At 36.1% G+C, this 56883-nt stretch carries 65 protein-coding genes (1 of these 65 cut by a window edge); 17 read left to right on the forward strand and 48 right to left on the reverse strand.

Annotated elements, in window-relative coordinates; translation table 11 throughout:
- The 3 genes in view from ACFQ13_RS06575 to ACFQ13_RS06585 are tightly spaced (each overlapping or abutting the next) and all read left to right on the forward strand, a layout consistent with a single transcriptional unit that may run on beyond the window.
- Positions 1–341: the 3' portion of a phosphatidate cytidylyltransferase gene (locus tag ACFQ13_RS06575; RefSeq protein ID WP_386115446.1), read on the forward strand. It extends 493 nt beyond the left edge of the window; the window shows 341 of its 834 coding nt (coding positions 494–834); its start codon lies beyond the left edge, outside the window; it ends in the stop codon at positions 339–341.
- The gene (locus ACFQ13_RS06580; protein ID WP_386115449.1) at positions 331–984 is read left to right on the forward strand and encodes a phosphatidylserine decarboxylase family protein; all 654 of its coding nucleotides are present in this window, start codon (positions 331–333) and stop codon (positions 982–984) included. The genes ACFQ13_RS06575 and ACFQ13_RS06580 overlap by 11 nt, the downstream gene beginning before the upstream one ends.
- The gene (locus tag ACFQ13_RS06585; RefSeq protein WP_386115452.1) at positions 984–1253 is read left to right on the forward strand and encodes an acyl-CoA-binding protein; all 270 of its coding nucleotides are present in this window, start codon (positions 984–986) and stop codon (positions 1251–1253) included. The genes ACFQ13_RS06580 and ACFQ13_RS06585 overlap by 1 nt, the downstream gene beginning before the upstream one ends.
- A gap of 132 nt (positions 1254–1385) precedes the next feature.
- Here ACFQ13_RS06585 and ACFQ13_RS06590 read toward each other — a convergent pair whose 3' ends face one another.
- The 36 genes from ACFQ13_RS06590 to rpsL form a co-directional block, all read right to left on the reverse strand.
- Positions 1386–2297: a dimethylarginine dimethylaminohydrolase family protein gene (locus ACFQ13_RS06590; RefSeq protein ID WP_386115455.1), complete on the reverse strand. Its 912-nt coding sequence runs from the start codon at positions 2295–2297 to the stop codon at positions 1386–1388.
- Between the two features lie 218 nt (positions 2298–2515).
- Positions 2516–3802, reverse strand: coding sequence for a citrate synthase (locus tag ACFQ13_RS06595; RefSeq protein WP_386115458.1), 1287 nt, complete (start codon positions 3800–3802; stop codon positions 2516–2518).
- A gap of 297 nt (positions 3803–4099) precedes the next feature.
- Positions 4100–5395, reverse strand: coding sequence for a phosphopyruvate hydratase (gene eno / locus ACFQ13_RS06600; protein WP_114310897.1), 1296 nt, complete (start codon positions 5393–5395; stop codon positions 4100–4102).
- 228 nt (positions 5396–5623) lie between these two features.
- Positions 5624–6724 (reverse strand): glutamine-hydrolyzing carbamoyl-phosphate synthase small subunit, encoded by a 1101-nt coding sequence (gene carA / locus ACFQ13_RS06605; protein ID WP_386115462.1) that lies wholly within the window; start codon positions 6722–6724, stop codon positions 5624–5626.
- Between the two features lie 295 nt (positions 6725–7019).
- Positions 7020–7493: a 50S ribosomal protein L17 gene (rplQ, locus tag ACFQ13_RS06610; RefSeq protein WP_114310895.1), complete on the reverse strand. Its 474-nt coding sequence runs from the start codon at positions 7491–7493 to the stop codon at positions 7020–7022.
- Between the two features lie 61 nt (positions 7494–7554).
- Positions 7555–8547: a DNA-directed RNA polymerase subunit alpha gene (locus ACFQ13_RS06615; protein ID WP_386115465.1), complete on the reverse strand. Its 993-nt coding sequence runs from the start codon at positions 8545–8547 to the stop codon at positions 7555–7557.
- A 94-nt stretch (positions 8548–8641) separates the two neighbouring features.
- A complete protein-coding gene (gene rpsD / locus ACFQ13_RS06620; RefSeq protein ID WP_114310893.1) occupies positions 8642–9247 on the reverse strand; it encodes a 30S ribosomal protein S4 in 606 nt (201 codons plus the stop codon).
- A gap of 214 nt (positions 9248–9461) precedes the next feature.
- Entirely contained in the window at positions 9462–9845 is a 384-nt protein-coding gene (rpsK, locus tag ACFQ13_RS06625) for a 30S ribosomal protein S11 (RefSeq protein ID WP_114310892.1), read from the reverse strand.
- A 100-nt stretch (positions 9846–9945) separates the two neighbouring features.
- Positions 9946–10320, reverse strand: a complete 375-nt coding sequence (gene rpsM, locus ACFQ13_RS06630) for a 30S ribosomal protein S13 (RefSeq protein ID WP_114310891.1) — start codon at positions 10318–10320, stop codon at positions 9946–9948.
- Positions 10321–10322: 2 nt separating this feature from the next.
- Complete coding sequence (gene ykgO, locus ACFQ13_RS06635) at positions 10323–10439, reverse strand: type B 50S ribosomal protein L36 (RefSeq protein ID WP_008269159.1); 117 nt, start codon at positions 10437–10439, stop codon at positions 10323–10325.
- Positions 10440–10443: 4 nt separating this feature from the next.
- Positions 10444–10659, reverse strand: coding sequence for a translation initiation factor IF-1 (gene infA / locus ACFQ13_RS06640; protein WP_007094967.1), 216 nt, complete (start codon positions 10657–10659; stop codon positions 10444–10446).
- Positions 10660–10668: 9 nt separating this feature from the next.
- A complete protein-coding gene (gene secY, locus ACFQ13_RS06645; protein ID WP_114310890.1) occupies positions 10669–12030 on the reverse strand; it encodes a preprotein translocase subunit SecY in 1362 nt (453 codons plus the stop codon).
- 10 nt (positions 12031–12040) lie between these two features.
- Positions 12041–12493, reverse strand: a complete 453-nt coding sequence (gene rplO, locus ACFQ13_RS06650; protein WP_114310889.1) for a 50S ribosomal protein L15 — start codon at positions 12491–12493, stop codon at positions 12041–12043.
- Positions 12494–12508: 15 nt separating this feature from the next.
- On the reverse strand, positions 12509–12688 hold the full coding sequence (gene rpmD / locus ACFQ13_RS06655) for a 50S ribosomal protein L30 (protein ID WP_045468968.1): 180 nt from the start codon (positions 12686–12688) through the stop codon (positions 12509–12511).
- A gap of 13 nt (positions 12689–12701) precedes the next feature.
- Positions 12702–13226 carry a 30S ribosomal protein S5 gene (gene rpsE, locus ACFQ13_RS06660; RefSeq protein WP_114310888.1) on the reverse strand — a complete coding sequence of 175 codons (525 nt, stop codon included), beginning with the start codon at positions 13224–13226 and terminating at the stop codon, positions 12702–12704.
- A gap of 6 nt (positions 13227–13232) precedes the next feature.
- Positions 13233–13589: a 50S ribosomal protein L18 gene (gene rplR, locus ACFQ13_RS06665; protein ID WP_114310887.1), complete on the reverse strand. Its 357-nt coding sequence runs from the start codon at positions 13587–13589 to the stop codon at positions 13233–13235.
- A gap of 10 nt (positions 13590–13599) precedes the next feature.
- Complete coding sequence (rplF, locus tag ACFQ13_RS06670) at positions 13600–14142, reverse strand: 50S ribosomal protein L6 (protein ID WP_114310886.1); 543 nt, start codon at positions 14140–14142, stop codon at positions 13600–13602.
- Positions 14143–14154: 12 nt separating this feature from the next.
- The gene (gene rpsH, locus ACFQ13_RS06675; RefSeq protein WP_092446811.1) at positions 14155–14553 is read right to left on the reverse strand and encodes a 30S ribosomal protein S8; all 399 of its coding nucleotides are present in this window, start codon (positions 14551–14553) and stop codon (positions 14155–14157) included.
- Between the two features lie 62 nt (positions 14554–14615).
- Positions 14616–14885, reverse strand: coding sequence for a 30S ribosomal protein S14 (gene rpsN, locus ACFQ13_RS06680; protein ID WP_020897643.1), 270 nt, complete (start codon positions 14883–14885; stop codon positions 14616–14618).
- A gap of 2 nt (positions 14886–14887) precedes the next feature.
- Entirely contained in the window at positions 14888–15439 is a 552-nt protein-coding gene (gene rplE, locus ACFQ13_RS06685) for a 50S ribosomal protein L5 (RefSeq protein WP_114310884.1), read from the reverse strand.
- A gap of 2 nt (positions 15440–15441) precedes the next feature.
- A complete protein-coding gene (rplX, locus tag ACFQ13_RS06690; RefSeq protein ID WP_114310883.1) occupies positions 15442–15753 on the reverse strand; it encodes a 50S ribosomal protein L24 in 312 nt (103 codons plus the stop codon).
- Between the two features lie 12 nt (positions 15754–15765).
- The gene (gene rplN / locus ACFQ13_RS06695; RefSeq protein ID WP_114310882.1) at positions 15766–16134 is read right to left on the reverse strand and encodes a 50S ribosomal protein L14; all 369 of its coding nucleotides are present in this window, start codon (positions 16132–16134) and stop codon (positions 15766–15768) included.
- 2 nt (positions 16135–16136) lie between these two features.
- A complete protein-coding gene (rpsQ, locus tag ACFQ13_RS06700; protein ID WP_040756784.1) occupies positions 16137–16394 on the reverse strand; it encodes a 30S ribosomal protein S17 in 258 nt (85 codons plus the stop codon).
- Positions 16395–16411: 17 nt separating this feature from the next.
- Positions 16412–16603: a 50S ribosomal protein L29 gene (gene rpmC, locus ACFQ13_RS06705; RefSeq protein ID WP_114310881.1), complete on the reverse strand. Its 192-nt coding sequence runs from the start codon at positions 16601–16603 to the stop codon at positions 16412–16414.
- A gap of 12 nt (positions 16604–16615) precedes the next feature.
- Positions 16616–17035 (reverse strand): 50S ribosomal protein L16, encoded by a 420-nt coding sequence (gene rplP, locus ACFQ13_RS06710; RefSeq protein ID WP_114310880.1) that lies wholly within the window; start codon positions 17033–17035, stop codon positions 16616–16618.
- 20 nt (positions 17036–17055) lie between these two features.
- Positions 17056–17772 (reverse strand): 30S ribosomal protein S3, encoded by a 717-nt coding sequence (rpsC, locus tag ACFQ13_RS06715; RefSeq protein WP_114310879.1) that lies wholly within the window; start codon positions 17770–17772, stop codon positions 17056–17058.
- Positions 17773–17781: 9 nt separating this feature from the next.
- A complete protein-coding gene (rplV, locus tag ACFQ13_RS06720) occupies positions 17782–18189 on the reverse strand; it encodes a 50S ribosomal protein L22 (protein WP_092446804.1) in 408 nt (135 codons plus the stop codon).
- Positions 18190–18194: 5 nt separating this feature from the next.
- Positions 18195–18473: a 30S ribosomal protein S19 gene (gene rpsS, locus ACFQ13_RS06725; RefSeq protein ID WP_114310878.1), complete on the reverse strand. Its 279-nt coding sequence runs from the start codon at positions 18471–18473 to the stop codon at positions 18195–18197.
- A 10-nt stretch (positions 18474–18483) separates the two neighbouring features.
- Entirely contained in the window at positions 18484–19311 is an 828-nt protein-coding gene (gene rplB, locus ACFQ13_RS06730; protein ID WP_114310877.1) for a 50S ribosomal protein L2, read from the reverse strand.
- A gap of 12 nt (positions 19312–19323) precedes the next feature.
- Complete coding sequence (rplW, locus tag ACFQ13_RS06735; protein WP_114310876.1) at positions 19324–19614, reverse strand: 50S ribosomal protein L23; 291 nt, start codon at positions 19612–19614, stop codon at positions 19324–19326.
- Positions 19615–19619: 5 nt separating this feature from the next.
- Positions 19620–20249, reverse strand: coding sequence for a 50S ribosomal protein L4 (gene rplD / locus ACFQ13_RS06740; RefSeq protein ID WP_114310875.1), 630 nt, complete (start codon positions 20247–20249; stop codon positions 19620–19622).
- Entirely contained in the window at positions 20249–20866 is a 618-nt protein-coding gene (rplC, locus tag ACFQ13_RS06745) for a 50S ribosomal protein L3 (protein ID WP_114310874.1), read from the reverse strand. Before rplC ends, rplD begins: the two co-directional genes overlap by 1 nt.
- Positions 20867–21070: 204 nt before the next feature.
- A complete protein-coding gene (gene rpsJ / locus ACFQ13_RS06750; RefSeq protein ID WP_007650482.1) occupies positions 21071–21376 on the reverse strand; it encodes a 30S ribosomal protein S10 in 306 nt (101 codons plus the stop codon).
- Positions 21377–21387: 11 nt separating this feature from the next.
- Positions 21388–23514, reverse strand: a complete 2127-nt coding sequence (fusA, locus tag ACFQ13_RS06755) for an elongation factor G (RefSeq protein WP_386115482.1) — start codon at positions 23512–23514, stop codon at positions 21388–21390.
- 3 nt (positions 23515–23517) lie between these two features.
- Positions 23518–23994: a 30S ribosomal protein S7 gene (gene rpsG / locus ACFQ13_RS06760; RefSeq protein WP_114310872.1), complete on the reverse strand. Its 477-nt coding sequence runs from the start codon at positions 23992–23994 to the stop codon at positions 23518–23520.
- A 21-nt stretch (positions 23995–24015) separates the two neighbouring features.
- A complete protein-coding gene (rpsL, locus tag ACFQ13_RS06765) occupies positions 24016–24390 on the reverse strand; it encodes a 30S ribosomal protein S12 (protein WP_019386263.1) in 375 nt (124 codons plus the stop codon).
- A gap of 184 nt (positions 24391–24574) precedes the next feature.
- Between rpsL and ACFQ13_RS06770 the strand changes: the two genes are divergently transcribed.
- The 5 genes from ACFQ13_RS06770 to rlmB all read left to right on the forward strand — a co-directional run bounded on the left by ACFQ13_RS06770 (position 24575) and on the right by rlmB (position 33761).
- A complete protein-coding gene (locus tag ACFQ13_RS06770; RefSeq protein ID WP_386115484.1) occupies positions 24575–26260 on the forward strand; it encodes a hypothetical protein in 1686 nt (561 codons plus the stop codon).
- A 10-nt stretch (positions 26261–26270) separates the two neighbouring features.
- Positions 26271–27905: an aryl-sulfate sulfotransferase gene (locus tag ACFQ13_RS06775; protein ID WP_386115488.1), complete on the forward strand. Its 1635-nt coding sequence runs from the start codon at positions 26271–26273 to the stop codon at positions 27903–27905.
- Positions 27906–28279: 374 nt separating this feature from the next.
- Complete coding sequence (locus ACFQ13_RS06780; protein ID WP_386115491.1) at positions 28280–31507, forward strand: SusC/RagA family TonB-linked outer membrane protein; 3228 nt, start codon at positions 28280–28282, stop codon at positions 31505–31507.
- 12 nt (positions 31508–31519) lie between these two features.
- A complete protein-coding gene (locus ACFQ13_RS06785) occupies positions 31520–32962 on the forward strand; it encodes a SusD/RagB family nutrient-binding outer membrane lipoprotein (protein ID WP_386115495.1) in 1443 nt (480 codons plus the stop codon).
- Positions 32963–33026: 64 nt separating this feature from the next.
- Entirely contained in the window at positions 33027–33761 is a 735-nt protein-coding gene (rlmB, locus tag ACFQ13_RS06790) for a 23S rRNA (guanosine(2251)-2'-O)-methyltransferase RlmB (RefSeq protein ID WP_114310954.1), read from the forward strand.
- A gap of 30 nt (positions 33762–33791) precedes the next feature.
- On the opposite strand, the gene ACFQ13_RS06795 is transcribed toward rlmB, so the two are convergent.
- Entirely contained in the window at positions 33792–34580 is a 789-nt protein-coding gene (locus ACFQ13_RS06795; protein WP_386115499.1) for a rhomboid family intramembrane serine protease, read from the reverse strand.
- Positions 34581–34734: 154 nt separating this feature from the next.
- On the opposite strand from ACFQ13_RS06795, the gene ACFQ13_RS06800 reads away from it, so the two are divergent.
- Entirely contained in the window at positions 34735–36012 is a 1278-nt protein-coding gene (locus tag ACFQ13_RS06800; protein ID WP_386115501.1) for a replication-associated recombination protein A, read from the forward strand.
- 4 nt (positions 36013–36016) lie between these two features.
- Here the strand turns inward: ACFQ13_RS06800 and ACFQ13_RS06805 are convergent, their stop codons facing one another.
- The 4 genes from ACFQ13_RS06805 to radC form a co-directional block, all read right to left on the reverse strand.
- Positions 36017–36817: a hypothetical protein gene (locus ACFQ13_RS06805; protein WP_386115504.1), complete on the reverse strand. Its 801-nt coding sequence runs from the start codon at positions 36815–36817 to the stop codon at positions 36017–36019.
- Positions 36818–36831: 14 nt separating this feature from the next.
- The gene (locus ACFQ13_RS06810; RefSeq protein WP_386115507.1) at positions 36832–37518 is read right to left on the reverse strand and encodes a YjjG family noncanonical pyrimidine nucleotidase; all 687 of its coding nucleotides are present in this window, start codon (positions 37516–37518) and stop codon (positions 36832–36834) included.
- Positions 37515–38810 (reverse strand): polysaccharide deacetylase family protein, encoded by a 1296-nt coding sequence (locus tag ACFQ13_RS06815; RefSeq protein WP_386115510.1) that lies wholly within the window; start codon positions 38808–38810, stop codon positions 37515–37517. The genes ACFQ13_RS06810 and ACFQ13_RS06815 overlap by 4 nt, the downstream gene beginning before the upstream one ends.
- 127 nt (positions 38811–38937) lie before the next feature.
- Positions 38938–39639: a RadC family protein gene (gene radC, locus ACFQ13_RS06820; protein WP_386115513.1), complete on the reverse strand. Its 702-nt coding sequence runs from the start codon at positions 39637–39639 to the stop codon at positions 38938–38940.
- Between the two features lie 236 nt (positions 39640–39875).
- Here radC and ACFQ13_RS06825 point away from each other — a divergent pair, with 236 nt between their 5' ends.
- From ACFQ13_RS06825 to ACFQ13_RS06860, 8 genes are all read left to right on the forward strand, one after another.
- Positions 39876–40463 carry an FMN-binding negative transcriptional regulator gene (locus ACFQ13_RS06825; RefSeq protein WP_386115516.1) on the forward strand — a complete coding sequence of 196 codons (588 nt, stop codon included), beginning with the start codon at positions 39876–39878 and terminating at the stop codon, positions 40461–40463.
- A gap of 11 nt (positions 40464–40474) precedes the next feature.
- The gene (locus ACFQ13_RS06830; protein WP_386115519.1) at positions 40475–40882 is read left to right on the forward strand and encodes a hypothetical protein; all 408 of its coding nucleotides are present in this window, start codon (positions 40475–40477) and stop codon (positions 40880–40882) included.
- Positions 40883–41067: 185 nt separating this feature from the next.
- A complete protein-coding gene (locus ACFQ13_RS06835) occupies positions 41068–42012 on the forward strand; it encodes a tRNA dihydrouridine synthase (protein WP_386115522.1) in 945 nt (314 codons plus the stop codon).
- A gap of 201 nt (positions 42013–42213) precedes the next feature.
- Positions 42214–44394, forward strand: a complete 2181-nt coding sequence (locus ACFQ13_RS06840; RefSeq protein ID WP_386115525.1) for a B12-binding domain-containing radical SAM protein — start codon at positions 42214–42216, stop codon at positions 44392–44394.
- A 106-nt stretch (positions 44395–44500) separates the two neighbouring features.
- Entirely contained in the window at positions 44501–45061 is a 561-nt protein-coding gene (locus ACFQ13_RS06845) for a hypothetical protein (protein ID WP_386115528.1), read from the forward strand.
- Complete coding sequence (locus ACFQ13_RS06850) at positions 45058–45501, forward strand: hypothetical protein (protein ID WP_386115531.1); 444 nt, start codon at positions 45058–45060, stop codon at positions 45499–45501. The genes ACFQ13_RS06845 and ACFQ13_RS06850 overlap by 4 nt, the downstream gene beginning before the upstream one ends.
- Positions 45502–45662: 161 nt before the next feature.
- Positions 45663–47510, forward strand: coding sequence for a cystathionine beta-synthase (locus tag ACFQ13_RS06855; protein WP_386115534.1), 1848 nt, complete (start codon positions 45663–45665; stop codon positions 47508–47510).
- Between the two features lie 126 nt (positions 47511–47636).
- Positions 47637–47936 (forward strand): immunity 53 family protein, encoded by a 300-nt coding sequence (locus ACFQ13_RS06860; RefSeq protein WP_386115537.1) that lies wholly within the window; start codon positions 47637–47639, stop codon positions 47934–47936.
- 46 nt (positions 47937–47982) lie between these two features.
- Here ACFQ13_RS06860 and ACFQ13_RS06865 read toward each other — a convergent pair whose 3' ends face one another.
- The 7 genes from ACFQ13_RS06865 to ACFQ13_RS06895 all read right to left on the reverse strand — a co-directional run bounded on the left by ACFQ13_RS06865 (position 47983) and on the right by ACFQ13_RS06895 (position 56689).
- A complete protein-coding gene (locus tag ACFQ13_RS06865) occupies positions 47983–49341 on the reverse strand; it encodes a UDP-N-acetylmuramate--L-alanine ligase (protein ID WP_386115540.1) in 1359 nt (452 codons plus the stop codon).
- 195 nt (positions 49342–49536) lie between these two features.
- Positions 49537–50940 carry a TolC family protein gene (locus tag ACFQ13_RS06870; protein WP_386115543.1) on the reverse strand — a complete coding sequence of 468 codons (1404 nt, stop codon included), beginning with the start codon at positions 50938–50940 and terminating at the stop codon, positions 49537–49539.
- Positions 50940–52292, reverse strand: a complete 1353-nt coding sequence (locus ACFQ13_RS06875) for an HlyD family secretion protein (RefSeq protein ID WP_386115546.1) — start codon at positions 52290–52292, stop codon at positions 50940–50942. The genes ACFQ13_RS06870 and ACFQ13_RS06875 overlap by 1 nt, the downstream gene beginning before the upstream one ends.
- Positions 52293–52303: 11 nt before the next feature.
- Positions 52304–53962, reverse strand: coding sequence for a peptidase domain-containing ABC transporter (locus ACFQ13_RS06880; RefSeq protein ID WP_114310851.1), 1659 nt, complete (start codon positions 53960–53962; stop codon positions 52304–52306).
- A complete protein-coding gene (locus tag ACFQ13_RS06885) occupies positions 53963–54643 on the reverse strand; it encodes a TetR/AcrR family transcriptional regulator (protein ID WP_386115549.1) in 681 nt (226 codons plus the stop codon).
- A gap of 118 nt (positions 54644–54761) precedes the next feature.
- Positions 54762–55715, reverse strand: coding sequence for a tetratricopeptide repeat protein (locus ACFQ13_RS06890; RefSeq protein WP_386115551.1), 954 nt, complete (start codon positions 55713–55715; stop codon positions 54762–54764).
- A 248-nt stretch (positions 55716–55963) separates the two neighbouring features.
- A complete protein-coding gene (locus ACFQ13_RS06895) occupies positions 55964–56689 on the reverse strand; it encodes an SDR family oxidoreductase (protein WP_386115553.1) in 726 nt (241 codons plus the stop codon).
- Positions 56690–56883 lie beyond the last annotated feature (194 nt).

Genomic DNA, 56883 nt, shown 5'->3' on the forward strand with positions numbered 1-56883 from the left:
GTAAACAAAAACTATTTCCGAGTATATCTCCTAAAAAAACAGTTGAAGGATTCCTAGGCGGTTTATTCTTTTCTTGCGTGTCTAGTTATTTTATTACCGTCTACGCGCATAGCTTAGGCCTAACCTTAAGCTACACTTCATGGCTTATTTTAGCTATTATTGTTAGTGTTTTTGGTACATTTGGCGACCTAATAGAGTCGAAATTTAAACGTCAAGCAGGTGTTAAAGATAGTGGCGTTATAATGCCAGGACACGGAGGACTGTTAGATCGATTAGATAGTATTATCTTTGCAGTACCATTTATATATTTATTCATAAGAATTTTAAAGTATGTTTCATAAAGAAGGCCATAAAATTATTTTTACAACGTTAGTTATTGTTGTTGCTTCATTTTTTCTCATTGATGGGTTTGTTACAACAGAATGGCTCAGAACCAGCTTAATGCTTTTGGTTTTAGGCTTCTTTATACTCATCCTACAGTTTTTTAGAAACCCTAAACGTAACACCCACCCAGAAGTCTCACAGGCCTTATCTCCTGTTGATGGTAAAGTGGTTGTTATAGAAGAAGTACAAGAAAATGAAGTATTTAAAGACAAACGTATTCAGGTATCTGTCTTTATGTCTCCGGTAAACGTCCATGTAACACGCTACCCAATTTCTGGTAAAGTCACTTATAGTAAGTACCACCCAGGAAAATATTTAGTGGCATGGCATCCTAAAGCCAGTGAAGAAAACGAACGTACAACGGTAGTGGTTGAGAACGCTAATTTTGGTAAAATTCTATACCGCCAAATTGCTGGGGCTTTAGCCAAGCGTATTGTAAATTATGCAAAAGTAGATGCGACTGCACAACAAGGTGCCGATTCAGGATTTATTAAATTTGGGTCGCGAGTAGATTTATTCTTACCTTTGCATGCTGATATAAAAGTAGAACTGAACCAAAAAGTTCGTGGTGGTGAAAGCATCATTGCAGAAATAAAATAATGACTTCCAAAAAAGATTTAGATATCGAATTTAAGAATGCTGTAGATCTTGTAAATGATCATACAGATCCTTTTCCTGCAGACTTTCTATTACGCCTCTATGCTTACTACAAAAAAGCAACTAGTAATTACGACAGACCAAGCAGCCGTAAACCTATTATTAATGCTTTTAAGGCCAATGCGCTATTTCAAATTAAAAATATTAGTAGAGAGCAAGCTAAAGTAGAATATATTAATCTCGTTAACACCTATTTTCTTTATAGAAAGTAATGGACGAGGACCATTGCAATCCTCTTTCTTAAACAAAAAAAATAGGACGCTCACAAAAAGGAGCAATCCTACTTTAGTATCTTATCCTACATTAAAAGGATTTTATTTCAAATTTAAACCTATCGTTTTTTCTTAGTCTCTAATAAGAGGCATCGTTGAACAACGCAATAAACCTTCTTGTTTTGCTATTTCAGCATAGGCTACTTCTTCAACTGTAAATCCATTTTCGCGCAACCAAGAATTTAATCGCGTAAAATTCTTTTCAGAAATCACAACATCTTCTGAAATTGAAAAGATGTTACTATTCATATTATACATTTCATCCTTAGTAATTTCGAAAATATTCTCTTTACCAAAGAAATCCACTAACCATTCGTATTCGCGCTCTACTAAGAACCCATTTTTATGAAGTATAGCTTTATCTTTTCCTATAGGTTGAAAACAACAGTCTAAATGAAGTGCATTTTCCTTAGGATCTGTATTAGATTTACGAAGCTCAAAAGACTTCACTGTTTTTTCAGGAAACACCTCTTGAAGCGCAATCACAGCATCCATATTAGTCCGTGCGGTTATATAATCGGAGTAATCTGCCCCAGAGTACGTTCCTATAAAAATATAATCGTTATAAGGCATAATATCACCACCTTCTACGTGACATTCTTCGGGAAGTTCAATTATATGATCCGTTCCTATTTGATCTAATACATGCTGAATTGCTTCGTACTCACGCTCACGATCGGGTAAAATATTCGCTTTTACCAATTTATCTTCTATGACAAAGGCGATATCTCTTGAAAAAATTTGGTTGTAATCTTGGATCACTTGCGGTCTATAAACAGTTACATCGTACTTTTCTAGTACTGCTGCCACAGCTTCCATTTCAGCTACCATATCAGCTTCTTTAGGATAAGTCCCTGCTTTGATATGCTGAATAGATTTAGGATCATAAGCCTCTTCTAATGACGGAATAGGTCCATTGCTTTCCGCAGTTCCTAATATGACAGCTTTTAGTTTAGAGGTTTCGTTTTCTATGTTTAATTTCATGTGGTCGTATCTATTAGTTATTTAGAATAATGCGCTATGTTTTAAAAACATTATTTAGAGATGCGTTTAGAGTAGGTGCTTTAAGCCAGAACTTTTGACTATTTTATGACTCTCATATTTGGTCAAAACCTAGCATGACATTCTACACTATCGCTAGTCCAAAAATAAAAAAAGCTTCATAATAAATATGAAGCTTTTTAATATTCTCTACGAATAAATTATCTTTCGTTAACAGGTACAAACGGTCTGTATGTTTCTCCTGTATACAATTGTCTTGGACGACCAATTGGTTCTTGTTTTCTTCTCATTTCTTTCCACTGTGCAATCCAACCTGGTAAACGACCTAAGGCAAACATCACCGTAAACATCTCTACAGGAATTCCCATAGCTCTGTAAATAATACCAGAATAGAAATCTACGTTTGGATATAATTTTCTATCTACGAAGTATGGATCTTCTAAAGCTTCTTTCTCTAAACCTTTAGCAATATCAAGAATTGGATCTTCAATTCCTAAATCAGATAACACTTCATCAGCGGCTACTTTAATAATCTTAGCTCTTGGATCAAAGTTTTTATACACACGGTGTCCAAAGCCCATAAGACGGAAAGGATCGTTTTTATCCTTAGCTTTAGCCATATACTTTTTAGTATCACCACCATCTTCTTTAATGGCTTCTAGCATTTCTAATACCGCTTGGTTAGCACCACCATGTAATGGTCCCCAAAGCGCAGAGATACCAGAGGCTAAAGACACAAAAAGACCGGCATGAGATGAACCTGTAATTCTAACCGTAGACGTAGAACAGTTTTGCTCGTGATCTGCATGTAAAATTAAAAGCTTATCTAAAGCATTAACAAGAATAGGATTTTGTTTGTACTCTCCGTTAGGACTCTTAAACATCATCTTTAAGATGTTCTCTACATATCCTAAGTTATCATCTCCATATTCTAATGGTAAACCTTGCTTCTTACGCATTGTCCATGAAACAATTACAGGGAATTTACCTAAAATTGTAACAATAGAATTATACATTGCTTCTTCTGAAGCGACATCTACTGAAGATGGGTAAAACGCCGTAAGTGCACTAGTTAATGACGATAACACGCCCATTGGGTGTGCTGATTTAGGGAAGGCATCTAAGATTTTCTTTAAATCATCATCTACAACTGAATGCGACTTGATGTCTTCATGAAACTGATCTAATTTTTCTTTGTTTGGTAATTCTCCGAAGATTAATAAATAAATAACTTCTAAGAAATCGGCTTTTTCAGCAAGTTCTTCAATAGAATATCCTCTATATCTTAAGATTCCTTTTTCACCATCTAGAAATGTAATAGCACTTTCACAACTTCCAGTATTTTTAAAACCTGGATCTATGGTGATTACTCCATTGGTAGCAGTTCTTAAACTTTTAATATCTATTGCGACTTCCTTTTCTGTTCCTATAACAACAGGAAATTCATACTTTTCACCATTAATTTCTAATGTAGCTTTATCTGACATATTTTCTCTACGGATTTTAATAAATTATAAGAACGTAAATTTACGAAATCTCAATCGATTTAGAAAGGAGATTTATAATGCTTTTAACAAATTAAATAGATCTTACAGGCTATTGAAACTAATTAAGTCTTATCGGCAATTATAGCTCCCGTTTCTAAGGCTCTATTCTTAGATTACACCACTTATAACTTGCAGCGTACAAAGCCTTAAAAGTGATGTATTCCCTAATACGAAGGCATAAAAAAACCATCTAACACTAAGTTAGATGGTTTTTTTATTTGGATAGGCTTTAAAAGCTTATGCCTTTATTTTAAAAGCATTTTCACCAGGAAAATAAGCAACATCTCCTAACTGCTCTTCAATACGTAATAATTGGTTGTATTTAGCCATACGATCACTACGTGAAGCCGAACCTGTTTTAATCTGACCACAGTTTAACGCTACAGCTAAATCTGCAATTGTGTTATCTTCAGTTTCACCAGATCTGTGAGACATTACAGATGTGTAACCTGCATTATGTGCCATATTTACAGCAGAAATAGTTTCTGTTAAAGTTCCGATTTGGTTCACTTTAATTAAGATAGAATTCGCGATACCTTCTTTAATACCTCTTTCTAAACGCTCTACATTAGTTACAAATAAATCATCACCAACTAATTGTACTTTATCTCCAATTAATTCAGTTAAATATTTGAAACCTTCCCAGTCGTTTTCATCCATACCATCTTCAATAGAAATGATTGGGTATTTACCAGCTAATTCAGCTAAATATTCAGCTTGTTCTTTACTTGTTCTGATAACTCCTGAATCTCCTTCAAACTTCTTGTAGTCGTATTTACCATCCACAAAAAATTCAGCAGAAGCACAATCCAAAGCGATCTTCACTTCGTCTCCAAATTTATAGCCAGCATTTTCAACAGCTTTTGCAATAGTATCTAAAGCATCTTCAGTTCCCCCTGCTAAGTTTGGTGCAAATCCACCTTCATCTCCAACAGCAGTACTTAAATCTCTATCGTGTAATACTTTTTTAAGGTTATGGAAAATTTCAGTTCCCATTTGCATAGCGTGTGTAAAATTCTTCGCTTTTACAGGCATAATCATAAACTCTTGAAATGCGATAGGCGCATCACTATGAGAACCTCCATTGATGATATTCATCATTGGTAATGGTAAAGTATTTGCAGAAACTCCACCTACATATCTGTATAATGGCATCCCTAATTCATTAGCCGCCGCTTTAGCTACTGCTAAAGAAACACCTAAGATTGCATTAGCACCTAACTTAGATTTGTTTGGTGTACCATCTAATTCAATCATCATTTTATCTATAGCATTCTGTTCAAAAACAGACATACCTAACAATTCTTGAGCTATTTCAGAATTTACATTTTCAACGGCTTTTAGAACTCCTTTTCCCATATAGGTATCGCCACCATCTCTCAATTCTACAGCTTCATGCTCACCTGTAGAGGCTCCAGAAGGAACTGCTGCCCTACCCATAACACCATTTTCTGTAGTCACATCCACTTCTACTGTTGGATTTCCTCGAGAATCTAAAATTTGTCTTGCGTGTACATTAATAATAATACTCATTATTCTTGGTTTTAGTTAAGTTTGATTTTAAAATTTAATTTGTCATAAAAATTGTACAACACTTGAACAAAGTTCCGTGTTATATAAGCCTTAGAACTGTAACAAATTTACGAAAATCTTAAAGGCTATACTTGACAAAAATCATATTTATGATTAAAGTTTACGATATTGTTTTCGTAACTAAAAAAACGCAAGAATTTTTTGTTATCCTTGCGTTTTCTGTAGTGTTTATTTCTTAAGATTCTCAATAAATTGATCAAATAAGTATAAAGAATCGTTTGGCCCAGGACTTGCCTCAGGGTGGTACTGAACCGAATAACAATTTTTATCCTTAAGCTTAATACCTGCTACTGTATCATCATTTAAATGTACATGCGTAATCTCTACATTAGCATGAGCTTCCGTTTCTTCTCGATTAATAGCAAACCCGTGATTTTGAGACGTTATTTCTCCTTTTCCGGTAACAAGGTTTTTCACCGGGTGGTTAATACCACGGTGCCCATTGTACATTTTATAAGTTGAAATACCATTGGCTAAAGCAATGACTTGGTGTCCTAAACAGATTCCGAATAAAGGCTTATTCTTTTCAATGATAGTCTTAGCCACTTCTATAGCATCTACTAGCGGTTCTGGATCTCCAGGACCATTAGACAGAAAATAACCATCTGGTTGAAACGCTTCTAAATCTTCAAACTTACTATTGTAAGGAAACACTTTAATATAAGCATCTCTTTTTGCTAAGTTTCTTAAGATATTCTTCTTAATCCCTAGATCTAGAGCAGCAATTTTATAAGTGGCATTTTCGTCTCCAACAAAGTAAGGTTCTTTGGTAGATACTTTAGAGGCTAAATCTAAACCAACCATAGACGGAATGTCTGCGAGTTGTTTTTTAAGACCTTCAATATTATCTACATCCGTAGAGATAACCGCATTCATAGCACCGTGATCTCTAATATAACTAACTAAAGCACGTGTATCTACATCGGCAATAGCAAGCGTGTTATGTTTTTCAAAGAATTCTTCTAAAGACGCATCTCCTGCCGGACGCGAGTAGTTAAAGCTAAAGTTTTTACAGATTAACCCAGCAATCATAACTTCATCTGATTCTACTTCATCAGCCTTGGTTCCGTAATTTCCAATATGGGCATTTGTCGTTACCATTAACTGACCGTAGTATGATGGGTCTGTAAAAATTTCTTGATATCCAGTGGTACCTGTATTAAAACAGACCTCTCCAAAAGCAGATCCCTCTTTACCTATCGATTTTCCGTGAAAAATAGTTCCATCTGCTAAAAGGATAATCGCTTTCTTTCTTTGTTTATACTTCATGACTTAAATATGAGTTATTAAGCTGTTGTTATGTTTTATGTTTTATTTAAAAATGTCTTAGAACTTACTACAGACATCTCTTAATACTATACCTACTATAAAAGACTTATACGGTTACCTTTTAAGGTGACGTTAAAAACCTAAATAGGGTTTAAAGGTTATAAAACCATTTTTTAGACCTTTTTGCTCTGCGCTATTAAAGCTAAACCTAATTACCTAAACTTTTGCAAAAGTCCAAAAAAAAAGGATAAACTGAAACAGTTTACCCTTTATATTTATAAATGCTTATCCACATTTATTCTTCTTCGTTAGACGCCTTAGTTTCAGCAGCTGGAGCTGTTGTAGCTTTGCTACCACCTCTTCTACTTCTACGAGTCGACTTCTTAGGCGCTTTATCAGCGTTGTAAAGTTCGTTGTAATCAACTAACTCAATCATTGCCATATCAGCGTTATCACCTAAACGATTTCCTAACTTAATGATACGTGTATATCCACCTGGACGATCACCAATCTTTGGAGCTACATCTCTAAACAATTCTGCTACAGCACCAGTTTGTCTTAACTTAGCCATAACGATACGTCTGTTGTGAGTCGTATCTGTTTTAGATTTTGTAATCATAGGCTCTACAAACTGCTTTAAAGCTTTAGCTTTCGCTACTGTTGTGTTAATACGTTTGTGCTCAATTAAAGAACAAGCCATATTAGCTAACATTGACTTTCTATGCGCTGTTTGTCTTCCTAAGTGGTTGAATTTTTTTCCGTGTCTCATGACATTTTGTTTTAATCATCATCTTGCTACTACCCTTTTACGAGGAGCAAAATATGACGTATTAATCTTTATCTAGTTTATATTTACTTAAATCCATTCCGAAGTTTAACCCTTTAACATTTACTAGTTCTTCTAGTTCAGTTAAAGACTTCTTACCGAAGTTTCTGAATTTCATTAAATCATTTTTGTTGAAAGATACTAAGTCTCCTAAGGTATCTACTTCTGCTGCTTTTAAACAATTAAGTGCACGTACAGAAAGATCCATATCAACCAATTTGGTTTTCAATAGTTGTCTCATGTGAAGTGATTCTTCATCATAAGTTTCAGTCTGTGCAATTTCATCAGCTTCTAAAGTGATACGCTCATCAGAGAATAACATGAAGTGGTGAATTAATATTTTAGCCGCTTCCGTTAAAGCATCTTTAGGATTGATAGAGCCATCAGTTCTAATTTCAAAAACTAATTTTTCATAATCCGTTTTTTGCTCAACACGGTAATTTTCAATACTATATTTTACATTCTGAATCGGTGTAAAGATTGAATCTGTAAAGATGGTTCCGATAGCTGCTGAAGATTTTTTATTCTCTTCTGCAGGAACATAACCTCTACCTTTTTCAATAGTTAACTCCATATTGATGTTTACTTTAGGATCTAAGTTACAGATCACTAAATCCGTATTTAAAACTTGGAATCCTGAGATAAACTTCTGGAAATCTCCAGCTGTAATTTGATTTTGTCCTGAAATAGAAATTGTAACGGTTTCGTTATCTACTTCTTCTATTTGACGCTTAAAGTTAACTTGCTTTAAGTTCAATATCATTTCAGTAACATCTTCTACAACACCAGAAATGGTAGAAAATTCGTGATCTACACCTTCTATTCTAATAGAAGTGATAGCAAATCCCTCTAAAGAAGATAATAAAACTCTTCTTAAAGCGTTTCCTACTGTTAACCCGTATCCTGGTTCCAAAGGTCTGAATTCAAACTTCCCTTCAAAATCAGTAGAATCAATCATGATTACTTTATCAGGCTTCTGAAAATTTAATATTGCCATAGTTGTCTTCGTTTTAATTGCTATTTAGTTGCGCGATTTAAAAGTTTGAAGAAGACTTATAAATCCTTTGGCTAAATACCAATGTGATTATTTATTATTTAGAGTAAAGTTCAACGATTAACTGCTCGTTGATTTGTTCTGGAATCTGAATTCTTGCAGGGACAGCAACGTAAGTTCCTTCCATAGTATTCGTGTTCCAAGTAATCCATTCAAATACTTCACTAGAGTTAGCTAATGAATTTTGGATTGCTTCTAAAGATTTAGATTTTTCTCTTACTGCAACAACATCACCAGCTTTTAGTTGGTAAGAAGGAATGTTTACTTTTTCACCGTTTACAGTAATATGTCTGTGAGATACTAATTGTCTAGCTCCACTTCTAGAAGGAGAGATTCCCATTCTGTATACAACGTTATCTAAACGAGACTCACATAATTGAAGTAATACTTCACCTGTAATTCCTTTTGCAGAAGTTGCTCTTTTGAACATGTTTCTGAATTGCTTTTCTAAAATACCATAAGTATATTTAGCTTTTTGCTTCTCCATTAATTGAATAGAGTATTCAGATTTTTTACCACGACGACGGTTGTTACCGTGTTGTCCTGGAGGGTAATTTCTTTTTTCGAAGGCTTTGTCGTCTCCGAAGATAGCTTGTCCGAATTTACGGGCTATTTTAGTTTTAGGACCAGTATATCTTGCCATTTTAAATTGTTTTTTAAGAGTGATTCGTGAATTAAGGTCTTAATCTTATCCTTCAAGAATCGTGAATCTCTTATTAATACTTGTTAATATTTTTCAGTTTGCAAAATTACACAAAATAAACTAATACCAACACATAAATGCGAGATATTAGTTTATTAGGTAATTTTAATAAGTCAATCTAACTTAAATTGTTAGACCTCTGAATAATTTCAGATTAAACTCTACGTCTTTTTGGTGGACGACAACCGTTATGTGGTAATGGAGTTACATCGATGATTTCTGAAACTTCGATACCTGCATTGTGTATAGATCTAATAGCAGATTCTCTACCATTTCCTGGACCTTTAACGTATGCTTTTACTTTCTTTAATCCAGCTTCTTTAGCTACTGCTGCTGCATCTTCTGCGGCTAATTGCGCTGCGTAAGGAGTGTTCTTTTTAGAACCTCTAAAGCCCATTTTACCTGCTGATGACCAAGAAATAACGTCACCTTTTTTGTTTGTTAAAGAAATAATGATGTTGTTAAATGAAGCTGTAATGTGAGCTTCACCAATTGCATCTACTATAACTTTACGTTTTTTTGTACTTGCCTTTGCCATTTTATTTTTAGCTTTTAGTTTTAGTATATAGTCGCTAGAATCCTAAACCGTTAAATTTCAAACAGATTCTTTCCAACGTCTAAAGACTAAAGACTATTTATTACTTAGTTACCTTCTTCTTGTTAGCAACTGTTTTACGTCTTCCTTTTCTGGTACGTGAGTTATTCTTAGTACGTTGTCCTCTTAATGGAAGACCAACTCTATGACGAATACCTCTGTAACATCCGATATCCATTAATCGCTTAATGTTCATTTGAGTTTCAGAACGTAATTCACCTTCAATCTTAAATGTCCCAACAGCTTCACGGATTGCTCCAATTTCATCGTCAGTCCAGTCTTGAACTTTAGTGTTTTCGTCAACTTTAGCAGCTGCTAAAATTTCTTTTGCTCTACTTCTACCTACTCCGTAGATATAAGTCAAAGAGATAACTCCTCTTTTCTGTTTTGGTATGTCTACACCTGCAATTCTTGCCATAATTACCCTTGTCTTTGTTTGAATCTAGGATTCTTTTTGTTAATGACGTAAAGTCTACCTTTTCTGCGCACTAATTTACAGTCTGCGCTTCTTTTCTTTACTGATGCTCTTACTTTCATCGTATTAGTATCTATAGGTTATACGAGCCTTCGTTAAATCGTAAGGACTCATTTCTAATTTCACTTTATCTCCTGGCAACAATTTAATGTAATGCATACGCATTTTACCAGAGATATGTGCAGTCACTATATGACCATTTTCTAATTCAACACGAAACATCGCATTCGATAATGCTTCAATGATTGTTCCGTCTTGTTCTATTGCTGCTTGTTTTGCCATAATCTTATCTTATTGCGCAACCGCTTTTCTATTTTTACCTGTTTTCATTAAGCCGTCATAATGCTTATTTAATAAATAAGAATTAATCTGCTGCATGGTATCTATTGCTACACCCACCATAATTAATAGTGATGTACCTCCGAAGAATAATGCCCAACCTTGTTGTACGTTCATTAAGGATACAATAAATGCTGGAAAAATAGCTACCAACGCTAAAAATATAGAACCTGGTAACGTAATTTGTGACATCACTTTATCTAAGTACTCTGATGTTTCAGATCCTGGACGTATACCTGGGATAAACCCACCGCTACGTTTTAAATCATCGGCCATCTTATTTGTTGGTACTGTAATTGCTGTATAGAAATATGTGAAAATTATAATTAATAAAGCAAACATTAAATTGTACCAAAAACCAAATATATCAGAGAAGTTAGATTGCATCCAAACTCCAGTATCAGTATCCTTTAACCACGCTGACCCACCAATTAAACTTGGTACAAACATAATTGCTTGTGCAAAGATAATAGGCATTACACCAGACGCGTTTAACTTTAAAGGTAAAAACTGACGCGATCCAAAAACATTCTTTTCATATCCTCCTGTAGCGGTTCTTCTTGCGTATTGTACAGCTACTTTACGTACTGCCATTACTAAGAATATCGATCCAAGGATGATTAAGAACCAAATTACTAATTCAATAAGGATCATCATAAACCCACCATCACCTTCTAATCTAGAAGCTGCATTCTGAAGGAATGCTTGTGGTAAAGTTGCAATAATACCTACCATAATTAATAATGAAATTCCATTTCCGATTCCTTTATCTGTAATTTTTTCTCCTAACCACATTGCAAATACACAACCGGTTATTAAGATAATTACTGATGAGAAATAGAACATGTTTTCACTAAATCCAGGAACTAATAAAGCCCCCATTGAAGTGGCACCAGATAAACCTGGTATACTAGCTAAATATCCTGGTGCTTGTACAAGACAAATACCGATAGTTAACCAACGTGTAATTTGAGTGATCTTTTTCTGACCACTAGCACCTTCTTTTTGAAGTTTCTGTAAATAAGGAATCGCAATACCCATTAACTGAACAACAATGGAAGCAGAAATGTAAGGCATAATACCTAAGGCAAATACAGAGGCATTAGCGAATGCCCCTCCTGTAAATGCATTTAACAATCCTAATATTCCAGTATCCGTACCGGCTTGTAAACCACCTAGAGCATCGATATTGATTCCAGGTAATACAACCTGCGCACCAAAACGATAAACCAACAACAAACCTAAGGTTAGAATAATTCTATCCTTAAGTTCTGTGATTTTCCAAACGTTTTTTAATGTTTCTATTATTTTCATCCTAAAAATCTTATAAAGTTACAGCTTCACCACCAGCAGCTTCAATAGCAGCCTTTGCCGTAGCAGTAAATTTATGAGCAGTTACTGTTAATTTTGCTTTTAACTCACCTCTACCTAAGATTTTAACTAGTTCATTTTTACCAGCTAAACCTAAAGTTATTAATGTATCAAAATCAACACTACCTTCGATTTTCTTTTCGTCAACTAACCTTTGTAACGTATCTAAGTTAACACCTTGATATTCTACGCGGTTAATATTTGTGAAACCAAACTTAGGTACACGTCTTTGAATTGGCATTTGCCCACCTTCAAATCCTACTTTCTTAGAATAACCAGAACGAGACTTTGCTCCTTTGTGACCACGAGTTGCCGTACCACCTTTTCCAGAACCTTGTCCACGTCCTACACGCTTTCCTTGATTTTTTACTGAACCTTCTGCAGGTTTTAAATTACTTAAATCCATTCTTAAGTTATATTTTTAAGCTTCTTCTACAGAAACTAAATGTTCAACTTTCTTAACCATACCAAGGATGTTTGGTGTGGCGTCGTGCTCTACAACTTGTCCAATCTTTTTTAAACCTAAAGCTTCTAATGTAAGCTTTTGTCTTTTCGTACGATTGATTGCACTTTTTACTTTCTTTACTTTAATCTTTGCCATCTTATCCTATCGATTATCCGTTAAATACTTTTTCAAGTGAAATTCCACGCTCTTTAGCAACAGACTTAGCATCTCTTAATTGTAATAAAGCATCAAAAGTTGCTTTTACCACGTTATGAGGGTTAGATGATCCTTGAGATTTCGATAATACATCGTGTACACCTACTGCTTCAAGAACAACTCTTACCGCACCACCTGCAATAACCCCTGTACCAGGTGCTGCAGGGATGATGTTTACTCTAGCTCCACCGTATTTCCCTTTTTGTTCGTGCGGTATTGTGCCATTAAGAATTGGAATTCTTACTAAATTTTTCTTAGCATCTTCTACTGCTTTTGCAATAGCGGTTGCTACATCTTTAGATTTTCCTAATCCTTGACCTACAACATTTGTTTCGTCTCCTACAACAACGATTGCAGAAAAGCCAAACGCTCTACCACCTTTCGTTACTTTAGTTACACGCTGCACGCCAACTAAGCGATCTTTTAATTCTAATCCGCTTGGTTTAACAAGCTCTGCGTTTTTATATTTTTGATACATAATGTCTTAAAATTTAAGTCCTGCTTCTCTAGCACCTTCTGCTAATGATTTTACTCTACCATGGTATAAGTATCCACCTCTATCAAAAGAAATAGTTTCAACACCAGCTTTCAAAGCTTTTTCTGCTAGTGATTTCCCAACTAAAGCAGCTATTTCTGATTTATTACCTTCAGACTTTGCAATATCCTTATCTCTTGAAGATGCAGCAGCTAAAGTTTCACCAGTTACATCATTTACGAGTTGAGCATAAATTTCTTTATTACTTCTAAAAACAGCTAATCTTGGTCTTGTTTCAGTACCAGATACTACCTTACGGATTCTGCTTTTAATTCTTAATCTTCTTTCGTTCTTTGTCAATGCCATAACCTAATTATTAAGCTGATTTACCTGCTTTTCTTCTAATTTCTTCACCAACAAACTTGATACCTTTTCCTTTGTAAGGCTCAGGTCTTCTAAAGCCGCGAATCTTAGCTGCAACTTGACCTACTAACTGTTTGTCTAAAGACGTTAATTTAACTCTTGGATTTTTACCTTTTTCTGAAACTGTCTCAATAGTTACTTCTGGAGCGATGTCCATAACGATATTATGAGAAAATCCGATGGCTAAATCTAATTTTTGTCCTTGATTAGATGCTCTATAACCGACACCAACTAATTCTAGTTCTTTTGTCCATCCTTTAGAAACACCTTCTATCATATTAGCAATTAATGCTCTGTAAAGACCATGCTTTGCTCTTAAATCTTTCTTGTCAGAAGCACGCTCTAATGTAATTGTTGCGTCTTCTATTTTAATTTCAATATCCGAATACTCTTGAGTTAATTCACCTAATTTACCTTTAGCAGTAATTACGTTATCCTTAACTTCAACTGTTACACCTTCAGGAATTGTTATTGGGTTTTTACCTATTCTTGACATAATTTCCTGTTTTTAGTATACGTAACATAAAACTTCACCACCTACATTTTCTCTCTGCGCTTGTTTTCCTGTCATCACACCGTGAGACGTAGAAACAATTGCAATACCTAATCCGTTAAGGATTCTTGGCATTTCTTTAGATGAAGCATACTTACGTAAACCTGGTTTACTGATTCTTTGAATTTTTTTGATGACAGACTCTTTAGTCTCCTTGCTATATTTTAAAGCAATTTTGATTGTACCTTGTACAGTTGAGTCATCAAATTTATAACTTAAGATATATCCTTGATCGAATAATATCTTAGTTATTTCTTTTTTTAAGTTAGATGCAGGGATCTCAACCACTCTGTGATTGGCCTTAACTGCGTTTCTAACTCGCGTTAAATAATCCGCTATTGGATCTGTATTCATATGTATTAATTTGCGGTAGCGGTTTTCGACACTATTGTCAAACCTGAAACCAATTTATAATTTTACCAACTTGCCTTTCTTACACCCGGTATTAAACCTTGGTTAGCCATTTCTCTAAACATTACACGAGAAATTCCAAATTGTCTCATGTAACCTTTTGGTCTACCAGTAAGTTTACAACGGTTATGCTGACGTATTGGTGATGCATTTTTTGGTAATTTCTGTAACGCTTCATAGTCTCCAGCTTCTTTCAAAGCTTTTCTCTTCTCTGCATACTTAGCTACCGTTTTAGAACGCTTCACCTCACGGGCTTTCATTGATTCTTTAGCCATAATTAATTCTTTTTAAAAGGTAATCCTAATTCAGTTAATAATGACTTCGCTTCCTTATCGGTTTCCGCTGAAGTCACAAATGTAATATCCATTCCTGAAATTTTGTTTACTTTATCAATATCAATTTCTGGGAATATGATTTGTTCTACGACCCCAAGGTTATAGTTTCCACGTCCGTCAAAACCAGTAGCTTTGATTCCGTTAAAATCTCTAACACGTGGTAAAGCTGAAGTCACTAAACGATCTAAGAATTCATACATTTGCTCTCCTCTTAACGTAACTTTGGCACCAATTGGCATCCCTTTACGTAATTTGAAAGAAGCAACATCCTTCTTAGACATCGTTTGTATAGCTTTCTGTCCAGATATTTTTGTAAGCTCCTCTACTGCGTGATCGATTAATTTCTTATCCGCCACAGCAGCACCAACACCTTTAGATATTACTATCTTAGTAAGCTTAGGTACTTGCATTACATTTTTATATCCAAATTCTTCCGTAAGAGCAGGAACAACTTTGTCCTTATACTCTTGTTTTAATCTTGCAACGTAAGCCATAATTAAATTACTTCATTAGATTTTTTTGAAAATCTTACTTTATTATCACCATCCATTCTATATCCCACTCGTGTAGACTCTCCTTTAGAGGTTAACAACGATAAGTTAGAGATATGTAAAGATGCTTCCTTCTCTACAATTCCACCTTGAGGATTTTGTGCACTTGGTTTCGTATGTTTCTTAACCATGTTCACACCTTCTACGATGGCTTTGTTCTTATCTATTAATACTTTTAGTACTTTACCTTCAGATCCTTTGTGATCTCCAGCAATTACTTTTACTGTATCTCCTGATTTTATTTTAAGCTTTGTCATTTTATTTATCAATTAAAGCACTTCAGGTGCTAATGATACAATTTTCATGAATTGTTTATCACGAAGTTCTCTAGCTACAGGACCAAAAACACGTGTTCCTCTCATTTCCCCTTGTGGGTTTAAAAGTACACAAGCATTATCGTCAAAACGGATATAAGATCCATCAGGACGTCTTACTTCCTTTGCAGTACGAACAACAACTGCTGTAGAAACAGCACCTTTCTTCACACTACCGTTAGGTGTTGCGTCTTTAACAGATACGACAATTTTGTCTCCAACAGAAGCGTATCTTCTTTTTGTTCCTCCTAGTACACGGATCGTTAAAACTTCCTTTGCACCAGTGTTATCAGCTACTTTTAATCTTGATTCTTGTTGTACCATAATTACTTCGCTCTTTCAATTATTTCTACTAATCTCCAACATTTAGATTTACTTAAAGGTCGTGTTTCCATGATCTTTACTGTATCTCCTTCGTTGCAGTCGTTTGTTTCATCGTGTGCGACATATTTTTTTGTCTTTAACACGAACTTTCCATACATAGGGTGTTTTACTTTCTTAACTTCTGAAACAACAATAGATTTCTCCATTTTGTTACTCGTTACGATCCCTATACGTTCTTTTCTTAAGTTTCTTTTTTCCATCTTTCAGCAGAATACAATTATTGTACGTCTCTTTTAGTTAGTTCTGTTGCCACTCTAGCTACTGTGCGACGTGCAACTCGTAACTGAATTGGATTATCTAAAGGTGATATAACATGAGCCATTTTAAGGTCTGTATAACTTTTTTTAGATTCACTAAGTTTCTCTTGTAACTCAGCTGTTGAAAGCTGTTTAATTTCTGATTGCTTCATAATATCTTTCTATTAAGCTTCGTAATCTCTAGCTATGATAAACTTAGTTTTTACAGGAAGTTTCTGTGCTGCTAAACGAAGTGCTTCTTGAGCAGTTTCTAATGGCACACCACTTATTTCAAATAACATACGTCCTGGTTTTACAACTGCTGCCCAATATTCAACGGCACCTTTACCTTTACCCATACGTACTTCAAGAGGTTTCTTTGTGATAGGCTTGTCTGGAAATATTTTAATCCATAACGATCCTTCTCTTTTCATATAACGAGTCGCGGCAATACGCGCTGCTTCTATTTGACGTGCAGTAATAAACGACGAGTCTAATGATTTAATACCGAAAGTACCATTTGATAACAAATGACCTCTTCCCGCATTTCCTTTCATACGTCCTTTTTGCTGCTTACGAAATTTTGTTCTTTTAGGCTGTAACATTTTTTCTTTTCTTTAAAAAATTACTTTCTACGACGAGATTGGTTCTTATTTCCACCACGTCCACCTTTGCTCTTTTGTTTAGATAAACCAACTAATGGAGAAAGTTCTCTTTTTCCATATACTTCGCCTTTCATAATCCAAACTTTGATACCTAGTCTACCATAGGTTGTATGTGCTTCTACTAGAGCGTAATCAATATCAGCTCTAAAAGTAGATAACGGAATACGTCCTTCTTTATAGTGTTCTGAACGTGCCATTTCAGCACCATTCAAACGACCACTAATCTGAATTTTAATTCCTTCAGCGTTCATACGCATAGCAGCAGCAATTGCCATTTTGATGGCCCGTCTGTATGAAATTCGGCTTTCAATTTGACGTGCAACACTAGCAGCTACTAAATAAGCATCTAACTCAGGTCTTTTAATTTCAAAGATGTTCAATTGAACTTCTTTGCCAGTAATTTTCTTAAGCTCTTCTTTTAACTTATCTACCTCTTGACCACCTTTTCCGATAATAATACCAGGTCTAGCAGTAGTGATAGTAACGGTTACAAGTTTAAGCGTACGCTCAATAATTACTCTACTTACACTAGCTTTAGATAGACGAGCATGAATATACTTTCTAATCTTATCGTCTTCGGCAAGTTTATCACCATAATCGTTTCCTCCGTACCAGTTCGATTCCCATCCTCTGATAATTCCTAAGCGATTTCCGATTGGATTTGTCTTTTGTCCCATATCTCTATCTTAGCTTTGTGTTTTATTTATTGCATCTACAACCACAGTTACATGGTTAGATCTTTTTCTTATTCTATGTGCTCTACCTTGAGGTGCTGGACGCAATCTCTTTAACATAGAACCACCATCTACTCTAATTTCTTTGATAAACAATTTAGCTTCTTCAACATCAGCATCTTCGTTTTTAGCTTGCCAGTTTGCAATTGCAGACATTACAAGTTTCTCTAAACGACGAGACGCTTCTTTTTGACTAAATCTAAGAATCTGAAGAGCTTTCTCTGCCTTTTCTCCTCTTACTAAATCCGCTACTAAACGCATTTTTCTTGGAGATGTAGGACAGTTATTTAGCTTTGCAAAAGCAACCTGCTTCTTCTCAGCTTTAATAGCTTCCGCCATTTGTTTTTTACGACTTCCCATGATTCTTATTTTTTACCTTTATTCTTAGCACCTGCATGACCTCTAAATGATCGTGTTGGTGAAAATTCTCCTAACTTATGTCCTACCATGTTTTCAGTAACAAATACTGGAACAAATTGACGACCGTTATGAACCGCTATAGTTTGTCCAACGAAATCCGGAGAAATCATTGATGCTCTAGACCAAGTTTTAATAACCGTCTTCTTATTTGAAGCTACATTTTCTGCAACTTTCTTTTCCAATTTATAGTGGATATAAGGTCCTTTTTTTAATGAACGTGCCATACTATCTTAATTATTTCTTTCTACGTTCTACAATATACTTATTACTCGCCTTAGTCTTAGAACGTGTTCTAAATCCTTTCGCTGGAATACCATTTCTAGATCTTGGATGTCCACCTGCAGATTTACCTTCACCACCACCCATTGGATGATCGACTGGGTTCATAACTACTGGTCTTACTCTTGGACGTCTACCTAACCATCGACTTCTACCGGCTTTACCAGAAACAAGTAATTGATGATCTGAGTTAGAAACAACTCCAATTGTAGCCATACAAGTCACTAAAATCATTCTAGTTTCACCAGATGGTAATTTTACTGTAGCAAATTTATCTCCTCTTGCCATTAACTGAGCAAAAGCTCCAGCACTACGTGCCATAACAGCACCTTGACCTGGACGTAATTCTATACAAGAAATAATTGTACCTAAAGGTATTTCACTTAATGGCATTGCGTTTCCAATTTCTGGAGCAATCCCTTTTTCACCAGACACTATATTTTGCCCTACTTGTAAACCATTCTGAGCGATAACGTAACGCTTCTCACCATCTTGGTAATTTAAGAGTGCAATAAATGCTGTTCTGTTTGGATCGTATTCAATTGTCTTAACTTCCGCAGGAATTCCTGCTTTGTTACGTTTGAAATCGATAATACGATAACGTTTCTTATGACCTCCACCTACTTGGCGTATGGTCATTTTTCCTTGACTGTTTCTACCACCTGATCGTTTTTTCGGAGCAAGCAAGCTTTTCTCCGGCTTATCAGTAGTAATGGCGTCAAATCCATTAACTACTCTAAATCGCTGACCTGATGTGATCGGTTTTAATTTTCTTACTGACATTAATGTCTAAAATTACATGTTAGTGTATAAATCTATTACTTCACCTTCCGCCAGTTGTACAATTGCTTTTTTAACAGCATTTGTTTTACCATGTTGAACACCAGTTTTTGTAAACTTGGTCTTACGATCTGGACGGACATTTATTGTACGAACTTTTTCAACAGAAACTCCATAAGCAGCCTCAACTGCTTTTTTGATTTCTACCTTGTTCGCCTTAGTGCTCACTTCAAATGCATATGCATTTAACGACTCACTTTGCATGGTCGCTTTTTCTGTGATTATAGGTTTTTTTAAGATACTCATCTGTTCTATTTACTTAAATTCGTTTCAATTCCTTCTAAAGCACCTTCAATTAGAACTACCTTATTAGCGTTCATAATTTTATAAGTACTTAATTCTGAAGCAGTTATCACTTCAGACCCTTTAAAATTGCGGGAAGACAAATATACATTATTATTTGACCCACCCAACACAATTAGAGACTTTTTATTGTCTAGTTCTAAAGCCTTTAAAACCTCTACAAAGTTTTTAGTTTTTGGAGACTCAAAGTTGAAATCTTCTAATACTAAAATTGAATTGTCGTTAGCTTTAATACTTAAGGCAGATTTACGTGCTAATCGTTTAAGGTTTTTATTTAATTTAAACCCGTAGTTTCTTGGTCTTGGACCAAACATACGACCACCACCTTTAAATACACCAGACTTAATACTACCTGCTCTTGCAGTACCAGTACCTTTCTGTTTTTTAATTTTACGTGTACTTCCAGTAATCTCTGCTCTTTCTTTTGCCTTATGCGTTCCCTGTCTTTGATTTGCTAAGTATTGCTTAACATCTAAATAGACAGCGTGATTATTAGGCTCTATAGCGAACACTTCTTTAGAAAGCTCTGCTTTCCTTCCTGTGTCTTTTCCGTTTATATCTAAAACTGCTATCTCCATTACTTCTCAATGATTACATAAGAATTTTTGTGACCAGGAACACATCCTTTTACCACTAGTAAGTTCTTTTCTGGAACTACTTTATAAATTCTTAAATTTTGAACTTTTACTGTTTCACCACCCATTCTTCCGGCCATCTTCATTCCTTTGAATACTCTCGCAGGATAAGAAGCTGCACCAATAGAACCTGGAGCTCTTAAACGGTTGTGTTGACCATGCGTCGCTTGACCTACACCACCAAAACCGTGACGTTTTACTACACCTTGAAAACCTTTACCTTTAGAAGTTCCTGCGATATCCACAAATTCTCCTTCAATAAATTGCTCTACTGTGATAGCATCACCTAATTTGTACTCCGAATCAAAACCTTTGAATTCAACAACTTTGCGTTTTACAGAAGTACCCGCTTTTTTAGCATGACCTAAGTCTGCTTTAGTAGCGCTTTTTTCTGTCGCGTCATCGAAACCTAATTGAAGGGCTGAATAACCATCCACTTCTTCAGTTCTGACTTGGGTAACGATACATGGTCCAGCTTCGATTACTGTACATGGAATGTTTTTTCCATTTTCATCGAAAATGCTGGTCATACCGATTTTTTTTCCAATTAACCCAGACATAATTTTGTTTGTTTTTTTATTGACAACTCGCGAATTGTCACTTTTGTTTGTTTTTTAGAAGGCAAGTCGCGACTTGTCCTTAGTATATAAAACTCAAGGCCGAAAATACGTTTCAGCCTTGAATTGTATTTATTACCGTTTTTCCCTCGCTCGCAGCTTAGGACATGTTGACTTCAATTTCGCTAGGCGATAGAAGTCCTATAATTACACCTTGATCTCAACTTCAACTCCACTTGGTAATTCAAGCTTCATTAAGGCATCAATTGTTTTAGAAGATGAAGAGTAAATATCTAATAAACGCTTATAAGAGCTTAATTGAAATTGTTCTCTAGACTTCTTGTTAACGTGTGGTGAACGTAACACAGTGAAAATTTTCTTGTGTGTTGGTAAAGGAATTGGTCCTGTAACCACCGCACCTGTGCTTTTTACTGTTTTTACAATCTTATCAGCAGACTTATCTACCAAGTTGTGATCGTAAGATTTTAATTTTATTCTGATTTTTTGACTCATTTTCTTAAGATTTACGATTCAACGCCTTTAGCCGCTGCAATTACTTCTTGTGATATATTAGATGGAGTCTCTGCATAGTGAGAGAATTCCATTGTAGATGTTGCTCTACCTGAAGATAATGTTCTTAATGTTGTTACATAACCGAACATTTCAGATAATGGCACTGTAGCTTTTACAGTCTTAGCACCTGCTCTATCACCCATATCACTTACTTGACCTCTTCTTCTGTTCAAGTCACCTACAATATCACCCATGTTTTCTTCTGGTGTAATCACCTCAAGTTTCATGATTGGTTCCATTATAACCGCCTTAGCTGCTTTTGCAGAATTTTTAAATCCTAATTTCGCTGCTAATTCGAAAGATAGTTGATCAGAATCGACATCGTGGTAAGATCCATCCTTTAAAGTTACTTTCATAGAATCTACTTCGTAACCTGCTAATGGACCATTAGCCATTGCCATTTTAAATCCTTTTTCAATTGAAGGGATAAATTCTTTAGGAACGTTACCACCTTTAATTGTAGACTCAAACTGAAGTCCTACAACACCTTCATCAGCTGGCTCAATCGTAAATACGATATCAGCAAACTTACCACGACCACCAGATTGTTTCTTATAAACTTCTCTATGATCTGCAGCTTGTGTAATAGCTTCTTTATACTCAACTTGTGGTTGACCTTGGTTAACCTCAACTTTGAATTCTCTTTTTAAACGATCTACAATAATATCTAAGTGTAGCTCACCCATTCCAGAGATAATAGTTTGTCCTGAAGACTCATCTGTACGCGCTGTAAATGTTGGATCTTCTTCTGCTAATTTAGCTAAAGCCATACCCATTTTATCTACATCTGCCTTAGTCTTAGGCTCTACTGCGATACCAATTACTGGATCAGGGAAGTCCATTGATTCTAAAACAATAGGATGCTTTTCATCAGACATAGTATCACCAGTCTTAATGTCTTTAAATCCTACAGCTGCTCCAATATCTCCTGCTTCAATAAAATCGATAGCATTTTGTTTGTTAGAGTGCATTTGGTAGATACGAGAAATACGCTCTTTTTTACCTGAACGGTTATTTAAGATATAAGACCCTGCATCTAAACGACCAGAATACGCTCTAAAGAATGCTAAACGCCCTACGAAAGGATCTGTAGCAATCTTAAATGCTAAAGCTGAAAATGGTTCTTTTACAGAAGGCTTACGTCTTTCTTCTTCGTCTGTATTAGGGTTTGTTCCTACAACACTATCTCTATCTAATGGAGAAGGTAAGTAACGACAAACAGCATCTAATAAGAACTGTACACCTTTATTTTTGAATGAAGACCCACAAATCATAGGGATGATAGCCATATCCATTACAGCAGCTCTAAGTGCAGCGTGCACTTCTTCTTCTGTAATAGAATCTTCATCTTCCATAAACTTCTCTAATAAGTTTTCATCATAAGATGCAACTTCTTCGATAAGTAAGGCTCTATATTTACGTGACTCTTCTTTTAATTCTTCTGGAATTTCAATAACATCGAAAGTAGATCCGTAGTTATCATCATGCCATACAATAGCTCTGTTTTTAACTAAATCTACGATTCCTTTAAAATCTCCTTCTTCACCAATGTTTAAAACGATTGGCACAGCGTTAGATTTCAACATGTCTTTAACTTGTTGACAAACACCTAAGAAGTTAGACCCTTGACGGTCCATTTTATTTACGAAACCAATTCTTGGCACTTTATAGTTATCAGCAAGTCTCCAGTTCGTTTCAGATTGTGGCTCTACACCATCAACTGCACTAAATAAGAATACCAAACCATCTAATACACGTAACGAACGGTTTACCTCTACGGTAAAATCAACGTGGCCCGGTGTATCAATGATATTAAAGTGATAATCTTGCGCTTCAGCTGTTGGTACGCCATTTTCTTTAGGGAACGTCCAGTCACAAGTTGTCGCTGCAGAAGTAATTGTAATACCTCTTTCAGCTTCTTGCTCCATCCAGTCCATTGTAGAAGCTCCATCATGAACTTCTCCAATTTTATGTGATACTCCCGTATAAAAAAGAATACGCTCAGTTGTTGTTGTTTTACCAGCATCAATGTGAGCTGCAATTCCTATGTTTCTTGTTAATTTTAAATCTCTTGCCATTTCTTAGAATCTAAAGTGTGAGAATGCTTTGTTTGCTTCTGCCATTTTATGAGTATCAGCTCTTTTCTTAACAGCTGCACCTTCTTCTTTGGCTGCTGCTAATACTTCGGCCGCTAAACGCTGTGCCATAGATTTTTCGTTTCTCTTACGTGAAAAGCCAATTAGCCATTTCATTGCAGTTGAAACCTTACGGTCTGGACGAATTTGCATTGGGATTTGAAATGTAGCACCACCAACACGACGACTACGTACTTCTACGTGAGGCATCACATTTGATAAAGCTTCTTTCCAAATTTCTAAAGCTGTTTTTTCGTCATCATTCTTTTTCTCTTCAACAATATCAATTGCATCATAGAATACTTTAAAAGCTACAGACTTCTTACCATCCCACATCATCATGTTAACAAAACGTGTTACTAACTGATCATTAAATCTTGGATCTGGTAAAAGCGGTCTCTTTTTTGCTGCTCTTTTTCTCATGTCTTCTTCTTAAAGTTTAAATTACTTCTTAGGGCGTTTTGCACCATACTTAGATCTACGTTGTGTTCTTCCAGATACACCTGCTGTATCTAAAGCACCACGAACGATGTGATATCTAACTCCTGGTAAATCTTTTACCCTTCCACCTCTAACCAATACTATCGAGTGCTCTTGTAAATTGTGACCTTCTCCACCGATGTATGCATTTACTTCGTTTCCGTTTGTTAAACGAACCCTTGCTACCTTACGCATTGCTGAGTTTGGTTTCTTAGGTGTCGTTGTGTAAACACGAGTACATACACCACGTCTTTGAGGACACGAATCTAAAGCAGCCGATTTACTCTTCTTGGTTATTTTGGCTCTTCCTTTTCGTACTAATTGTGAAATTGTTGGCATATATTTCTATATAAAATTTTATTAACCCTCACTTTTGAGGGCTGCAAAGGTACAAATTAATATCTATTATTCAAATAGTTGTGAATTTATTTTTCTAATAAAAATGATTTTTTATTTTCAACTTATATAATATGCGCTATTTTTACGTTGACCTACTAAACGACTCTATTTTATATTGATGCCATTGCGAAACCGTATTTTTTTATTTCTTACCATAATTTCGGTTTTTGTTAATTGGGCTCATGCACAGGTTATCAGACTTGAGGTTACAGCAGAAAACGCAGAAAAAACAAAGGTATTAGATTCTATTGGCTACAAGCAGCGCTTTGACAATTATAAGCAACTCCAGGAAGAGGTCTTCAATATAAAAGAACAACTTAGCCAGCAAGGTTATATAGATACAAGAATAGACGCCGTAAGCAAACAGAACGATTCTACTTACCATGCGGCATTATTTTTAGGAACCAAGATTAACATCGTAAGAATTTATTACACCTCTGATTTTGACGCGAAACTTCTAGATGACATCAAACATCAAAAAGGAACCGACTACTACGACATTGCCATTCAAAACTTAGAAAGCGTATTAAGCCACTTAAACACCAAACTTGCAGAACAAGGCGATCCTTTTTCAACCTTACAACTTATAGACCTTCAAAAATTAAATTCAGACACCCTCACCGCCCAATTAAAGGTGGTCTCCAATAAAAAAAGGCAGATTGACAAAATCATAGTTAAAGGTTATGAAAAATTCCCAAAAGCTTACATAAAACATTTTTTAAAATTAAGAACCAACCAAACGTTTAATCTCAATGAGATTAAAACCAAGACCATGTTGTTTGACAACATCCGTTTTGCAAAAACCATTAAAGATCCTGAAGTCTTATTTACTAACGATTCTACATCCTTATATATATATGTAGAAAAAGTAAGAACTAATAACTTTGACGGCTTTTTAGGATTTGGCACTAATGAGGATACTAATAAAATTGAATTTGACGGCTACTTAGATCTAAAACTCATTAATAATCTTAATTATGGTGAAACCATCAATCTCTATTATAAGAGTGACGAATCGGATCAACAAACTTTTGAAGTAGACGCAGATTTGCCTTACTTGTTTTCTACACCAATAGGGGCTCAAGTAGGACTCCGACTCTTTAAGAAAGATTCCACGTTTTTAAACGCCAACCAATACGCCAAGCTCAACTATTTAATAAATGCGGAACAAAAAGTAGGGCTTGGTATAACCACTACGAATTCTACATACCTATTAGAAGAAACAAGCCCAACGTTATCCGATTACAAAACCACCTATTACACGCTTAATTACACCTACTCTAAACCACAGTATGCCGACCCTCTATTTCCTATTAATTTTTGGTTCGATTTTACGTCAGGATTTGGAGACCGCACGATTAGCAACAGCAATGAAGATCAACAGATGTTTACTGTGGAAACTTATAAAATTTTCAACCTTAATAATAAGAATAGTATTTTTACCAAACTGAAAGCCGCTATGCTCAACTCCGACCAATATCTAGACAATGAATTGTTTCGTTTTGGGGGCATCAATTCGATTAGAGGATTTGAAGAGAATAGCTTAGTTGGCAACCTTTATGGCGTCATTAATACCGAGTATAGATATCGTTTAAGCAATACCTTATATGTACACTCTGTATTAGATGCTGCTTATTTTGAAAACCAACTTACAGACAGTAAAGAAAAACTATTTGGGTTTGGATTTGGATTAGGACTATTAACCAACGCCGGACTCTTTAAATTAAATTATTCTAGCGGAAAAACCGAAAATCAAACTTTTAAGTTATCAGACTCTAAAGTTCATTTAAGTTTAACAGCGACCTTTTAATAAAACCACCATGATAAGAACATTAATTTGCTTCCTAGTTTTAAGCAGTAATCTATTAATCGCACAAAACACTATAGGTAACACTCTTTATGAACAAGGCGCTTACGACGGTTATACTTTATTCTCCGCTTTTACAGAAACCTATCTTATTAATAATTGTGGTGAAGTCGTTAATCAATGGTCTAGTGACTACCTCCCTGGAAATGCGGTCCACTTACTTGAAGATGGCAGTCTGTTAAGAGCAGGCCAAACCGACACAGACGATATTACCTTTGGAGGACAAGGCGGTGTTATTGAAATTAGAGATTGGGACGGACAACTCACTTGGCAGTATTTTTACGACACTCCTAATATGAGACAACATCATGATGTTTTTCCAATGCCCAATGGTAACGTATTAATTTTAGCCGTAACTAAACTATCACGCAATGAAGCCCTAAACTTAGGAAGAGACCCTGAATTAATTAGTCAAGATGCGCTCTATAACGAACAACTTATTGAAGTAAAACCGATAGGTACCAATAATGCTGAAATTATATGGGAATGGAATATTAAAGATCATGTTATTCAAGATTTTGACCCAACAAAGAGCAATTACGGAACCATAAGTGCTCATCCTGAAAAACTAAATATTAATTTTTTAAATGGCGCTACACCAGATCCAAATTGGCTTCATTTCAATTCCATTTATTATGACGCCACTTTAGACCAAATTATCATAAGCTCTAGAAATTTAAGTGAAGTCTATATTATAGATCACTCCACAACGATTTTAGAAGCTACTAGCAATACAGGAGGTATTTACGGAAAAGGAGGCGACTTTCTATACCGCTGGGGAAATCCACAAGCCTATAATCAAGGCACCGAATCAGACAGGCTGCTTTACGGGCAACACTCCCCTTATTTTATTAAAGACGATAATGATAATACAAATAAAATTCTACTCTTTAATAACGGAAGAGATCGTTCACCGCTCTATTCTGAGATTTACACCGTTGTTCCCCCTACATCTAGTCCCGGTGTGTACACTTATCAATCAGGAACAAGCTATGGACCTAGTGTTCCAGAACACATTTACGGAAGCAGCACGGGACCATCCTATTTTTTCTCTAGCATTTTAAGTAGCGCCCAACGCTTGCCTAATGGAAACACTTTAATATGCGAAGGTATTAATGGACGCTTTTTTGAAATAGACAGTAACGAAAATATTGTATGGGAATACATCAACCCTATTAACACCAATAATGGCGATAACAAAACGCAAGGCACTGCCCCAGCTTCATTTTCTAACGTTAGCTTTAGAGCTATAAAATACAGCACCACTTACGCAGCTTTCGATACTAACAGCATTACTACAGGGGCTCCGATTGAATCTAACCCTAACACCACCGCATGCGAAAACTTAAGCACCTCGGATTACGAACTAGAAACAACAGCCATATATCCCAATCCTACAACAGGAGTTATAAACATCCAATCCAATACCAGCATCTCAAAAATTGAAATTTACAGCTTAACGGGTAAGAAAATTGGAGAAAGTAGAACTACGGAATCTATAGATTTAACCGACCAAGCAAATGGGGTTTATTTTTTAAAGTTATACACCGCTAATCAGGTGATCAATAAAAAAATTATTAAGTCTTAAATTCTAAACCTAATAATTTTACGCCACACTTAAATTCTTCTTTAAATTGTTAATTTTTACTGGAGTAAAAAAAGCCATTTTCACCAAATTTCCTTCATTTTCATAAAACCCAGCGGATATTTCGCTGATTTTTAGGTCTTAACAACTTCAATCCAAAACAGACCTTATAAGCGGCATTTTAAAAAATTTAAAAATGGCGCTAAAGTCAGTGATAATGGTACAAACACGACTTTTTAAACAGGTCTTTTACACTTGCGATTAATATACTTAAATGACTTAAAAACAAAGAATAACTCAAACTTTTAACACAAAAATATTGTTTTCTTAACTTTTTATTATGATTTTTAGACTTAGCTAACTCTAATAATTTAAATATGAAAACAAAGTTTAGTAGAATTCTAACGCTACTACTAGCGTTTGTTGTGCAAGTTACTTTTGCACAAGAAAGGACAGTTTCAGGAACCGTAACGGACCCATCCGGACTACCGCTCCCAGGGGTTAACATTGTAGTAAAAGGTACAAGCAATGGAACCCAATCTGATTTTGACGGTAATTATTCCATCTCAGTCAATACGGGAGACGTTTTAGTTTTTAGTTACGTCGGACTAAAACCTGAAGAAATTACTGTAGGAACTTCAAATGTTATTAATGCCACCCTTACTGAAGACACCGCAGCATTAGACGAAGTGGTGATCACCGCTTTAGGTATTAAAAGAGAAAAGAAAAGTCTCGGTTATGCCACACAAGAAGTTGACGGTGAAGAAGTTTCTAAGGTCAAAAGTTCCAATTTCGTTAACTCCCTTTCAGGTAAAGTCGCGGGTTTAGATATTAAATCTTCCGGTACACTTGGAGGCTCTACTAATGTTGTTATACGGGGTAGTAATTCTATCTCTGGTAACAACCAAGCACTTTTCGTTATTGATGGTGTTCCTATTAGTAATCAAAACACCAACACAAGCGATCAAACTCTTGGACGTGGAGGTTATGACTACGGAAACGCGTCTTCAGATATTAATCCTGATGACATTGCTACAATTAACGTCTTAAAAGGCGCTGCCGCTACAGCACTCTATGGATCTCGTGGAATGCACGGCGCTGTAATTATTACTACAAAAACAGGTAAAACAAAGAAAGGTATTGGTATAACAATTAGCTCTAGTCTTATGATTGGTACAGCAGATAGTGAGACCCTACCAAACTACCAAGACAAATATGGTGCAGGTTACGGAGCCTATTACGGGACTACCGAAGACCAATATTTCAATGATTTTGAAGATATAACCGGAGATGGTGTTCCAGATCTTACAGTACCATTTACAGAAGATGCTTCTTACGGAGCAGCTTTTGACCCAAGCTTAATGGTTTACCAGTGGAATTCTATTTTCCCACAATTAGAGGGTTACCGCGAAGCAACACCATGGGTTGCAGGAGCTAATGATCCTAATTATGTTTGGGGAACTTCTGGAACTTATGTAAACTCTGTAGGTTTAGATGGTTCTGATGAATCTAGCTCTTTTAGATTGGGGTACACCAATATGATGCAAGAAGGTAATTTACCGAATAGTGAAATTAAAAGAAACTCTATCACCTTTAATGGGTCGCATCAGTTTACAGATAAACTTACGGCCTCTACGTCTTTCACTTACACTAAAACAAGTGGTAAAGGTCGTTACGGAACAGGGTATGATTCTAACAACGTAATGCAACAATTTAGACAATGGTGGCAAACCAATGTAGATCTTGAAGCACAGAAGAATGCTTATTTCGCAACGAGAGAAAACATTACATGGAATACCAGTTCTGGTACAGATTTATCTCCAATATACTCGGATAACCCGTATTGGACGTTTTATGAAAATTATGAGACCGATTCTAGAAATCGTTACTTTGGTAACGTTATGTTAGATTACAAAATCAATGATTGGATCAGTGCCATGGCAAGATTCTCTTATGATACGTATACTGAATTTCAAGAGGAACGTACCAATGTAGGAAGTGCTAATGTTTCTCAATATTCTAGATTTAACAACCAAGTTGCAGAATACAATTATGATTTCTTTTTAAACTTCAACAAAGATTTAAGCGACAAGCTTAATTTAGACGGAAACTTTGGTCTTAACTTAAGAAGACAAACATGGGAGTCAATGAGAGCTGTAACAAATGGTGGACTCGGAATTCCAGGTTTATATTCCTTATCAAATTCATCGAGCCCAATTGAAGCTCCAATAGAATATGATGCTACAAAAATGGTAGATGGTGCCTTTGTAAGAGCAAGTTTAGGCTATGACAATTTTGCTTTTATCGAAGCCACTTACAGAAGAGACCGCTCCTCTGCCCTACCAAAGGATAATAATAGCTTTGGTTACTACTCTGTTTCAGGAAGTTTTATTTTCTCAGAGTTTATAGATACAGATTGGATTACCTTTGGAAAACTAAGAGCTAACTATGCAGAAGTTGGTGATGATACAGGACCGTATAGAGTTTATAACACCTATAATATTTCAGCACCGTTTGATGGTTCTGGTATCGCGTCAAACCCGGCGTCTTTAAACAATTTAGATTTAAAACCACAACGTCAAAATTCATACGAATTTGGTCTTGAAATGTCTTTCCTTAACAAGAGAGCTGGATTCGATTTTGCTTATTACAACACCACGACAGAAGATCAAATTGTTAACGTTCCTTATTCTGGAGCTACTGGATACTCTTCACGTTGGTTAAACGCAGGAACAATAGAAAACAAAGGTTTAGAACTTCAACTATATGGAACGCCGATAAAAACAGAAGATTTCCAATGGAATCTTAACGTTAACTGGTCTAAAAATGAAAACGAAGTTATTGAATTACTAGACGGTATTGAAAACTTACAACTTGCAAGTTTACAAGGTGGTGTATCTATCAACGCTACTCCTGGTGAAGCCTATGGTACCATTAGAGGAACTAACTTTATTTACCAAGATGGCGAAAGAGTTGTAGGTACTGATGGTTATTACGAGACAACAGATACTTCTAATGAGGTTATTGGAAATGTTAACCCAGATTGGAAAGCGGGGATCAATAACAGTTTCTCTTATAAAAATGTGACATTGAGTTTCTTAATAGACATTCAAAAAGGAGGTGACATTTTCTCATTAGATACTTGGTATGGTTACGCTACAGGTTTATATGACTTTACAGCCGGAACCAATGATCTTGGTAACCCAGTAAGAAACCCTGTAACTTCAGGAGCTGATAGTGGTGGTGTAATTTTATCTGGTGTACAAGCCGATGGAACACCTAACACCGTTAGAGCCAGTGCAACTTCTTATGCTAACCCATGGGGATATGCAAGAACACCAAATGCTGCGCACGTTTATGACGCATCTTTTGTAAAATTAAGAGAACTGAGTTTAACATATAGCTTAACCCCTAAAGTCTTAGAAAAGTTGCCTTTTACAAACGCATCACTTTCACTTATAGGGCGTAATTTATGGATCATTCATAAGAACCTTCCATACTCTGATCCTGAAGCAGGATTGAGTTCAGGGAATATTCAAGGATACCAGTCTGGTGCTTATCCAGCCATTAGAGAAATAGGAGCTAGTTTAAAACTTCAATTTTAAAAAAAATTAATTATGAGAAAAATACTTATTCCGATATTAAGCTTCACACTCATATTTTCATGTATGAGCGATGAACAATATGACGATTTAAATAGAGATCCAAAGAATCCGACTGAGGTTACCGCAGATGTACTTTTTACATCCGCGACAAAAAGCTTGTTTGACCAAATGTCTAGTACTAATGTAAACGATAATGTTTTTAAATTGTTTTCACAATACTTTACACAAACCACTTATATTGATGAGTCTAATTACGACCTCAATGGACGAACTATTACAGACTCGCATTGGTTAGAAATGTATAGTAATGTCCTTTATGACCTTAAGGATTCTAGCGAAAAAGTGATGGCTGATGCCGCACTTTCAGCGGATGAGAAAGCAGGGCGTTTAGCACAAATAGAAGTTCTTTCTGTTTATACTTGGCAACAACTTGTAGATACCTTTGGCAATATTCCATATACAGAAGCCTTAGATATTGCGCAATTTCCATTACCTAAGTATGATGATGCTGAAACTGAAATTTACCCTAATTTAATAACAAGAATTGATGCTATTTTAGGCAATTTTGATTCTGGAGAAGGTTTTGACAGTGTTGCAGATAGAATTTATGGTGCCGATATGGATGCCTGGAAGAAATTTGCAAATTCTTTAAAATTAAGATTAGGTATTCGCTTATCTGACGTTAACCCAACACTTGCCCAAGCAACGGTTGAATCTGCGGTTTCAGGTGGTGTATTTACCTCTAATGCAGATAATGCGTTATTAGATTACCTTAGCGCAACACCAAACACTAACCCGTTATGGGTAGACTTAGTAGAATCTGGACGTCAAGATTTTGTAGCAGCCAATACGATCGTTGACATTATGAATGACTTAGACGACCCAAGAAGACCTTTATACTTTAGAGAAAACTTAGGCTTAGGAACCTTTGTTGGTGGGGAGTACGGCGATTCTAACAGTTATACTACAAACTCACAACTAGGAGACTTACTTCACGAAGCTACATTTGCCGGAGTGCTTATGGATTACGCTGAAGTGTCTTTCTACTTAGCAGAAGCTGCTGAGCGTACCTATAACGTTGGTGGGACAGCTACAGAGTTTTATACTAACGGTATTACAGCTTCAATTGAATATTGGGGAGGAACACCAACAGATGTTACAAGTTATTTAACACGTACAGATGTTGCCTATCCTACCGCAACAGGAACTTGGAGAGAGAAAATTGGAACACAATTTTGGTTAGCCATGTACAACAGAGGATTTGAAGGTTGGACCGTTTGGAGAAAATATGATTATCCTGTGCTTAACACAGCTGTTGAATCTGGAAATCCAGTACCTACGCGCTACACGTATCCTGTAGATGAACAAAATCTAAATGGTACAAACTGGGATGCTGCTTCTACTGCTATTGGCGGTGATAGCCAGACCACAAAATTATTTTGGGACACCATGTAATTAGTTTTTAAATATTTCAAAGCCTCATAATTTTCTTATGGGGCTTTTTTTATACCTTTACGGCATGAAAAATGAAACTACAATTTTTGGAATTAGAGCAATTATAGAAGCCATCAAGTCTGGAGAGACTATTGATAAGGTTTTTATGCAGAAAGGACTTCATGGAGATTTATTTCAAGAATTAGAACTTGCTATCCGTACCGAGGGCATTAATTCTTCTTATGTTCCTGTGGAAAAACTTAACCGTTTAACACGAGGAAACCACCAAGGTGCTGTAGCTCAAATCTCACCAATTGCCTTTCATGATATTGATGAAATGGTTTCTAATGTTTTAGAATCTGGCAAAACGCCTTTATTTCTTTTATTAGATCAATTAAGTGATGTTCGTAATTTTGGTGCGATTGTTAGAACGGCAGAATGTACCGGAGTTAATGGAATCATTATTCAGAAAAAAGGTGGTGCGCCTATCAATGGAGACACCATTAAAACGAGTGCTGGAGCTATTTTTAAAATTCCAATTTGTAAAGTAGACCACATTAAAGATGCTGTTTTTCATATGCAAGCCTCAGGAATTAAAGTTATTGCAGCGACTGAAAAAGCTACAGACTTTGTTTATAATGTTTCCTTTAAAGAGCCTTGCGCCATCATTATGGGATCTGAAGGTCGTGGGATAAATCCATCGGTTTTAAAAGTTGTAGACGACCAAGCTAAACTTCCTATTTTAGGAGAAATTGAATCACTAAATGTTTCCGTAGCTTGTGGTGCTTTTCTATACGAAGCTGTAAGACAACGCAGTTAACAACTTAGCCTTAAAGCCATTAAGTAGACTTTAATCTACCCCATTGTCCTGACTTTTTTTATAGGTATAGGTAATTTTAATGTTACTTTGATGACTAGAACTTTGCTGTGGGTTTTCAACCTCAGCATCAGCCTCTAGATTAACCTCTGGTTCAGGTTCAAACGGAATAAAATTTCCATTTTCATCAAAATGTTTCATAAACGGGTCGTCCTCTTCATTATAATCGGGCGCTTCCCATTGATAACGTTCAGGTTTAGCAATTTGTCTTCTAAAAAACAGCGCGAATATCAAGCCTGTAATGAGTCCACCTAAATGGCCTTGCCACGACATTCCATTCTTTATCGGAAAAACATACCAAATCATACTTCCGTAGAAGAAAATGACAACAAGAGACAGTGCGATAAGCCGGTAATGTTTTGCAAAAATTCCTTTAAAAAAGATAAAACTCACTAACACATAGATGAGTCCACTTGCCCCAATATGGTTCCCAGAATCTGCAATAAGCCAGGTTAGAAATCCCGATAAAACAATACCAAACCCGATCACTTTCCAAGCAATCCTTCGGTAGAAATAAAACAGAGCCACCGAGAGCACTAACAAAGAAATAGAATTGTTGTAAATATGGTGAATATCGCCGTGTAGAAAAGGACTGGTTACAATGCCTAAAAGCCCTTCAATTTTCTGCGGTCTAATTCCAAAAGCTTTAATTCCACTATCTACCCTAACCTGATACCAAAACACCAACCAAATAGAAAACAGGAGCATCAACGGATAAATGATGACCGAGTTAGAATATTTAAAATGTGTTGATTTCTGCATAGTTAAAGTTATAAATTAATCGTTTCAAAAGTGCATCCAAAAATGGTAGGTCTGAAATATTGTCAGCACCAACACCACAAGCTTCAGCGTTATTTTTATATGAATTTAAGCAATAACATTAAAGCATCACAAAAGCATTTTGTAATTTTGAATTATGAATATTCCATTAGCAGAACGCCTAAGACCACAAACATTATCTGACTATTTAAGTCAACAACACCTTGTAGGCAAGGATGGCATGTTGTACCAACAAATTAAAAGTGGAGTTTTACCTTCACTTATTCTTTGGGGACCTCCTGGCATTGGAAAAACAACATTGGCGCATATTATTGCTAATGAATCTGAGCGTCCGTTCTTTAAACTGAGTGCAATAAACTCTGGCGTTAAAGACATTAGAGAAGTTATTGATAAAGCTAAAAAAAGTGGAGGATTATTTACCGCCAAGAATCCTATTTTATTTATTGATGAAATTCATAGATTTAGCAAATCGCAACAAGATTCGTTATTAGAAGCTGTAGAAAAAGGCTGGGTTACCCTCATTGGAGCAACCACTGAAAACCCAAGTTTTGAAGTCATATCTGCATTATTATCCCGCTGCCAGGTCTACACCCTGAACGCTTTTAGTAAATTAGATTTAGAAGCCTTATTACAGCGCGCCATACACGAAGACCAAATCTTATCTAAATTAAATATAGAACTTAAAGAAACAGAGGCCTTACTGCGTATTTCAGGAGGAGACGCTAGAAAGCTCTTAAATATTTTTGAACTGTTAGTCACTTCTTTTGATACGACTGACATTGTTATTACCAATGATTTGGTGATGAAGCAGGTTCAAAACAAATCTGCCCGATACGATAAGACCGGAGAACAGCATTATGATATTATCTCAGCTTTTATTAAATCGATAAGAGGAAGCGATCCTAACGCTGCTGTTTACTATTTAGCTAGAATGATTGAAGGTGGTGAAGATGTAAAATTTATTGCCCGCCGTTTACTCATTTTAGCCAGTGAAGATATTGGGAATGCTAACCCAACAGCTTTAGTTTTGGCCAATACGACATTTCAAGCCGTTTCGGTAATAGGCCACCCAGAATCTCGAATAATTTTAAGCCAGTGCGCCACTTATTTAGCGAGTTCTCCTAAAAGTAATGCGGCTTACGAAGCTATTGGCAAAGCACAACAACTTGTAAAAGAAACAGGAGATCTTTCAGTACCCATCCCTATGCGTAATGCACCAACAAAATTAATGAAGGAGTTGGGTTATGGAGAAAACTATAAATACTCGCACAATTACGCAAACAATTTTGCCCATCAAGAGTTTCTTCCTGAAGAAATCTCAAATACTAAATTGTACGATCCAGGACAGAATGCACGTGAACAATCGCAACGTAATTATTTAAAAGCCCTTTGGAAAGACAAATACGGTTATTAAGCGCTTAAAATTTTATATTAAGCACTTTATTTGTAACGGTTTTACCGTCATTTTCAGAATATACCCAAGTCCCGTTTTTATTAAACACAATGGCGTTTTTCCCTTTTACAAGAAATACATCTTTAGCATCGGTAACCCATAGCACCATAACAACTTTGGGTTCTGAATTGACTAATTGGTAGCCTCCTGAAACCGCTTGAGCATAAAATAAATTGGCCGTATTATCTGTTGCAACATCGACTTTAGCTGTAGTTACCTTTGTTTCCGTTGTGGTTTCCTGCTCAAACTTTTTATCTGGAGAAAGCGCCTCGGTACTTACAAGCTCAACGTCGGCCGTCACCATTTCTACATCCATCGTATTATTTGAAGGTTTCACATAGGTATAATCGAAATTCTGAAAAGTTTCAAAAGCACCTCTTAAAGCTAAATTATAAGCTTTATCAAATTCTTTTAAGCGCGACTCGCCGAGCTGCGATGTCATCACCACTTGATCATAACAATCTTTAAGGCTGATTTCTAATTTTGTTGAAAACATGTTAGACTTATCGTTAGAAACCTCAGCAACCAAACCTAAACAGCGTTCTCTTTTTAAATCTTCTGGCAACTCATCAAGGAAATAAGCTTCGTAACCATACTTGTTAAATAAAAATTTAGCTAAAGAATTCAGTTGATATTGATCATCACTTTTTGAAAACTCAAAAGCGTTAGGAATGATAATATACTTGTAATTATTAATACTGTTTTGCGCAAAAGTTGACATATAGATGACCACAAAAGCAAACGTAAATACAATTTTTTTAAACATAATATAATCTAATTTTATAGGTGCTCCGTAAGCATTTTTAAATTGGTAATTCTTTTATATCCGTGGTTAAAATCGGAATTTTTATAATCAAAATGTATGGTTTGCATTCCGATTTTGTGAGCGCCTTCAATATCGGCTTCAATATTGTCACCTATCATAACGCTCTCACTAGCCAATGCCTTAGCTCCACTAAGTGCAAAGTTAAATATTTTAGGGTTAGGCTTCTTTACCCCTACCATTTCTGAATTAGTAACGGTTTTAAAATACTGTTTAATATTTGAAGCCGTTAATTTTTTATCTTGAGCTTCCTCAAAACCGTTGGTAATGATATGCAGATGGTATTTATCCTTAAGATAATCTAAGGTTTCAAACGTCCCTTCAAACAAATGATTAAACGTAGAAAGATTATCGATATAAGCATCAGACAAATTATGAATCATTTCATCTTCAACCTTAACGCCTACCGCATCAAAAGCTTCTTTTAAACGCCCATAACGTAAGGCCGATTTTGTAACCTTCTCTTCTCTATACAATTTCCAATACTTAAAATTGATAGGCTCATAAATAGGTAAAAAATCCTCAAGACCGACTTCAATACAATTCATTTGAAAAATCTTTTCAAAAGTTAATCCGGAATTTTTATCAAAATCCCACAAGGTATGATCTAAATCGAAAAAGACATGTTTAATCTTTTGCTTCATTCTTCAGATTCTAAAATTAAATTAAACAAGGTTCTAAAGCCTTTCCAACGTTCTAAATCACTAAAGGAGTAATTATGAAACACAGGTGTAAACGTACCATTAACCGCTTTTACGGCTTTAATTACTTTTTGTAAATGTTCGGTTTTATCCAAAAGGGAGTGGTACTTCAGCAAAGCAAAATCCAAACAATGATAAGGGTTAATTTGCAATGGGGTCTGCACCTCATAATCCAAATCATAAAACTGAAATGGTGTACAGGTCCCGGCCCTAAACCCTAAAGTATCTATATACCCCATGGTAAAATCTTGGTTGATCTCTAGCTCTACCAAATTCCTGTAAGAAAGGGGTAAATTTAGTTTGGAAAACGAATGTCTTACCGCGTTTAAATCTACATGGGTAATCGCTTCCATTTTAAGCTTTTCTTTCTTTAGCACCTTTAGATCACTCAAAGAGAAATACGAGGCCTTAATCCCCACACTACAATAATCGGCCACCGATTTTATAAGCGTAATAAAATCTTTTTTAGTGGTACTAATATTTTTATCGTAGGTGGAATAGTCACCTATTAAGAACAACACAATAAATTTTACTTTACTCGATTTTTGTTTTCTCACAATCCATTTAAATGTATCGTAAGGATCGCGCTTAAACCCCATTAACACGGTGTAACGCTCATAGAGTTGCTTCAGCTTTAATCGTCTTAAATCATTAAGCGTTCCGCCTATTGTTCTTAGAAAGCCTTTGTTTTTGTAATAGTAAGCCATAGGTACATCTATGACGGGTTGCACGGTATACTTACGCTGCGGGAAATTATAATTAGGGAAACGTTCTTGTAGCACATCTTTAAGCTTATAGGCCCAAATATCTACAACCGGCTGATTTAAAAACTTATGATGATACGCTAAGCTTTCTGAGGCCAGAAACCGACCATAATCATCTTTTACGTGTGGCAAATACTCTTCGTAACGACTTAACAAGTAAAATGAAGCTGCAAAAATATCGAATGGTAAATCACTACGCTCGCTAGTTGCAAAAAAGCCTTTGGTTTGTCCCCAAGTTTGAACATTTATTTCAACATCAGACAAGCCACTGTCAAATAACAAATCGTTACTTCTTACAAAAAGCTCGTTGCTTAGCGGTTGCTTGGCATAAGACATTTTTAAACTATCGTGAGCAATAAAATCTTCTACTTTAGAAGTAAACACGACCTCTATTCCTAAAATACGTTTACAGATATGTTTAAACGTATAGGTGACGCGAGGTGTAATTTTATGGGTATAAACTAATAACATAAGTTATGGAAGATTCTAAGCGCTAAAAATAATAAATTATAACTGCAATAGTGTGTTAATATCCTTTGAGTTCTATACGCAGACCGTATTTCTTTGTGTTGCCAAGGCTCTAAACTCAAAACACCAATCACCCCATCTCATTTTCGTCTGCAAAACTGTAATACGCATTCTCTGTAATGATAAGATGGTCCAGTACTGAAATATCTAAACTCTTAGCGGCTACGGTTAACTTTTGTGTAATGTCCTTATCTGCCCTACTTGGTTTTAAGGTTCCGGAAGGGTGATTATGACATAAAATTAAAGCAATAGCTCCAACTTCTAAAGCCGTTTTAAGGACCAAACGCACATCGACCAGAGTTCCGGTTATTCCCCCTTTACTCAATTGATTTTTTTGTATGACTTTATTGGAATTATTAAGGTAAAGAATCCAAAATTCTTCGTGAGGCAAATCGCCAATAATAGGTTGCATCACTTCAAAAACCGATTGACTAGAATTTATTTTTTCTAACTGAAGCGCCTCTTCAACACGTCTACGGCGCCCCAACTCTAAAGCCGCCACAATAGTAATAGCCTTAGCTTCGCCAATACCTTTAAATTCCATTAATTGCTTTATTGACAACTTACCCAAGGCATTTAAACTGTGATTGGCACTGGCATAAATCCGTTTACATAAGGCCACAGCACTTTCCTCTCTATTCCCTGAACCTATTAAAATGGCTATTAATTCCGCATCACTCAAGGCCGTTTTTCCTTTATCACGGAGCTTTTCTCTAGGTTGATCATCATTAGACCAATTTTTTATTGAAAATGAAGGCGATTTATCTGACATACACTAAAGATAAAAAATTGTAAATTTCAATGCCCCTTTAATTCAAAAGAATATGAAAACTATTTAAAATCAGACTAAAGCACAGAACAGATTATCATTCTAAAAAAACCCTAGAATTAAAAAATGAAGTCTGAATGCCCCTAAAAGACTATCTTTGATTCTTTACCAAAACCTGAAGCGCAACGTTCAAAATTATAACGTCTAGCGTATTCTTCGTTTTCATTAAACCCAGCACTGTGTATCCACCCCAACAACATCAAGACAACACTAAAGATCATTTAATAGAGGTGATTAAAACTTACCCTTTAGCTACGGTAATTTCAGTACAAAATGACGAACCGCTTATCACCCACTTACCCCTCATTTACGAAGACGGAAAATTAATTGGCCACATTGACTGCCATAATCCTCAAGTGGAACATTTTAAAAATACTAAAACCGTTAATCTTATTTTTAGCGGACCAGAATGTTATATCTCTCCTAGCATTTACAGCACAACCCAACTTCCCACATGGAATTATATTAAAGTCCATCTTAAAGGCCGCATCAAGATTAATCCGGATAAAAAAGCATTAAAGCAATCCTTAATTACCATGACCGACTTTTTAGAAGCCCCAGAATATCGCTATATTTTAGAGGCCGATAATCCTAGATTAGACAAAAATCTTGATTATATTGTCATGTTCGAAATTGACATTACCCATTGGGAAGGTAAATTTAAACTCTCTCAAGACAAAAAACCTACCGACATAGAAGCGGCGCGAACAGAATTAATACGGGCTAACCAAAGCAGTATAGTCTCATTTTTAAATAAAGTATTTTAAACCGAAATCCTATGAAATTTTTACTCACCATTTTAATGCTCCCACTTTTCATTCTAAGCAGCACAACCCAAAACGACAAGGTTGTTGGCAAATGGATTGGCGAAGACCAAAACGAAGTGGGTTATGTTCTTTTTGACCAAGAAGGCTACGCTGCATTTGAATTTAACGGTCAAGTTATGGGTGGTAAATCTTTTATCCTTAACGGAGAAAAAGGTAAGATGACGTATACCGTTGACTTTACCACTACCCCTATTGAAATTGATCTCACCCTAACAAAACTTGAAACCGGAGAGTCTAAACAACTTCTTGCCATTGCCGATTTTACCGATTCGGATACCATGAATTTCAACTTAGCTATCAATGGCGAGCGGCCTACCACATTTGACGAGAATGCCATTGTCTTAAGACGCGTAAAATAACATTCTGCAAACTCACATTTTACGACATTTCTTTTAAAACAGAACTTTGGCTAAGAGAGAAATATAGCATCAAATACCGAATTCATTTTTTATCATCCATTTTGAAACAGCCTAGGGGCATTTATAATTTAGTTTTTCGTTATTTAGCAGCTCTTAAATATTGAACTTAAAAACCATAAAACGAAATGTCCCTAACATTGCTATCCTCTCCCTTACAAGGGTTTACAGACTTTCGATTTAGAAATGCTTTTAACCATTATTTTGGAGGTATTGATACATTTTATGCGCCCTATATAAGATTCAACAAAAAGTTAATCATAAAAAACTCTTATAAACTCGATTTACAACCTGAAAACAATGCAGACCTTGAGGTGATTCCGCAAATCATGACCAACAGCGCTGATGAGTTTTTATTTGTGGTCGATTATATTCAAGAGTTAGGCTATAAGGAATTAAATTGGAATTTAGGCTGTCCCTACCCTATGGTCACTAACCGCGGTATGGGCTCGGGCCTTATCTGCGACCCTGAGAAAATTAACCACATTTTAGAGCGCGTCCATCGTGAAACCGATATTTTAGTCTCTATGAAAATGCGCATGGGTTATGAAACTCCGGAAGAAATACTAGACACTTTTCCTATTTTAGACCAATATCCTTTAAAAAACATAGCTATTCACGCTCGTATTGGCAAACAACTTTACAAAGGAGGTGTCAATTTAGAGGCTTTTGAAACCTGTATAGCCAGCACCAAACACAAACTGTACTATAACGGAGATATAACGACGGTAACCAGGCTCAAAGACATGCAACTCCGCTTTCCGAGTATTGATCATTTTATGATTGGTAGAGGCCTAATTGCAGATCCGTTTTTACCGCAAATGATTAAAAATGATACTACGACCTATCCTGAAAACAGATGGGATATTTTCAGAGAATTTCACGACACCATTTATCAGCAGTATGATGAAGCGCTCTCCGGACCAACACCAATAAAAATGAAGATGCAAGGATTCTGGGAATACTTTGCCCAATCATTTTCGAACCCACAGAAAGCCTTCAAAAAAATAAAAAAAGCAAATAATCCTAGAGCCTATCAACAGGCCGTTTCTGAAATTTTAAAAAATGGCTAAGGTTTTAATTTCCTGAAATAATTTCCGCTTAAAAGCAGGTCTATGTCGCTATTTCGATGCCCTCTTTAACCTCAGCTTTTCTTCAAACACAAAACTATAACACCGAGGTTTTACCCTTGTTTCTTCCGCATATAAATCGGCCAAAGATTTTACCTCTATATTTGCAAGGCATAATTCCACTTTCAAACTCAATTATAATCCGTGAAAGACCTCTTACTCATTACTCCACCTTTTACTCAGCTCAATACACCTTACCCAGGCACAGCCTATCTTAAAGGGTTTTTAAACACTAAGGAGATTTCAGCTTTTCAGATGGATTTGGGAATTGAAGTGATTTTAGAACTTTTCACGAAGAGCACCTTTCAGGAAATTTTTGAATTGGCTTACGAAAACGATCGTATTCAAACTGAAAACTGTCAACGTATTTATGCGCTTAAAGACCATTACTTAAAGCCATTAGAAGATATCATTTTATTTCTTCAAGGGAAAAATCAAACGTTCGCTAGACAATTATGCACGGACGGATTTTTACCGCAAGCCTCACGGTTTGAGCAACTCGATGATATGGATTGGGCTTTTGGCTCTATGGGGCATCAAGATAAAGCCAAGCATTTAGCGACCTTGTTTATTGAAGATTTATCAGACTTTATTGTAGAATGTATAGATCCTGATTTTGGTTTTAGTAGGTATGCGGAACGCCTTGGACAAAGTGCGAATTCCTTTGATGAACTTTACGATAATTTACAAGACGATTACACTTATATTGATCAAATTACTTTAGAGTTATTAGAGGCACAAATAAAAAAAACGACACCTAAACTGATTTGTTTTTCTGTGCCTTTCCCGGGGAATTTATACAGTGCTTTTCGTTGTGCGCAGTTTATAAAAGCCAATTATCCAGAGATCAAAGTTGCTATGGGTGGTGGTTTTCCAAATACGGAATTACGTTCCGTGAGCGATGTTAGAGTGTTTGAGTTTTTCGACTATATCACTTTAGATGATGGAGAGCTCCCCATTGAACTCTTACATAAAGCTGTTGTTAACAATGAAACTAATTTTAAGCGTACCTTCCTTTTAGAAAATGGGAAGATTGTCTATAAAAATAACAGCACTCAAGCCGACTATAAGCAGCAAGATGTAGGCACGCCAGATTACTCAGATTTACCTTTAGAGGATTATATTTCTGTGATAGAAATTGCCAACCCGATGCACAGTTTATGGAGTGATGGCCGTTGGAACAAACTAACCATGGCTCATGGTTGTTATTGGGGAAAATGCACCTTTTGTGACATCTCCTTAGATTATATTAAAATTTACGAACCTGTTGCGGCACGACTTTTAGTAGATCGTATGGAAACCTTGATAGCCCAAACCGGAGAAACCGGTTTCCATTTTGTAGATGAAGCCGCTCCGCCCTCTTTGATGAAAGCCCTTGCCTTAGAAATCATAAAGCGAAATCTAAGCGTAACTTGGTGGACAAACATTAGGTTTGAGAAAAACTTTACACAAGATTTATGCACCTTGTTAAAAGCTTCGGGCTGTATTGCCGTTTCTGGAGGTTTAGAAGTCGCTTCAGACCGCTTATTAGCTTTAATTGATAAAGGTGTTACGGTTGAACAAGTGGCACGCGTTACACGCCATTTTACCGAAGCCAATATTATGGTACATTCGTATTTAATGTATGGTTATCCTACTCAAACCGTTCAGGAAACGGTAGACAGTTTAGAAATGGTACGTCAGCTTTTTGAAATGGGTATTTTACAATCTGGATTTTGGCATCAGTTTGCCTTAACCGCGCACAGCCCTGTAGGTTTACACCCCGAGAACTACGGCATTTCACCGCATTACAAAACCATTACCTTTGCCAATAATGATGTAGATTTCACCGATTCTACAGGTATTAACCATTCGGAATTTAGCTTCGGATTAAAAAAGTCGCTTTTTAATTTTATGCATGGAATTGGGTTTGAAATCCCTCTACAAGATTGGTTTGATTTTGACGTTCCTGAAACTCAAATAGCGCCCGATTTTATCTATAACTGTTTGGCTGAAGATTCCGCATTCAATATTAAACCCACAGCAAAAATTGTATGGTTGGGCAAAATGCCGTTACTCTATGAATTTTCTAAAACTAAAAAGGGACAAACAAAAACTTTTTTAGAACTCACCTTTCACACTCCTGCTGAAAGCTTTGTAATCACTACTGAAAAAGATAAAGGACATTGGCTTTTAGACCTTTTAGAAACCATTACGCCACAAGAAAAACCCCAATCCTTTAAACAGATTAAGACCAGTTTTGAAACTCAATTTGAAGATTTTGAACTGTTTTGGTATTCAAAACCCATAAACACCTTACGCGATCACGGTTTGTTAGTGTTATAAGTTTCTCCTGAACTATTTGCCATCTTAAAAAAATTCATAGAACTTTGAAGCTTCAAATAACTAGGGAACGTTACTTAGTTGCTAACCCAAAGAAAACTGTTTTTTAATGAGACGACACAAAGCCATTCGATATTTAATGGTCATATCTGTGTTATTAGTACTCGTCATGTTTTTAACCCTAGTGGTCAAAGAACATTATGATGTCATGACCACTGTGATAATTTCCGCCGTGATCATTCTCCCTACCTTATTTTTTGGATATAAATATCTAGACCTTCATCATGAAGATTATGGCTATGAAAAACTCTCTGTTGTCTTATGGGTTCCTATAGGCGCCGTACTGTGTTATCTTTTAAATATAGTTGCAGGTTTAGGAAGTATATTGGCCGTTGGAATAGTGGGAACGATCGCTTCATTCTTACCGCACCTTAATCAAAAATCGCATTATTTAAAGCAATTACCTGCAAGTATTTATTGTGGGGCTTTTGTAGGAATGTCTAGTGTAGAAACCACACCTAACATTTGGTTTGTTCTTGCCGCAGGAACCTTAGCAGGTTTCTTCTTTATGATCTCAAAAAATTTATTCTTAGGCGTTGGCGGTAAATTGGGCACTATGGCCTTTGGTGGTGTTATTGCCGCTTCATTTATTTATTGGCTTATTGTATGACGCTCTTTATCCTTATCATATCCGGTATTTTAGGAGCTACTTTGACCTTTTTTATAAGTGAAAAGCTAAAGCAAGGCCCTGTTAAAGCCTCTGCTTTATTGGCCTTAACCGTTGGCCTCTTTTTTTATTGCTTTCCGAATTGGTTAGACCCTTACTTAACAAAACACATTCAGGTTGTATTTATTGGGGCGTCATTCATAGGAATGGTCTCCGCTAGTACCATGAAAAATTATGCCTTATTAGCAATTGCAGGCACCCTTTTTACTTTAATCTACATGAGTAAAAGAAACGTCTTCAATGGTTATGGCGGTTCTTTAGGAACTTTAGCCTTTGTGGCCCTACTGAGCACTATGGCTTTTGCCACCGCGATAGCGGAGCAACGAAAAATTAAAGCTCGCATGACCTTAATTTGGAAGACCATAAAAAAACGGTTAAAATAAACGCTCTGTGCTAAGCTTCATCTAAAAAACAGAACTAAGCGCAAGCCGGCTTTCTTTAACAATCCCAAGATAAACTTAGGAAAACTATAACAAAGATTCTGTAAGGCTTTAAAGGCATTCTTAACTAACGTATCTTTACACCCTATTAAAAAGTGCAAATTATGCAAGATCACAACATACACCATTATATAAAAGATGTTTTAGAACACATGCCTTCAGATTGGCTAAATCTAACAACGCATCGCTTAGACATTTACAATGAAAAATTGGCTAAAGTTGAATTTTTAGACGCCTTTGAAGCATTGTTTAAATCTAAGGATTCAGGGACTGCAGCCTTAAGTGCATTACCTACCGCCTACGACTATATTAGATTAGGACACCCGCTCTGTAGTATTTTAGAATGGGCTATTGCAAATTTAAATGGTTTACACTCAGAAAACGTTATTAGCTTTGGTTCTCAAACCATGCCTATTCTAGCTATTCTAAGAACCAATTTATTTGCTGATAAAAACACGCAAATTCTTTATACCGATGCCTTACCAGAAGCTTTTGATGCCGAACTGATAAAGCGCGTTTATGGTTATAATTTTGAACTCAAAAAGATTAAAAAAACGGAAGCTATTTCTGAATTTGACGGGAGTACCATTCTTATTACGGATGACGCTCTTATAGGGCATTACGATTTAAAGCCTAAGGTCGATTTCATCATCAGTTTACACCAGTCGTTAGGAAGTCTTTTAATTGTGAATGGTACAGAGAACGATTCTTATATTTCCGAAATTCAACATGTAAGAAGAAGAGAGACCGTGGCAATGACCCCGTCTCATTCCTTATTAGCTTTACAGGCCTTAGCGCATCAAACGGCTATAGTACCCGTAGAGCGTCAACGCGACCAAAATAAAACCAGCGTGTTGAACTCTCTTAAAGAAATTACGTCAACCTCAGCCTTACCTTTAGTTGCTTCAAGTGGACTTTCTATGCAGTATGCAATTATGATGGGCTTAGTAGACCATGCTTTAGAACAGCATAAAGGCAAGTCTATTAAATTTATTGTGCCTCCAAATTGCTATGGTGGAACTAACGATCAGGCCAGACGTGTGGCAGCATGTTCTGATTTGGTAGAAGTCGTTGATTTACCAGTAGATGGCGATAACGATATGGTTCAAAGTATCAACACCGTATTAACAAAGGTAGCATTAGAAGATGCCGTTCCTTATATTATTGCTGAAATTCCTACAAACCCACGGGTTGAAGTTCCGGATTTAGAGGCTTTAAAAGCCGCTTTAAGCCAAGAACGCAAAACAGCGGACGGACATACTGCTATTGACCCTGTTTTTATCTTAGATCAAACGTTTTGCCCTAATGTTCATTTTCTAGGGGAAGGTGACATCCTATCTACGGTTAGAACGATTTCTTACGCAAGTGGATCTAAATTTCCAAGTGGCGGAAAATGTACTGCTGGCTATTGTGTGGCAAACACCAAAGCTGAAGGACTTATTAACACCATTGAGCAACACTTAAGTTTAGCGGATAATGAAGCTACAGATTTGCAATATGAGATCTTAGCCAAGCAATTACCTTCTATGAACCAAAGAATTGCAGCAGCTTATACAAATACACGCGAATTTGTAAACTTTATTCACGACACGCTTCCTGAAGCTAAAATCAATTTTGTCTCAGAAGAATTGGCCGCTCAAGGATTTACGCCTTCTGTATTTTCATTAGACTTGCCAACAAAAGGGAATACTGCTGAAGAAAAAGAAGCCTATAAACGCGACTTAAATCTTAAATTAATCCATTTAATGATTTCCGAAATTCCTAACGAGAGTAAATACTGTGTGAGTTACGGACAGTTAAAAGGCTGTTATTGGACGGTTCCTGCAACATCGACGCAAGGCACCACGAAAGAAGGTGATAAAGATTATATTGCACGTGTGGCCTTATCACCAGATATGGATATGGAGTTACACAAGAAGGTATTTTTAGACTTTGTAAACAGTATTGCTTAACGACCTTTAAAATCCGCTCTTAAGGCAATATTGCAGGCGGTATAATAAATAACAAAACGTATCGAGAACAGCTTATTTTATAGCGTTCTCGGTATCGTTTTAGACAACCTTCAACTTTAATAACACATGGAAATTTTAGACTGGATACAAAATTGGTTCAAAGCGAATGCTGATGGCGAATGGGAAAAGGGCGATGCCATACAGATTACAACTTTAGACAACCCGGGTTGGGATGTAGAAATTGATATTTCTAAAACCTCTATTGCGAATCTTGAAATTAAGTGGGTTCTTAACGAAAACGGTCGACAAGATTGGTACGGCGTAAAGATTTCTAATCAAAGATTTAGAGCCGCTGGTGATGCCAGTAAACTTACGTTTTTGTTGAATTTATTTAGAGAGATGATTGAAAAAATTGAAAATGAATAAGACCTACTTATTCATTTTCAACATTTCTAAAGCTTAAGTATTTTTATTACTTCTCAAATTGAGCTTTTAAGGCTTCAAAGTCTAAGCCTCCGTAATTTCCAGAACTCATAAGTAGTAACGATTTCTGGTTAAAATCTTGCTGAAATAAGAAGGTTTTAAACTCTGTTGGATCTGTAAAGATCTTTAAATCGTCGCGTTGAAATGCCTCAGCAATCTGCGCTTCAGATATAGCCTCTAATTTCTTAATTTCAACAGCATTTGGGGAGTAAAAAACAACGGCAATATCTGCCGCGTCTAGGGCGCCCTTATATTCTTTTAAAAACTCTGTATTCAGGCTGCTATAGGTATGTAATTCTAAACAGGCGACTAAAGTTCTATCGCTATACTGCTCCTTCAACGCTTTTGTTGTTGCTTCTACCTTACTTGGAGAATGAGCAAAGTCTTTATAAGCAACACTAGAGCCCGATTCTGCTATTTTCTCTAAACGCTTACTTGCGCCTTTAAAGGTCGCAATAGCTTCATAGAAATCATCTTCATCAATACCCATATGCTGACAAATCCATTTGGCACCAGCTAAATTATTGAGGTTATGTGCACCAAAGATTTCAATAGGCATTGGACCTTCAGAGGTTTCTATAAATGTTTCGCCATCTTCTACATGATATTCAGGCGTAGCGTATCCAATTTTTCGAATTTGATTCTCTGAAGCTTCAACCACACGGCATACTTCAGCATCTTCCTCGTTATAATTTATACTTCCTCCGGTAACGATAGAATCTACAAATATTTTAAACTGATCTACATAATTCTCGTAGGTAGGAAACACGTTGATATGATCCCATGCAATACCACTTAACAACGCAATATTCGGTTTGTATAAATGAAATTTAGGACGTCTATCAATCGGCGAACTTAAATATTCATCGCCTTCTAAGACCATAAAATCATTATCATCCGTAAGTTTCACCATAACATCAAAGCCCTCTAATTGAGCTCCAACCATAAAGTCAACATCACGATCATGGTAATGCATCACATGTAAAATCATAGAAGTGATCGTGGTTTTACCATGACTACCACCAATAACTACACGTGTTTTATTTTTGGCTTGTTCATATAAAAACTCAGGATAACTGTAAATTTTCACGCCGAGCTCTTGAGCTTTTAACAGCTCCGGATTATCTACTTTTGCGTGCATCCCTAAGACTATGGCGTCTAAATCTGAAGTGATTTTTTCAGGATACCAACCAAAGGCTTCAGGCAACAATCCCTTCTCTTCTAATCGTGATTTAGAAGGCTCAAAAATAGTATCGTCGCTTCCTGTTACTTTATAACCTTTATTGTGAAGTGCTATGGCTAAATTGTGCATTGCAGCACCACCAATAGCTATAAAATGTACGTTCATAGTATCCAAAAATATCTTGCGTAAAAATACTATAAGTTTTTTGAAATCTGAAGCCTCAAACCAGGAACATTTGTAGGTTTTAAGCAGCGAAGACTTAGACTATTTTTAATAAATTAGGCTTAATTTATTTCGAACTAAAACAGAGCTCTTTACAAGGCGTAAACGGTCTCATTGCAAAATGTATCCTAACAAGACTTACAATTCAGGATTCACCGCTAGACTATTAAACAACTTCGCTTTTACACTAAAAAATTTATTCTGAAGTGAAATGGCTTTTAACTGGCCTTCAATCAATTTAGATTCTCTAGAGTTAATTAAAAATAACGAACTTTCTCCCAACTGAAACTTTCGTTCTTCAGCTTGAAGCATCTGCTCATAATCAGAAACCATTTCTACTGTAATTTCATTCTGAATGGTATAAGATTCTAATTCTTGTTTTAGAGCTGTAATTTTATTCTGAAGTTGTACACGAGTTGCGTCTATTTCAAATTCGGCATCTTGCTGCTTTAATTTGGCCAGCTTTAAATCGCCACGTTCTTTTCTTAAAAATAACGGAAAACTGACGGTTAGACCTCCTTTATAGTTATCCGTATTAAATGCCTGTACATCATCATAACTTTCGTTTAAAAAATTATACTCTGCCTTAATTTTTGGTAAAAGCTTATTCGCTTTTAAGCGTCGCGACACCTCTAAGCCTTCAAGTTTATAGCTTAAAGACCTCATCTTAGGATGGGCTTCTAAAATTGCATCTTGTGTTTGCAACTGATTGAGATTAAACGTCGCATCGACTATAGCTTCAGAATTTACATCAGGAATCATGTCGGGTTGCAATTCTACAGGAATATTATTCTCTAACCATAAATAATTGGAGAGTTCTAGTGCGGCTTTCATAAGTTTCACTTTAGATTGCTCTAAACTTAATTTCCTATTATTAACGGCAATCCGTGCTTCTGTAGCTTCAATTTCAGCATTTTCACCAACGGAAACCCCTTTTGAAATTCCGGTATAACGCAATTCAGCATTAACCAAAATTGATTCAAACAGTTTGAGTTCTTTATAGGCTTGCAACCAATTAAAATACACCAAAGCGGCCTCGTACAAAATGTTATTCACATAAAGATCTCTATCTAATTTAGCTTGCTCTTTATATAATTTAGCTTGTTTTAAAGCTGCCATACGATTGTTAATCCACAAGCCCTGGCCTAAAGGCACAGCAACACCGGCACTAAACAAACCATCGTCAGGTACAGTAGATTCCGGATTTAAATAATACCCCGAATTGTCATCAAAAGCCGCTTTAACCTCAACCCCAAACCAAGTCGGGATTTTAAAAGCACCATTAAGTTTATCGTAATATTCTGTGTTTTTAAATTTCTTTTTACTGTAATCGACTTCTAGTTTAGGATCAAAAGCCCCACGCGATTTCATTAATTTCGCCTGACTTTCGTCAATAACCAACTCTGCTTGCTTTACTATAGGGTGAAACTTTTTGACGAATCCTAAATACTCATCAAACCGCAGCACGTTAGAGCGCTCGTTAGACTGTGCTAAACCAGAGTAGAAAGACATTACTACTAGTATGGTTAGTATATATCTCATTATGATTTGGTTTTAGCGTTGTCCTTATTCTGAGGTTGATAATAATTAGGCGGAAAACCATTTAGTTGTCGCCATAACTCGTACCAAATAGGAACATCTTCTAGCAAGGCCATGGTATAAGCACCAGATCCCGCCCTAATGGCCTCAGGCCAAGCTTGCTCCTCTTCATCAGGAGCTAATAAGACTCTAAACTTACCATTAGGGCTGATGAAATTCTCTATTGCCACAACTTTGGCACCGTAAGTTCCGTAAGAGATATCTGGCCATCCGCTAAAAATCATCGCTGGCCAACCATCAAACTGAACACGTACTTTCTCCCCCAAATTTATTAAAGGTAAATCTATAGGCGCCACATAGGTTTCTACAGCTAAATCTACATGTGCGGGCATCACACCAACCAAGTCTTCGCCCTCTTTAAAGGTTTGCCCTACACCTCCTCGAATCGCCTTATTAATATAACCATCATAAGGAGCACGGACAAAACGCAGTGCGTTACGCATTTCGTAATTAGAATAAGCGTTTTCTAATTTAGACACCTGTGCTTCGGTATCAAATTGACTGGACTGTGCGGTGTATTTATCACTTTGTGCTTTCGAAATTTTATCGGCATACATGGCATTGACTCTAGAGACCTCAACCTGCGCGTTGATCACTTCATTTCTACTTGCAAGCAATTTATTTTCTTTGGAAATTAATTTTGCTTCTGTTTCTTGAAGCTTGAGTCTTGCGTCTTCCACATCTTTCGTCGCTTTAAAACCTTCCGCTTGTAGCGTTACCGTTCGGTCGTATTTTGATTGTGCAATAGCTATATTTGTTTTCGCCGCTTCAAAATCTATACTATCACTTTTCACCTTTAATTTGGCTTGCAATAATTTATTTTTAGCCTGTTCTAATTTTAAGCCACGTTCTTTAGACAAGGCTACAATTTGTCGTTCTAAGGCTTTTACCTTTTCTTGATAAGACCCTACAGATTGTGCTTTAGACGAGCGTTGTTCACCCGTACGTTTGACTAAGTCGGGATCAAAATATTCACTTTTTATTTCCGATATTTCCATAATGGTATCGCCTTGCGCTACAAAATCACCCTCAGCAACGAACCACTTTTCAATTCTACCCGGAATCGGCGATTGAATGGTTTGCGGTCTTTGATCTAAACTCAGGGTTGTGACATTACCATTTCCTGATATATTCTGCGTCCACGGTAAGAACAGAATAAAGATAATAATGATAGCGGATCCCAATAGAAAACGATTAAAATATTTATAATAGCGTCCATTGAAGATGCGCTGACCTGACTTAAATTTTTTTAAATCTACAGACTTGTTAAGCTGGTTATTTGAAATGTTTAACATTGTAAATTCTTTTAAATTATTTGTCCTTTTTTAAGCGTAACGATTTGGGTACAGTGCGTTTTCCATTGATCTGATTTACTTACCACAACTAAAGCCCAAGGGTTTGTAGGATCCGTTAAGAATTTTACGATACGTTCTGATTCATCATCTTCAAAATACTCTAATGGATCTTCTAAAATTAAAATTTTAGGCTTATTCACAATCGCTCTAGCCAAGGCTATTTTCTTTGTAATGGTATACGACGTTTGTTTTCCTTCAGGATTTAAAATGGTATTTAATCCTTTTGGACTTTCTTTTACAAAGGCATTAAGTTCTACTTTGTTAATAGCCCATAAAAGCTGTTCTTCAGAAATATTTTCATTACCAAAAGTGATATTCTCTCTTATGGTGGCCTCAAAAGGGGTTTCATCTGAAAGCGATAAACCTACATGCGACCTGTAATGGTTAATATTTATGTTTTTTAAATCATAATCATTGATAAACACACGTCCTTTTGTAGGCTCTACAACACCACCAATTAAGCGGAGCAAGCTTGATTTTCCGGAACCACTTTCACCAGTAATTAACAGTTTACAGTCTGTACCTATTTTTAAAGAAATGTTTTTCAATATGTGTAATTCTCTATTGGGCACACCGTAAGAGACATTGCTTAATTCAATATTAAATCGGCCATTAAAATGAGGCTTATCCCCTTCTTGACTTTCCATTTTCTTATCGACCACCTGGCCCATTTTCTCTAAGGAGGTCAACACATCGTAGAAAGATTCTAATCGCAATATTAACTTTTCAACAGAAGTAATTACCAAAAGAATAATAATTTCAGCAGCTACAAACTGACCGATATTCATCTCCTGATTTAAAACTAACAAGCCTCCAATTAGCAACAAGCCGGCGGTAACTAAAACTTTAAAGCCTACCATTTGCATAAACTGGATAACTAAGATCCTAAAATGCTTTTCTCGCGACTCTAAATAATCGTTGACTAGGGCGTCATTTTTATTTATCGCTAATGAAGTTTGTCCAGAGAGTTTAAAACTGACGATAGCACGAGCAACTTCCTGAATCCAGTGCGCCACCTTATACTTATACTTAGATTCTACCAAGCTGGTATCCATTCCTGATTGGGCTGTAAACTTAAACACAACGTAAATGAGCACAAGTAGCAAAATACCAAATGCAATAAAAAACGGATGGTAAAAAGACAGCAGGATTAAAGCAAAGACAATTTGAAGAATCGCCGCAGGAATGTCAACTAAAATTTTTGCTAATCCTTTTTGGATGTTTAAGATATCGAAAAAACGGTTGGCCAATTCTGGAGGATACTGATTCCGAAGTTCACTCATTTTAATTTTTGGAAAACGATAGGTAAACTCAAAAGAAGCCCGCATAAAAATACGCTGCTGGATGGTTTCTATAATCCGCAATTGCATAAGTTGTAAAACCCCAACAAAAGCCACACCTAAGGTCACTAAGATGACTAAAACCACCCACGAGGTACTGACCTGTGCACCTTGTAATAAATTAATTATCGCCTGTATCCCTAAAGGTAAAGTTAGACTTAGTATCCCTGAGAAAACAGCGTAATAAATAACTTGTAATATATCTCGTTTTTCAAGTTTTATAAGGCCTACAAATCGTTCCCAAGGCGTCATCACATTTTTATTTTTCATCTACACGTCGTTTTTTAAGGTGCTAAGGGTTATTTTTTTAAAAAATTCTGAAGGACTAACATCAGCATTACAGTCGGTTATAGACGTAAAATGTTCTTTTAGAAAATGTTGATGTAACGCCCCTTCTACAATGGTACTGGCTAAACTAGAAGCAAACATATAGTTGGCATTAACTTCTAGAATCATGTCTTTTATACGCGTAATCATGCGCTTATAAACACTAAAATAACCTTCTTTATTTTCGGTGTCAACCGCTTTGGTTAAGTATGATTTTGAGGATTCGTTAATGATAATTTTATGTAATAAAACCTCATTAATATGTGAGAAACTATCATCTTGTTCTATAGTTCTCGTAACGACTTCAATCGCTTTTAATAATTTGTCTTGGGGATCATTGATGTTTAGTGTAGCAAACACCATTTGGTATTCAATCCATGCCCAATACCATGAGGTTAGGTAAACAAGCAGTTTGTGCTTACTTTCAAAATAACGGTAAATAGAACTTTCGTTAGATCCGATTTCTACACCTAGTTTTTTAAAAGTAAAACTATCAAACCCTATTTGATCTATGAGTAATATACTATGCTCAATAATTCGTTTTCCTAATTTAGAAGACTCAGGATCTTTAAGATATATTTTATCAGGGACTGCAATTTTTAAATTGGAAAGAAGACTACGCATACTCAAGTCGTTTAATTGCAAATATAATAGTAATACTATTACAATTTAAGAATTAACAAAAGATTAGCAGCTATTAACTGCAGCCCGACTCAAGGCTAAATCGAAATCCCTCAAATGATTACATTTGAGTAATCCGCTCCTTCTCTTCCTTAAAAACCTCAATATTGGGCAAACCTGAAATGGCCTTATCAATCCATTGTAAAGCCACAAGTTTATTTTTTTTATGCTTATAAATTTGTGCTAAACGGTAATATGCCCAAGCTTTAGGAACGCCATCTATTGCCGAGTGGTGCGACACATAAGCTTTAAGGCATTTTTCGCCTTTATCTAATTGAACATTGTAATCTGCACTTACTTTTCCTAATTGATAATGTAGAGCGTTTCTCTGATGATGGGTATAAGCCTCTTCTATATTCTTAATCGCTTTATCAGGTTCATTTTGTTCTTCAAAAAACTGAGTTAACTTTTCGTAACAGGTTACAGAACCGCCAACCTTAATGGCCAATTTATAATACTTCTCAGCCAGTTCAGGCTCATCGTCATATTCATAAACATAACCTTTGGCTAGATAACCATCAACTTGAGACAGTGCTTCTAATTCGGCAGCATATTTTAAGGCCTTTGAGGTACTCCCTCCAATAATTCCAGGCAAAGACACATACAACTCTACTAAGGCCCAACGTGTATCTATATGCTTCGGATCGAGCTCTGCCGCTTTTAAAAAAGCCTCTTTCACATCTCCTATAATCCCTAAGGCTTTAATTTTACTGATGCTAAGGGCTTTCATTCCTAGCGCTCCTCCATATTTATAATGGTAATTGGCATTTTGAGGCTCCTTTAGTTTTAACTTTTCGTATTGCGCAATAGCCGCATCCCATTTCTTTTGATGTCCATAAGCGTCACCCAACAACTCAATAGCCTTGAGATCTTCAGGATTACGGTCTAAAAAAGTTTCCATTTCCTCTTGCGCACTTTTATACGCTTTATTTTCCAACAACTTTTCAGCTTCCTCTAGCGAGGGTTGCGCATATCCGATGGAGGATAGTAAAAGAAAAAAGAGAACTCTATACATAGTATTTGGGTTATTAAACAAAAGTACAATTAAAGATTTAGTCCTAAACTCTTAATACGTTAAGGTTTAAACCTTCATACGCATTGGCTATTAACAGCATTTAAAGGGCTTATTTGTTACTAAGTGCACTTAAAATTTAGATTATTTAAGGAGCTTTAAGAGAAATGGGGTTAAATTTTAATCGAAAAAAAACGGCAACCATTAATTAATTTATAAAGGTTGCCGTCTTATCTTTAAATTAGATAGAATTAAGCACTTGGCGGTGTTGTTGGCCGCACCTCTATTTTACTCGGCAGCGTTCTAGGATTCATCTGCAATACATCTACAACAAGCTCACCTAAATCTTCGCTCTGAATTTTCCAAGCCTCATCTTCAGAAGGCTCATTACCGTTAAAATGTGTGGATACTGAACCTGGCATAATGGTACTGACTTTAACACCGTATTTCCTTAGGTCTAACATCACTGCTTGCGTAAACCCAGTCACTCCAAATTTACTAGCGTTATACGCTGAACCCGAAGCAAAGAAGTTAGCTCCTGCTAAACTCGAAATGGTTATATAATAGCCTTTAGAAGCCTTAAGTGCCTCAACACTTGCTTTAATAGAATTGAAAGCTCCCGTTAGATTGGTATCTATAGTATCGTTCCATTGCTCTATAGTTAAATCTTCTATACTAGAAAAGTGTCCTAAACCTGCATTGGCAATAACGACATCTAATTGCCCAAAGGTATTTAAAGCTTGTTCTACGGCTTTAAACTGACTCTGAAATTCTCTCACATCGGCTTGAATACCAATTATAGAACCTACGCAATCAGCTTTAGCTGCTAACTCTTTTGCAGCTTTATCTGCAGCCGTTTGAGAACGACTTGTTATAACCACTTTTAAACCTTGATTAAGCAACGCTTCAGCAACGCCATATCCTATTCCTTTTGTACCCCCTGTAATAAGGGCTACTTTTCCTTTTAAGTCTTGCATGTAATATTCTTTTTTTGGTTATACCCAAATTTACAAAACTAGACCAAAAGCCAAAAGTTTAGACTGTTAGAAGTATGCTAAATATCATCCTGTCGCCACATATCACATAAACTTTGCGAACCTATTTTCAGAATAATAAAAAGGATCTCTTTTTCAAACCTTATAAACATTCAGAAAATATAAAAAGCCCTTCA

The organism is Winogradskyella rapida, from assembly GCF_042675845.1.
Taxonomy (GTDB): domain Bacteria; phylum Bacteroidota; class Bacteroidia; order Flavobacteriales; family Flavobacteriaceae; genus Winogradskyella; species Winogradskyella rapida.

Coding starts and splice junctions, on each gene's coding strand:
- ACFQ13_RS06815 (WP_386115510.1), bottom strand. CDS start 38,810: ATGTTATTAGTTTATACCCATAAAATTACACCTCGCGTCACCTATACG.
- rpsE (WP_114310888.1), bottom strand. CDS start 13,226: ATGTATCAAAAATATAAAAACGCAGAGCTTGTTAAACCAAGCGGATTA.
- ACFQ13_RS06885 (WP_386115549.1), bottom strand. CDS start 54,643: ATGCGTAGTCTTCTTTCCAATTTAAAAATTGCAGTCCCTGATAAAATA.
- ACFQ13_RS06795 (WP_386115499.1), bottom strand. CDS start 34,580: ATGCAGAAATCAACACATTTTAAATATTCTAACTCGGTCATCATTTAT.
- eno (WP_114310897.1), bottom strand. CDS start 5,395: ATGAGTATTATTATTAATGTACACGCAAGACAAATTTTAGATTCTCGA.
- ACFQ13_RS06870 (WP_386115543.1), bottom strand. CDS start 50,940: ATGAGATATATACTAACCATACTAGTAGTAATGTCTTTCTACTCTGGT.
- rplW (WP_114310876.1), bottom strand. CDS start 19,614: ATGAGTATCTTAAAAAAACCTATAATCACAGAAAAAGCGACCATGCAA.
- rplP (WP_114310880.1), bottom strand. CDS start 17,035: ATGTTACAGCCTAAAAGAACAAAATTTCGTAAGCAGCAAAAAGGACGT.
- ACFQ13_RS06590 (WP_386115455.1), bottom strand. CDS start 2,297: ATGAAATTAAACATAGAAAACGAAACCTCTAAACTAAAAGCTGTCATA.
- ACFQ13_RS06855 (WP_386115534.1), top strand. CDS start 45,663: ATGCAAGATCACAACATACACCATTATATAAAAGATGTTTTAGAACAC.
- rpsQ (WP_040756784.1), bottom strand. CDS start 16,394: ATGGAAAAAAGAAACTTAAGAAAAGAACGTATAGGGATCGTAACGAGT.
- ACFQ13_RS06865 (WP_386115540.1), bottom strand. CDS start 49,341: ATGAACGTACATTTTATAGCTATTGGTGGTGCTGCAATGCACAATTTA.
- fusA (WP_386115482.1), bottom strand. CDS start 23,514: ATGGCAAGAGATTTAAAATTAACAAGAAACATAGGAATTGCAGCTCAC.
- ACFQ13_RS06875 (WP_386115546.1), bottom strand. CDS start 52,292: ATGTTAAACATTTCAAATAACCAGCTTAACAAGTCTGTAGATTTAAAA.
- infA (WP_007094967.1), bottom strand. CDS start 10,659: ATGGCAAAACAAGCAGCAATAGAACAAGACGGAACAATCATTGAAGCA.
- rpsG (WP_114310872.1), bottom strand. CDS start 23,994: ATGAGAAAAAGAGCAGCAAAAAAGAGACCGCTTTTACCAGATCCAAGA.
- rplN (WP_114310882.1), bottom strand. CDS start 16,134: ATGGTACAACAAGAATCAAGATTAAAAGTAGCTGATAACACTGGTGCA.
- ACFQ13_RS06880 (WP_114310851.1), bottom strand. CDS start 53,962: ATGAAAAATAAAAATGTGATGACGCCTTGGGAACGATTTGTAGGCCTT.
- rpsN (WP_020897643.1), bottom strand. CDS start 14,885: ATGGCTAAAGAATCAATGAAAGCCCGTGAGGTGAAGCGTTCTAAAACG.
- rpsK (WP_114310892.1), bottom strand. CDS start 9,845: ATGGCAAAGGCAAGTACAAAAAAACGTAAAGTTATAGTAGATGCAATT.
- ACFQ13_RS06835 (WP_386115522.1), top strand. CDS start 41,068: ATGTCCCTAACATTGCTATCCTCTCCCTTACAAGGGTTTACAGACTTT.
- rplC (WP_114310874.1), bottom strand. CDS start 20,866: ATGTCTGGGTTAATTGGAAAAAAAATCGGTATGACCAGCATTTTCGAT.
- rplD (WP_114310875.1), bottom strand. CDS start 20,249: ATGGAGATAGCAGTTTTAGATATAAACGGAAAAGACACAGGAAGGAAA.
- rpmC (WP_114310881.1), bottom strand. CDS start 16,603: ATGAAGCAATCAGAAATTAAACAGCTTTCAACAGCTGAGTTACAAGAG.
- rlmB (WP_114310954.1), top strand. CDS start 33,027: ATGAAAAATGAAACTACAATTTTTGGAATTAGAGCAATTATAGAAGCC.
- rpsL (WP_019386263.1), bottom strand. CDS start 24,390: ATGCCAACAATTTCACAATTAGTACGAAAAGGAAGAGCCAAAATAACC.
- rplQ (WP_114310895.1), bottom strand. CDS start 7,493: ATGAGACACGGAAAAAAATTCAACCACTTAGGAAGACAAACAGCGCAT.
- ACFQ13_RS06775 (WP_386115488.1), top strand. CDS start 26,271: ATGATAAGAACATTAATTTGCTTCCTAGTTTTAAGCAGTAATCTATTA.
- ACFQ13_RS06800 (WP_386115501.1), top strand. CDS start 34,735: ATGAATATTCCATTAGCAGAACGCCTAAGACCACAAACATTATCTGAC.
- rpsJ (WP_007650482.1), bottom strand. CDS start 21,376: ATGAGTCAAAAAATCAGAATAAAATTAAAATCTTACGATCACAACTTG.
- ACFQ13_RS06845 (WP_386115528.1), top strand. CDS start 44,501: ATGAGACGACACAAAGCCATTCGATATTTAATGGTCATATCTGTGTTA.
- ACFQ13_RS06780 (WP_386115491.1), top strand. CDS start 28,280: ATGAAAACAAAGTTTAGTAGAATTCTAACGCTACTACTAGCGTTTGTT.
- rplF (WP_114310886.1), bottom strand. CDS start 14,142: ATGTCAAGAATAGGTAAAAACCCAATAACAATTCCTGAAGGTGTAACA.
- ykgO (WP_008269159.1), bottom strand. CDS start 10,439: ATGAAAGTAAGAGCATCAGTAAAGAAAAGAAGCGCAGACTGTAAATTA.
- ACFQ13_RS06850 (WP_386115531.1), top strand. CDS start 45,058: ATGACGCTCTTTATCCTTATCATATCCGGTATTTTAGGAGCTACTTTG.
- rpsH (WP_092446811.1), bottom strand. CDS start 14,553: ATGAATACAGATCCAATAGCGGATTATTTAACGCGAGTTAGAAACGCA.
- rpsS (WP_114310878.1), bottom strand. CDS start 18,473: ATGGCACGTTCATTAAAAAAAGGACCTTATATCCACTATAAATTGGAA.
- rpsD (WP_114310893.1), bottom strand. CDS start 9,247: ATGGCAAGATATACTGGTCCTAAAACTAAAATAGCCCGTAAATTCGGA.
- ACFQ13_RS06785 (WP_386115495.1), top strand. CDS start 31,520: ATGAGAAAAATACTTATTCCGATATTAAGCTTCACACTCATATTTTCA.
- rplX (WP_114310883.1), bottom strand. CDS start 15,753: ATGACAAAGCTTAAAATAAAATCAGGAGATACAGTAAAAGTAATTGCT.
- carA (WP_386115462.1), bottom strand. CDS start 6,724: ATGAAGTATAAACAAAGAAAGAAAGCGATTATCCTTTTAGCAGATGGA.
- ACFQ13_RS06890 (WP_386115551.1), bottom strand. CDS start 55,715: ATGTATAGAGTTCTCTTTTTTCTTTTACTATCCTCCATCGGATATGCG.
- rplO (WP_114310889.1), bottom strand. CDS start 12,493: ATGGATTTAAGTAATTTAAAACCTGCAGAAGGTTCAGTAAAAAATCAA.
- secY (WP_114310890.1), bottom strand. CDS start 12,030: ATGAAAATAATAGAAACATTAAAAAACGTTTGGAAAATCACAGAACTT.
- rpmD (WP_045468968.1), bottom strand. CDS start 12,688: ATGGCAAAGATTAAAGTAAAGAAAGTAAAAAGTGCAATCAATCGTACG.
- ACFQ13_RS06595 (WP_386115458.1), bottom strand. CDS start 3,802: ATGTCAGATAAAGCTACATTAGAAATTAATGGTGAAAAGTATGAATTT.
- rplE (WP_114310884.1), bottom strand. CDS start 15,439: ATGGCTTACGTTGCAAGATTAAAACAAGAGTATAAGGACAAAGTTGTT.
- rpsM (WP_114310891.1), bottom strand. CDS start 10,320: ATGGCAAGAATTGCAGGTGTAGACATACCAAAACAGAAAAGAGGAGTT.
- radC (WP_386115513.1), bottom strand. CDS start 39,639: ATGTCAGATAAATCGCCTTCATTTTCAATAAAAAATTGGTCTAATGAT.
- rpsC (WP_114310879.1), bottom strand. CDS start 17,772: ATGGGACAAAAGACAAATCCAATCGGAAATCGCTTAGGAATTATCAGA.
- ACFQ13_RS06585 (WP_386115452.1), top strand. CDS start 984: ATGACTTCCAAAAAAGATTTAGATATCGAATTTAAGAATGCTGTAGAT.
- ACFQ13_RS06810 (WP_386115507.1), bottom strand. CDS start 37,518: ATGAAGCAAAAGATTAAACATGTCTTTTTCGATTTAGATCATACCTTG.
- ACFQ13_RS06830 (WP_386115519.1), top strand. CDS start 40,475: ATGAAATTTTTACTCACCATTTTAATGCTCCCACTTTTCATTCTAAGC.
- rplR (WP_114310887.1), bottom strand. CDS start 13,589: ATGGCATTGACAAAGAACGAAAGAAGATTAAGAATTAAAAGCAGAATC.
- ACFQ13_RS06805 (WP_386115504.1), bottom strand. CDS start 36,817: ATGTTTAAAAAAATTGTATTTACGTTTGCTTTTGTGGTCATCTATATG.
- ACFQ13_RS06860 (WP_386115537.1), top strand. CDS start 47,637: ATGGAAATTTTAGACTGGATACAAAATTGGTTCAAAGCGAATGCTGAT.
- ACFQ13_RS06580 (WP_386115449.1), top strand. CDS start 331: ATGTTTCATAAAGAAGGCCATAAAATTATTTTTACAACGTTAGTTATT.
- ACFQ13_RS06895 (WP_386115553.1), bottom strand. CDS start 56,689: ATGCAAGACTTAAAAGGAAAAGTAGCCCTTATTACAGGGGGTACAAAA.
- ACFQ13_RS06615 (WP_386115465.1), bottom strand. CDS start 8,547: ATGGCAATATTAAATTTTCAGAAGCCTGATAAAGTAATCATGATTGAT.
- rplB (WP_114310877.1), bottom strand. CDS start 19,311: ATGTCAGTAAGAAAATTAAAACCGATCACATCAGGTCAGCGATTTAGA.
- rplV (WP_092446804.1), bottom strand. CDS start 18,189: ATGGGAAGTCGTAAAAAACAAATGGCGGAAGCTATTAAAGCTGAGAAG.